Source organism: Candidatus Phyllobacterium onerii, assembly GCF_028331445.1.
Lineage (GTDB): Bacteria > Pseudomonadota > Alphaproteobacteria > Rhizobiales > Rhizobiaceae > Phyllobacterium > Phyllobacterium onerii.
The window spans coordinates 1-56,432 of record NZ_JAQMHX010000017.1 but is presented as its reverse complement, the minus strand read 5'-3'; the positions used below and the strand labels follow the sequence as shown (position 1 = coordinate 56,432).

56 protein-coding genes (1 of these 56 running past the window's edge) are annotated in these 56,432 nt (G+C 57.2%); 36 read left to right on the top strand and 20 right to left on the bottom strand.

What is annotated here, in order from left to right:
• The 3 genes from PHA01_RS25515 to nikR form a co-directional block, all read right to left on the bottom strand.
• A protein-coding gene (locus PHA01_RS25515; protein WP_271899090.1) for a class II aldolase/adducin family protein crosses the window boundary here: on the bottom strand, nt 1-571 show its 5' portion. The gene continues 113 nt to the left of window position 1, outside the view; 571 of the gene's 684 nt are visible here — the first part of the coding sequence; it begins with the start codon at nt 569-571; its stop codon lies beyond the left edge, outside the window.
• Nucleotides 572-613: 42 nt separating this feature from the next.
• Nucleotides 614-1,651: an ABC transporter substrate-binding protein gene (locus PHA01_RS25510; protein ID WP_271899089.1), complete on the bottom strand. Its 1,038-nt coding sequence runs from the start codon at nt 1,649-1,651 to the stop codon at nt 614-616.
• A gap of 178 nt (nt 1,652-1,829) precedes the next feature.
• Nucleotides 1,830-2,231: a nickel-responsive transcriptional regulator NikR gene (nikR, locus tag PHA01_RS25505; RefSeq protein WP_271899088.1), complete on the bottom strand. Its 402-nt coding sequence runs from the start codon at nt 2,229-2,231 to the stop codon at nt 1,830-1,832.
• A gap of 148 nt (nt 2,232-2,379) precedes the next feature.
• On the opposite strand from nikR, the gene PHA01_RS25500 reads away from it, so the two are divergent.
• Nucleotides 2,380-3,432 (top strand): HoxN/HupN/NixA family nickel/cobalt transporter, encoded by a 1,053-nt coding sequence (locus tag PHA01_RS25500; protein WP_271899087.1) that lies wholly within the window; start codon nt 2,380-2,382, stop codon nt 3,430-3,432.
• 8 nt (nt 3,433-3,440) lie between these two features.
• Here the strand turns inward: PHA01_RS25500 and PHA01_RS25495 are convergent, their stop codons facing one another.
• The 4 genes from PHA01_RS25495 to PHA01_RS25480 all read right to left on the bottom strand — a co-directional run bounded on the left by PHA01_RS25495 (nt 3,441) and on the right by PHA01_RS25480 (nt 7,553).
• Nucleotides 3,441-4,961 (bottom strand): ethanolamine ammonia-lyase reactivating factor EutA, encoded by a 1,521-nt coding sequence (locus tag PHA01_RS25495; protein ID WP_271899086.1) that lies wholly within the window; start codon nt 4,959-4,961, stop codon nt 3,441-3,443.
• A gap of 12 nt (nt 4,962-4,973) precedes the next feature.
• Nucleotides 4,974-6,212: a cupin domain-containing protein gene (locus PHA01_RS25490; protein ID WP_271899085.1), complete on the bottom strand. Its 1,239-nt coding sequence runs from the start codon at nt 6,210-6,212 to the stop codon at nt 4,974-4,976.
• A 158-nt stretch (nt 6,213-6,370) separates the two neighbouring features.
• On the bottom strand, nt 6,371-7,153 hold the full coding sequence (locus PHA01_RS25485; protein WP_271899084.1) for a class II aldolase/adducin family protein: 783 nt from the start codon (nt 7,151-7,153) through the stop codon (nt 6,371-6,373).
• 73 nt (nt 7,154-7,226) lie between these two features.
• Nucleotides 7,227-7,553, bottom strand: coding sequence for a non-heme iron oxygenase ferredoxin subunit (locus PHA01_RS25480; RefSeq protein ID WP_271899083.1), 327 nt, complete (start codon nt 7,551-7,553; stop codon nt 7,227-7,229).
• A 208-nt stretch (nt 7,554-7,761) separates the two neighbouring features.
• On the opposite strand from PHA01_RS25480, the gene PHA01_RS25475 reads away from it, so the two are divergent.
• The 7 genes from PHA01_RS25475 (at nt 7,762) to PHA01_RS25445 (ending at nt 13,960) form a co-directional block, all read left to right on the top strand.
• Nucleotides 7,762-9,048: an aromatic ring-hydroxylating dioxygenase subunit alpha gene (locus PHA01_RS25475; protein WP_112531446.1), complete on the top strand. Its 1,287-nt coding sequence runs from the start codon at nt 7,762-7,764 to the stop codon at nt 9,046-9,048.
• A gap of 34 nt (nt 9,049-9,082) precedes the next feature.
• Complete coding sequence (locus PHA01_RS25470) at nt 9,083-9,604, top strand: hypothetical protein (RefSeq protein WP_271899082.1); 522 nt, start codon at nt 9,083-9,085, stop codon at nt 9,602-9,604.
• 123 nt (nt 9,605-9,727) lie between these two features.
• Nucleotides 9,728-10,591: an IclR family transcriptional regulator gene (locus PHA01_RS25465; protein WP_271899081.1), complete on the top strand. Its 864-nt coding sequence runs from the start codon at nt 9,728-9,730 to the stop codon at nt 10,589-10,591.
• A 20-nt stretch (nt 10,592-10,611) separates the two neighbouring features.
• Nucleotides 10,612-11,622, top strand: a complete 1,011-nt coding sequence (locus tag PHA01_RS25460; RefSeq protein ID WP_271899080.1) for an FAD-binding oxidoreductase — start codon at nt 10,612-10,614, stop codon at nt 11,620-11,622.
• Between the two features lie 36 nt (nt 11,623-11,658).
• Nucleotides 11,659-12,609: a LysR family transcriptional regulator gene (locus tag PHA01_RS25455; RefSeq protein WP_271899079.1), complete on the top strand. Its 951-nt coding sequence runs from the start codon at nt 11,659-11,661 to the stop codon at nt 12,607-12,609.
• Nucleotides 12,610-12,740: 131 nt separating this feature from the next.
• Nucleotides 12,741-12,944 (top strand): hypothetical protein, encoded by a 204-nt coding sequence (locus PHA01_RS25450; protein WP_271899078.1) that lies wholly within the window; start codon nt 12,741-12,743, stop codon nt 12,942-12,944.
• 80 nt (nt 12,945-13,024) lie between these two features.
• Nucleotides 13,025-13,960: a LysR family transcriptional regulator gene (locus PHA01_RS25445; protein WP_271899077.1), complete on the top strand. Its 936-nt coding sequence runs from the start codon at nt 13,025-13,027 to the stop codon at nt 13,958-13,960.
• A 12-nt stretch (nt 13,961-13,972) separates the two neighbouring features.
• On the opposite strand, the gene PHA01_RS25440 is transcribed toward PHA01_RS25445, so the two are convergent.
• Genes PHA01_RS25440 through PHA01_RS25430 form a run of 3 tightly spaced genes read right to left on the bottom strand, consistent with a single transcriptional unit; the run spans nt 13,973 to nt 16,654 of the window.
• Complete coding sequence (locus tag PHA01_RS25440; protein WP_271899076.1) at nt 13,973-14,827, bottom strand: alpha/beta fold hydrolase; 855 nt, start codon at nt 14,825-14,827, stop codon at nt 13,973-13,975.
• Between the two features lies 1 nt (nt 14,828).
• Complete coding sequence (locus PHA01_RS25435) at nt 14,829-15,506, bottom strand: RraA family protein (RefSeq protein ID WP_271899075.1); 678 nt, start codon at nt 15,504-15,506, stop codon at nt 14,829-14,831.
• 38 nt (nt 15,507-15,544) lie between these two features.
• On the bottom strand, nt 15,545-16,654 hold the full coding sequence (locus PHA01_RS25430; protein ID WP_271899074.1) for a zinc-dependent alcohol dehydrogenase: 1,110 nt from the start codon (nt 16,652-16,654) through the stop codon (nt 15,545-15,547).
• A 153-nt stretch (nt 16,655-16,807) separates the two neighbouring features.
• Between PHA01_RS25430 and PHA01_RS25425 the strand changes: the two genes are divergently transcribed.
• On the top strand, nt 16,808-17,104 hold the full coding sequence (locus PHA01_RS25425; protein ID WP_224506497.1) for a hypothetical protein: 297 nt from the start codon (nt 16,808-16,810) through the stop codon (nt 17,102-17,104).
• 16 nt (nt 17,105-17,120) lie between these two features.
• On the opposite strand, the gene PHA01_RS25420 is transcribed toward PHA01_RS25425, so the two are convergent.
• The 4 genes from PHA01_RS25420 to PHA01_RS25405 form a co-directional block, all read right to left on the bottom strand.
• Entirely contained in the window at nt 17,121-18,164 is a 1,044-nt protein-coding gene (locus PHA01_RS25420) for an amidohydrolase family protein (protein WP_271899124.1), read from the bottom strand.
• Nucleotides 18,165-18,196: 32 nt separating this feature from the next.
• The gene (locus PHA01_RS25415) at nt 18,197-19,060 is read right to left on the bottom strand and encodes a substrate-binding domain-containing protein (RefSeq protein ID WP_271899073.1); all 864 of its coding nucleotides are present in this window, start codon (nt 19,058-19,060) and stop codon (nt 18,197-18,199) included.
• A 116-nt stretch (nt 19,061-19,176) separates the two neighbouring features.
• Nucleotides 19,177-19,716: a chromate transporter gene (locus PHA01_RS25410; RefSeq protein ID WP_183663047.1), complete on the bottom strand. Its 540-nt coding sequence runs from the start codon at nt 19,714-19,716 to the stop codon at nt 19,177-19,179.
• Nucleotides 19,709-20,296 carry a chromate transporter gene (locus tag PHA01_RS25405; protein ID WP_271899072.1) on the bottom strand — a complete coding sequence of 196 codons (588 nt, stop codon included), beginning with the start codon at nt 20,294-20,296 and terminating at the stop codon, nt 19,709-19,711. The genes PHA01_RS25410 and PHA01_RS25405 overlap by 8 nt, the downstream gene beginning before the upstream one ends.
• 392 nt (nt 20,297-20,688) lie before the next feature.
• On the opposite strand from PHA01_RS25405, the gene PHA01_RS25400 reads away from it, so the two are divergent.
• The 13 genes from PHA01_RS25400 (at nt 20,689) to PHA01_RS25340 (ending at nt 35,080) form a co-directional block, all read left to right on the top strand.
• Complete coding sequence (locus PHA01_RS25400; protein ID WP_271899071.1) at nt 20,689-22,200, top strand: tripartite tricarboxylate transporter permease; 1,512 nt, start codon at nt 20,689-20,691, stop codon at nt 22,198-22,200.
• The gene (locus PHA01_RS25395) at nt 22,197-22,733 is read left to right on the top strand and encodes a tripartite tricarboxylate transporter TctB family protein (RefSeq protein WP_271899070.1); all 537 of its coding nucleotides are present in this window, start codon (nt 22,197-22,199) and stop codon (nt 22,731-22,733) included. The genes PHA01_RS25400 and PHA01_RS25395 overlap by 4 nt, the downstream gene beginning before the upstream one ends.
• A gap of 71 nt (nt 22,734-22,804) precedes the next feature.
• Nucleotides 22,805-23,809 carry a Bug family tripartite tricarboxylate transporter substrate binding protein gene (locus tag PHA01_RS25390; RefSeq protein WP_271899069.1) on the top strand — a complete coding sequence of 335 codons (1,005 nt, stop codon included), beginning with the start codon at nt 22,805-22,807 and terminating at the stop codon, nt 23,807-23,809.
• Between the two features lie 77 nt (nt 23,810-23,886).
• On the top strand, nt 23,887-25,665 hold the full coding sequence (locus tag PHA01_RS25385) for a thiamine pyrophosphate-binding protein (RefSeq protein ID WP_271899068.1): 1,779 nt from the start codon (nt 23,887-23,889) through the stop codon (nt 25,663-25,665).
• A gap of 33 nt (nt 25,666-25,698) precedes the next feature.
• Nucleotides 25,699-26,559: an NAD(P)-dependent oxidoreductase gene (locus tag PHA01_RS25380; RefSeq protein WP_271899067.1), complete on the top strand. Its 861-nt coding sequence runs from the start codon at nt 25,699-25,701 to the stop codon at nt 26,557-26,559.
• Between the two features lie 91 nt (nt 26,560-26,650).
• Complete coding sequence (locus PHA01_RS25375) at nt 26,651-27,880, top strand: cupin domain-containing protein (RefSeq protein ID WP_271899066.1); 1,230 nt, start codon at nt 26,651-26,653, stop codon at nt 27,878-27,880.
• Nucleotides 27,881-27,946: 66 nt separating this feature from the next.
• Entirely contained in the window at nt 27,947-29,452 is a 1,506-nt protein-coding gene (locus PHA01_RS25370; protein ID WP_271899065.1) for an ethanolamine ammonia-lyase reactivating factor EutA, read from the top strand.
• A gap of 20 nt (nt 29,453-29,472) precedes the next feature.
• Nucleotides 29,473-30,468, top strand: coding sequence for a LysR family transcriptional regulator (locus tag PHA01_RS25365; RefSeq protein WP_271899064.1), 996 nt, complete (start codon nt 29,473-29,475; stop codon nt 30,466-30,468).
• Between the two features lie 71 nt (nt 30,469-30,539).
• Nucleotides 30,540-31,178, top strand: coding sequence for a YjbE family putative metal transport protein (locus PHA01_RS25360; protein WP_271899063.1), 639 nt, complete (start codon nt 30,540-30,542; stop codon nt 31,176-31,178).
• 115 nt (nt 31,179-31,293) lie between these two features.
• The gene (locus tag PHA01_RS25355; RefSeq protein WP_271899062.1) at nt 31,294-32,253 is read left to right on the top strand and encodes a Bug family tripartite tricarboxylate transporter substrate binding protein; all 960 of its coding nucleotides are present in this window, start codon (nt 31,294-31,296) and stop codon (nt 32,251-32,253) included.
• A gap of 25 nt (nt 32,254-32,278) precedes the next feature.
• Nucleotides 32,279-33,781, top strand: a complete 1,503-nt coding sequence (locus PHA01_RS25350; protein WP_112531467.1) for a tripartite tricarboxylate transporter permease — start codon at nt 32,279-32,281, stop codon at nt 33,779-33,781.
• Nucleotides 33,778-34,296, top strand: coding sequence for a tripartite tricarboxylate transporter TctB family protein (locus tag PHA01_RS25345; RefSeq protein WP_271899061.1), 519 nt, complete (start codon nt 33,778-33,780; stop codon nt 34,294-34,296). The genes PHA01_RS25350 and PHA01_RS25345 overlap by 4 nt, the downstream gene beginning before the upstream one ends.
• A 25-nt stretch (nt 34,297-34,321) precedes the next feature.
• On the top strand, nt 34,322-35,080 hold the full coding sequence (locus PHA01_RS25340; RefSeq protein WP_271899060.1) for a class II aldolase/adducin family protein: 759 nt from the start codon (nt 34,322-34,324) through the stop codon (nt 35,078-35,080).
• A gap of 15 nt (nt 35,081-35,095) precedes the next feature.
• On the opposite strand, the gene PHA01_RS25335 is transcribed toward PHA01_RS25340, so the two are convergent.
• Genes PHA01_RS25335 through ltnD form a run of 4 tightly spaced genes read right to left on the bottom strand, consistent with a single transcriptional unit; the run spans nt 35,096 to nt 38,422 of the window.
• Nucleotides 35,096-35,380, bottom strand: a complete 285-nt coding sequence (locus tag PHA01_RS25335) for an acylphosphatase (protein WP_271899059.1) — start codon at nt 35,378-35,380, stop codon at nt 35,096-35,098.
• 33 nt (nt 35,381-35,413) lie between these two features.
• Nucleotides 35,414-36,694 (bottom strand): 3-oxo-tetronate kinase, encoded by a 1,281-nt coding sequence (gene otnK, locus PHA01_RS25330; protein ID WP_271899058.1) that lies wholly within the window; start codon nt 36,692-36,694, stop codon nt 35,414-35,416.
• A 3-nt stretch (nt 36,695-36,697) separates the two neighbouring features.
• The gene (otnI, locus tag PHA01_RS25325) at nt 36,698-37,474 is read right to left on the bottom strand and encodes a 2-oxo-tetronate isomerase (RefSeq protein ID WP_271899057.1); all 777 of its coding nucleotides are present in this window, start codon (nt 37,472-37,474) and stop codon (nt 36,698-36,700) included.
• A gap of 12 nt (nt 37,475-37,486) precedes the next feature.
• Nucleotides 37,487-38,422 (bottom strand): L-threonate dehydrogenase, encoded by a 936-nt coding sequence (ltnD, locus tag PHA01_RS25320; protein ID WP_271899056.1) that lies wholly within the window; start codon nt 38,420-38,422, stop codon nt 37,487-37,489.
• Nucleotides 38,423-38,615: 193 nt separating this feature from the next.
• On the opposite strand from ltnD, the gene PHA01_RS25315 reads away from it, so the two are divergent.
• The 6 genes from PHA01_RS25315 to ampC all read left to right on the top strand — a co-directional run bounded on the left by PHA01_RS25315 (nt 38,616) and on the right by ampC (nt 44,129).
• On the top strand, nt 38,616-39,614 hold the full coding sequence (locus tag PHA01_RS25315) for a LacI family DNA-binding transcriptional regulator (protein WP_271899055.1): 999 nt from the start codon (nt 38,616-38,618) through the stop codon (nt 39,612-39,614).
• Between the two features lie 12 nt (nt 39,615-39,626).
• On the top strand, nt 39,627-40,295 hold the full coding sequence (otnC, locus tag PHA01_RS25310; RefSeq protein ID WP_271899054.1) for a 3-oxo-tetronate 4-phosphate decarboxylase: 669 nt from the start codon (nt 39,627-39,629) through the stop codon (nt 40,293-40,295).
• Nucleotides 40,296-40,373: 78 nt separating this feature from the next.
• Nucleotides 40,374-41,444: an ROK family protein gene (locus PHA01_RS25305; protein ID WP_271899053.1), complete on the top strand. Its 1,071-nt coding sequence runs from the start codon at nt 40,374-40,376 to the stop codon at nt 41,442-41,444.
• A gap of 200 nt (nt 41,445-41,644) precedes the next feature.
• Entirely contained in the window at nt 41,645-42,163 is a 519-nt protein-coding gene (locus tag PHA01_RS25300) for a DUF992 domain-containing protein (protein ID WP_271899052.1), read from the top strand.
• A gap of 114 nt (nt 42,164-42,277) precedes the next feature.
• Entirely contained in the window at nt 42,278-42,877 is a 600-nt protein-coding gene (locus PHA01_RS25295; protein ID WP_271899050.1) for a DUF922 domain-containing Zn-dependent protease, read from the top strand.
• A gap of 58 nt (nt 42,878-42,935) precedes the next feature.
• A complete protein-coding gene (ampC, locus tag PHA01_RS25290) occupies nt 42,936-44,129 on the top strand; it encodes a class C beta-lactamase (RefSeq protein ID WP_271899049.1) in 1,194 nt (397 codons plus the stop codon).
• A gap of 125 nt (nt 44,130-44,254) precedes the next feature.
• Here ampC and PHA01_RS25285 read toward each other — a convergent pair whose 3' ends face one another.
• On the bottom strand, nt 44,255-44,614 hold the full coding sequence (locus PHA01_RS25285) for a hypothetical protein (protein ID WP_271899048.1): 360 nt from the start codon (nt 44,612-44,614) through the stop codon (nt 44,255-44,257).
• Between the two features lie 433 nt (nt 44,615-45,047).
• On the opposite strand from PHA01_RS25285, the gene PHA01_RS25280 reads away from it, so the two are divergent.
• From PHA01_RS25280 to PHA01_RS25245, 8 genes are all read left to right on the top strand, one after another.
• Nucleotides 45,048-45,635 (top strand): ANTAR domain-containing response regulator, encoded by a 588-nt coding sequence (locus tag PHA01_RS25280; RefSeq protein WP_271899047.1) that lies wholly within the window; start codon nt 45,048-45,050, stop codon nt 45,633-45,635.
• 11 nt (nt 45,636-45,646) lie between these two features.
• The gene (locus tag PHA01_RS25275; protein ID WP_271899046.1) at nt 45,647-46,933 is read left to right on the top strand and encodes a CmpA/NrtA family ABC transporter substrate-binding protein; all 1,287 of its coding nucleotides are present in this window, start codon (nt 45,647-45,649) and stop codon (nt 46,931-46,933) included.
• A 356-nt stretch (nt 46,934-47,289) separates the two neighbouring features.
• A complete protein-coding gene (locus PHA01_RS25270) occupies nt 47,290-48,588 on the top strand; it encodes a CmpA/NrtA family ABC transporter substrate-binding protein (RefSeq protein ID WP_271899045.1) in 1,299 nt (432 codons plus the stop codon).
• 10 nt (nt 48,589-48,598) lie between these two features.
• Entirely contained in the window at nt 48,599-49,492 is an 894-nt protein-coding gene (ntrB, locus tag PHA01_RS25265) for a nitrate ABC transporter permease (RefSeq protein WP_271899044.1), read from the top strand.
• Nucleotides 49,493-49,503: 11 nt separating this feature from the next.
• Nucleotides 49,504-50,301: an ABC transporter ATP-binding protein gene (locus tag PHA01_RS25260; RefSeq protein ID WP_271899043.1), complete on the top strand. Its 798-nt coding sequence runs from the start codon at nt 49,504-49,506 to the stop codon at nt 50,299-50,301.
• A 1-nt stretch (nt 50,302) separates the two neighbouring features.
• On the top strand, nt 50,303-52,768 hold the full coding sequence (gene nirB / locus PHA01_RS25255) for a nitrite reductase large subunit NirB (RefSeq protein WP_271899042.1): 2,466 nt from the start codon (nt 50,303-50,305) through the stop codon (nt 52,766-52,768).
• Between the two features lie 4 nt (nt 52,769-52,772).
• A complete protein-coding gene (gene nirD / locus PHA01_RS25250) occupies nt 52,773-53,105 on the top strand; it encodes a nitrite reductase small subunit NirD (RefSeq protein ID WP_271899041.1) in 333 nt (110 codons plus the stop codon).
• Between the two features lies 1 nt (nt 53,106).
• Entirely contained in the window at nt 53,107-55,770 is a 2,664-nt protein-coding gene (locus PHA01_RS25245; protein WP_271899040.1) for a nitrate reductase, read from the top strand.
• A gap of 47 nt (nt 55,771-55,817) precedes the next feature.
• Here the strand turns inward: PHA01_RS25245 and PHA01_RS25240 are convergent, their stop codons facing one another.
• A complete protein-coding gene (locus tag PHA01_RS25240; protein WP_271899123.1) occupies nt 55,818-56,180 on the bottom strand; it encodes a CAP domain-containing protein in 363 nt (120 codons plus the stop codon).
• Nucleotides 56,181-56,432: the final 252 nt, after the last annotated feature.

Sequence of the window (56,432 nt, the reverse complement as noted above, 5' to 3'; positions counted from 1 at the left end):
CGCCAAGGCTCTTGGCCAAATACTGCCTTTGCGCATTTTCCTCGAGGTACACTGCGAGGACGAATGCTTCGAGAATGCTGGCCGCAGCGATCACCGATCCATGCGATTTCAACATTGCGATGCGATGCGCACCAAGCGTCGTGGCAAGCGCTTCACCGAGTTTCTTGGTGTTGATCGATGCTATCTCGCCAAACTGCATGATCTCGCCGATCACAGCGGCCTGCATGATCACCGGTTCAACGGAATTACCCGTCATACTGAAGAGCGTTGACCACAGCGGGTGAGCGTGGATGACCGAACCCACATCCGCGCGGCGACGATATATCTCCGAGTGTATATGAAACTCCATCGGCGGGACGGCACCGCCATTGACCGGCTTGCCGTCGAAATCGGTCATGACGATATCGTCGATAGTGAGTGCCGAGCGGACCGATGCTCCGGAATTGATCAGCATTCGATCTTCGCCAGGAACACGCCAACTGGCATGGCCGTTGAAATCTATGATTCCCGCGCGTTCGAGCATGAGGATCGCATCGACCAGCATGCGCTTCTGTTGAGTATAGCTATCCATGTCTTGCCAGTTCCATGCCGGATTGCGTCCGAGATACCCGGGCTATTTTTTTTGTTGATACGGGCCCAGTTCCTTGACTGCTGCATCGGCGAACGAGGCGTCGAGGATTTGGGCGACAGTTGCGCTTGCCGGTACGAGACCTTCGCTCTGGAAGTATTTGAGATCATTTTCAAGGCTGGCGGTGTTGAGTTTGCCGTCCGGATCAATGCCTTGCGGGACAATGGCGCGATAGACGGAAGCATCTTTGATCGGTGTATATTCGGTCAGTATCGAGATCACTTCGTCTGCGGCCGGGCCCGCCAGCTTGCCGTTGGCAAGCGCGTCATTGTAGTCGCGAAGCGCGTGGATATAGGCGCGCATGAATGCTTTTGCGGCGTCGGGCTGTTCCCCGATAAACTCTGCCGAGTAAAGAACGACCGCGAGCTGATGATTGGGGTAAATCTCGTCATCGCCCATGATACGAACGGCAACACCACGGCGCACAGCTTCTGTTGCAGAAGGCTCGGTTGTCAAAGCAGCATCAACGGCCTTGTTTTCAAGCGCGATGATGTGCTGCGGAAATGAGAGGAATACACGCTCGACATCGCTGGGTTTCAGTCCGGCCTTTTTCAACGCCTCGTTCATGGTCGATGTCGATGCGCTGCCAGTCGCACTGCCCGCAACCTTCATGCCCTTGAGATCGGCGAGCGACTTGTACTTGCCGCTCTCCACAAGGTCCTTGCGGACCAGAAGTGGCTGATAGCCGTAACCTGGGGGCGTCGAACCCTTGTCGGCCACCACCTTGATTCCGATTCCGCGTCCCACGGCATTATACAATCCTGCCGATACCGAGCCGCCGGCAACGTCGAGTTGGCCAGCTCCCAGCGGAGCAACCATCTTCGCGCCGGAATCGAAGGGAACGAACTCCGCCTCGATACCCTCTTCGCGGAAGTAGCCTTTTTTGTCGGCGATGAAGAAAGCGATATCGCTGCTGGCGTTGACGATACCGATTTTCACCTTGGTGAGTTCCGCCGCCATCGCACTCATCGCATTCAACGACAAGCACGCAACGAGCGCTGCTCCCAGCAAAAGCTTCTTCATGGTTTCACTCCCGATTTCTGCATTGCTGCGAACGCACGTTCCGCTATAAAGAACAACGTTCCTCTTAAGAGGAGCTTAGCATTGCGAAAGATGATGTCAACCTGACACGAGCGCGCGCGCATCCACCACCTTGGGGAAACTCTTGGTAGTGGTTCCAGGTCAAAGCTGGTTTTTTTGGCTATCCCGCCGGCACCACGTGCAGATGTCCGTACCTCACCGCACGCTCCGAAATGACGTGTTCAGCGAAATGCTGGACCTGGTCCGGCGGTCCTTTGAGAACAGCGATTTCGAGGCAGTTGTCGTGATCGAGATGGACATGCATGCTCGATACCGCAAGGGAATGATGATCATGGAAGGTATTGGTCAACCGGCGTGCAAGATCGCGTGCCCCATGGTCGAAGACATAGCTCAGAACACCGATCACCTGCGTTGCTGCACCGGTTTCGATGGATGTCAGCTTCATCCCGGCCCTGGCAAGGTCGCGGATGGCCTCGGAGCGATTTTGGTAGCCCTTTGCCGCGATCACCCTGTCGAGTTCCTCCATCAGATCGTCATCGAGGGTAATCGTTATTCTTTGCATCTTCGGCTCCAAGTTTTTTTAAACGGGCGAGTAAGATTTTTTCGCGTAGACATCATACTTTGCGATTTTCTATGGTTGCTTCCGATACAACGGCCCTCTGCGCATGTTTACCAGCACACGCGATACCTGGCCAGCGGAGGAGGCTTACATGATCCCCAATCCTTTCGACGATCAGCCGGCGCGCCTGAAGATCAAGATCATCGTGACCTATGTCGTCCTGATTGCGGCCAATGTCGGTGCTTGGGGCTGGGCCTGGATTGCCTTTTCCGATCGGCCTTCATTGCTGGGGACTGCTCTTCTCGCCTACATGTTCGGTCTGCGCCATGCTTTCGACGCCGATCATATCGCGGCGATCGATAATGTCGTCCGCAAGTTGATGCAGGAGGGCAAGACGCCATATTCGGTCGGCTTCTTCTTTTCGCTGGGGCACTCAAGCATCGTCGTCATCGCCTCCCTGATCATCGCCGCGACGGCCGCTGCGATGCAGAGCAATCTTGAATCGTTCCATGATGTTGGCGGTGTCATCGGCACATCCGTGTCGGCCGTGTTCCTCCTCATTATCGGCCTGGCCAATCTTTTTATCCTGCGGGGTATCTGGTCAGCCTTCAGCCGCGCGCGGCGCGGCGAAAAAATTGTCGACGAGGACCTCGACGCACTGCTGTCGGGAAGAGGGCTTATCGCTCGCATCTTCCGTCCGATTTTCCGGGTGGTATCGCGGTCCTGGCATATGTATCCGATCGGCTTCCTGTTCGGGTTGGGATTCGACACTGCAACGGAAATCGGTCTGCTCGGAATTTCGGCAGCGCAAGCGACGCAGGGCATGTCATTCTGGACGATCCTCGTGTTTCCTGCGCTCTTCACAGCGGGCATGTCGCTCATGGACACGACAGACAGCGTCCTGATGACCGGTGCCTATGGCTGGGCGTCGATCAATCCCATGCGCAAGCTGTGGTACAATCTGACAATCACAGGAGCGTCCGTCATCGTCGCTGTCTTTATCGGCGGGGTGGAAGCGCTGGGTCTGATCAGCGACAAGCTCGGTCTCGAAGGATCATTCTGGCAGTTCGTTGGAGGGCTGAACGACAATCTGGCCAATTTCGGCTATGCAGTCGTCGGGATATTCGTCCTGAGCTGGATCGTTTCCGTTATCGTCTATCGTGCCAAAGGCTATGACAACCTCCACGTCGAAGTATCGGCGTAGGGCCTTTCTCACGCCGGTTCGACTGGTTCGAGACCCTTCTGGCCAAGGCCCATATTGGGAAATACCAGTGACTTTATGACGACGGGCACAGCGCCGGACGTTTCGAGCATGGCTCCAATATCGATGAAATCGAACTCGTCAAGTTTGATGCCGTCGATCGAGATGATCGAATTGACGCCGTCCGCACTGACGAAATGCATCCCGACCAATCCTCCGACATCGCTGTCACCGACGAGGATCAGGGGTTGGCCTTTGGCAAGGATCTGTGACAAGCCCTCTCGTACCCCCCTGCAGAAATCATCGAGGCGCCGGTAGCTCGCCGAGCCCTGCCATTCGTAACAAATGGCCACGGGGCTGTCGCCGTGGGTCAAATCGAGCCGTACCAGTGCTTCCTTCACCATTGCACCAATACGTTCGGCGTCGATGTCATCATCGAATGCGAATGCGGGCTTTATGACGGGAACATTACGAACAGGCAGGGCATCGAGGGGCCTGACGAAGATCGTACTGCCGCTGACCTGTATGGTATATTGCGAGGCGCCGACGACAGTCGCCCTGATGCCCTGTTCGGGACGTTCAAGGCGCGGCCTCCAGTCGTCGAGCCGCTTGCGCAATTGTTGGGCCAGCAAGGGGCCGAGATCGCTGAACTCTGCATTGCTGTCAGAATAGAGAAATTCCGAAACGCCGCCGGAAATCGTGACAATGTCCGGTGGCGGTCCCTCGGGAAGGGCCGGCAGCCGATGGAGACCAGCGGTTTCGCCGCTCATTGCGCCACCCTTCATAGCCTCGAACAGGTGGTCGACCATGGACGCGGCAAGTTTTTCGGCATCACCGGGCGTGAGAACCGCGCCGGGCGTCAACGCCACACCTGCTTGTTTCGCAAAATATTTGCCGGCTTCTTCCAACCGCGTGACCCGCCGGTCAGTATCGAATGCGACGACGCGCGCGCCGATGTCGATGGCGCTGATATGGCGAATGGCGCCGTTCTCGCACAGCGCTAGTTTTGACGTGCCTCCACCGATATCGACGTTGAGCACGCGCTGGCGCGTTCTGCCGGAAAGAGCGACCGCGCCGGACCCGAACGCAGCCAAAGTGGTTTCCAGACCATCTCCCGCGCTGACCACCACAAATTTGCCGGTCTGCGCCGAAAAGATCTCGCCGATGGCGCGCGCGTTGCTGCGCCTCACGGCAACGCCGGTGAGGATGAGCGCACCGGTGTCGATGTCCTCGGGTTTCAGGCCAGCGGCTTCATACTGCGCCTCGAAGAACGAGGCGAGTGTCTCCGCGTCGATAGCATCATCGCTGCGATAGGGCGTGAGCAAGACATCGGATTGGTGCAGCAGCGTCCGTTCTACAACCATGTAGCGCGTATCGAGCCGTTCCAGCACGATACGGGAGAAGGCGAGGTGAGACGTCGATGATCCAATGTCGATACCGACACTGGTCAACTGTATCTCATCCTCGAGTTCCATACTGCGGCCGATATTGGAAAAGAATATCCGGCCGCCTTCCTCTGGTTCCTCTGACATTGAATTAGCTGGTCAGACGACGGTGGACATTTTTTTCGTGGTGTCATCCGGCTTGACGTACCACTCCGGCTTCATACGGATTTCGACGCCATTGCGGTTCAGCTTCTCCTCATATTCCGTGCGGATATAGGGGTCTTCCATCCAGTAGGGGATAGCCGTGCCGCCTTCATTGACGTCGATGGCGGTATAGTCTGTGTGCTTTTCACCAGGAGCGCCGGGATCGCGGCCAGGATTATGCGGACCGAACCAGGCCATCAGGCGGAAAGGTTCCTTGGAAACGCTGAAGTGCTGATGATACCAGCGCGCGCCGCCCGGGGCGGCAGACACCATTCCGAAAGGACCGTAATCAAGGCGCTTGATCTTGTCGGCATGGCCATCCTTCCAGGGATTGACGCCGTATTCTTCGGGCCAGGTATAGGTGTAGCCTTCGCCTTTCAGGCAGATCAGAATTGCCGCCGACGTATGCGCGTGCGCTTTGGAATAGCGGCCATTCTCATGCTGGCCGATCCAGTAGTAGAAGGTGTTGTTGGTCATGAATGGTTCAACGCGGCGGTAGCCTGGCGAACGTCTGTTGTCGAGCGGCAGTTCGCAATTGACAGCGTCGGGCATGAAGTTGGTCCGCCGCATGGCGAGCCCGCGAACGGGGTCCGGCTCGATTTCCTCGCGATACTTGTAAAAGTCGTCGGCTCCGGAAAAGCGGTCGCGGAAGACATATGGGTTATTGAAGACCGCATCGGCATTCTGGATCTGGTTGAGGACATTCGGCGCCGTCGTGCCGCCAAGCAGAAGTGCCGGACTATTGGTTGCGTTGACGATACGATGCATGGCGTTCATGGGAATCGAGAACATCGACCCTTCCTGCCATTCGAAGACGTGCTTGCGACCTTCGCCCTCAAGCCACACCTCGGTGGAGCCGCGTCCTTCGACGACGATGTATATTTCCTCATACATATGCTTTTCCGGATGAAGCGCCCCGGCCGCTGGCACCTCCACCAGATGGCAACCCCATTTGGTTTCTGTTCCAAGCAGCTGGATATAAGTGCCGCGCCCGCCGGTACGCTTCCACGGTTTCAAGGGAAGGTTTTTGACACTCGAAACGCCGAGGTCGCGAAAGACAGGAATGTCTTCCTCCACCATGAACTGGTCATAGGGGGTCGGCTGCTTCTTGAACTCACCGAAGCCGGCTTTCTTGGTGCCAGCGGGTTCGTGCCAGTGGGTGCCGGTGCCGCCGCCTAATGGATCCTGGTGCATTGATTCCTCCTGTCGATGCATTTCCGCTGCGCCCGGAAGCGTCCACGGACGTAATATTTTGCGTCATAGCCTACCAGCCGCTCCGAGCGGCGGTAGCTTGATTTCGGAAAGACCATCTTTCCGGTTTTGTCCGGGGGCGTTAGTCCCGCCGGCGTTTTCTACTTCTGTTCGTTCCAGTTCTCCGGGAACAATCCCTCACGCAAGGCGCCGCGCACATAGTAGCTCCAGAGCTTGCGAATATGATGATCGCGGCGAAAACTGTGGGCAAATGAATCAAGCTCGGCGTCCGTCAACGGCTTCACTTTGCCAATGGCGGCAGCGCGATAAGCCGCTTCCGCATTCTCCACGAGATGAAGCGAATCGATGAACGCTCCGCGCACCGTCTCCGCGGTAACGATCTGGCCATGGGCGCGTATCTGCATGGCATGGTGGGCGCCGAGCGTGGCGGCGACACTGCGGCCCTGTTCACTATTGCTGACGTGGGCCGGGTCCGCATGGACTGGAATACCGCTCCGCCAGCGTATCGCATGATTCTTGAAGGGCAGGAGCTGCATATCTTCGACAAGCGTGAAGACATTGGTTGCATCATTATGGAAATGCGCGATCGATTTCACATCCGGTCGCGCGCGATAAATCTCACAATGGAGGAAAACTTCCGAAGGCGGCTTGACGCCTTTCGGACCTGCCACAACCTTGCCGTCCATATCGCAGACCAGAAGATCTTCGGGTGATACTTCGGCGCGGCTTTTCTCCTGGGGCTGTACAAGCAAGGTCTCGTTACCGGGCAGAAGGGCGCTGACATGACCACTGTATTCGAGTATTTTCAGGCTGTTCAGGAGCCGCGTGGCAATCGCGATTTCAGCTCGCAATGACGTTTCCGATGGAAGCGCTGTCCCTGCCTTTTCGGGGTTTCCATCTGTTGTCTGCGCATGAGAATCCATAATCCCTCCCGTCAATATTCTAATAAAATCCCATATTATACGATTTTTTTATGGCCGCAACATCACATCGGGTTTACATCTCGATCATCACGTCGTCGTTCTCCACTATCACCTTGTAGGTTCGAACAGGTACCATGCAGGGCGGAGCGACGACCTCTCCGGTGCGAAGATCGAATGCACCATTGTGAAAATCGCATTCGATTGTATGGCCGTCGATATATCCTTCCGATAGCGAGCCCGGGCCGTGAGTGCACGCATCGTCTGTCACGTAGAACGTTCCATTGACGTTGAAAACGGCCAGCACGAGATCGCCGGATTCGACCCTGATGGCGCTGTCGAAATCAACATCATCCGCAGAACAAAGCCTTATCCTCGAACGCGTTTGCGTCATCTGGTTCATATCCTTTCTCCCTGCTGCCGCGGCGCGCTTGACTAGCTCGCCAACAGCCTGTAGTTTTCTAAAAACGAAACGGCGTTCTGCATAAAGGAACGCTATGCAAGAATAACCGATCAGGGCGGGACGTCAACTCGAAACTGACGAATAACGTTCTGGTTCGGCAAAACAGCAGCCGGATTTCGTCGCGACTGGACGATTCGAGGAGGATTGAATGCTTAGAAAAGAACAAAATGACCTTCTGACGCAGACTGGTCCGGCCACACCCATGGGCGATATGTTTCGCTGCTACTGGATACCGGCGCTGCTCGCGGAAGAACTGCCAGCCAATGATTGTCCGCCGGTTCGCATAAAACTGCTCAGCGAACGTTTGCTGGCGTTCCGGGATAGCGAAGGCCGCTATGGACTGATCGACGAGTTTTGCGCCCACCGGGGTGTTTCATTGTGGTTTGGCCGCAACGAGAAGGGCGGATTGCGCTGCCCCTATCATGGCTGGAAGTACGATCACACGGGCCAATGTATCGAGGTGCCGTCAGAACCCAAGGAAAGCGGCTTCTGCAACAAGATCAAGCTGAAGTCTTATCCACTCATCAAGATCGGCGATATTCTCTGGACCTATATGGGGCCAGCCGACAAAGAGCCGCCCCATCCGGAATGGGAATTTGCGCTTGTGCCGCCTGAGCAGACGTTCACATCGAAGCGCTGGCAGGAGTCGAACTGGTTGCAGGCCATGGAAGGCGGCATCGATTCGAGCCATGTTTCCTTCCTTCATAGCGGAAGTCTGAACAGCGACCCGTTGTTCAAGGGTGCCCGTGGCAACAAATACAATATGGCCGACTCCAAGCCATTTTTCGAAGTCACGGACAATGAAGGCGGACTATTCATCGGCGCCCGCAGGAATGCCGAGGAAGGCCACTACTACTGGCGTGTAACGCCGTGGGTTATGCCGTCGTTCACCATGGTACCGCCGCGCGGCAACCATCCTGTCCACGGACATTTCTGGATCCCGATCGACGACGAGAATTGCTGGGCATGGAGCTTCGATTACCATCCCGTCCGGGCGCTGACGCCCGAAGAGCGCCAGGCAATGCTCGACGGCAAGGGCATTCACGTCACATACGTTCCAGGAACCTTCCGTCCGGCCGCCAACAAGGACAATGATTACCTGATGGATCGCGAGGCCCAGCGTCTTGGCGTGACCTATTCCGGTGTCGAAGGCATCGCCATGCAGGATGCATCGTTGCAGGAAAGCATGGGACCCATCGTCGACCGGACAAAGGAAAACCTCGTATCGACGGACAACGGGATCATCATGGCGCGCCACCGTTTGCTGAAGGCTGTCCGGGCATTCAAGGACAAGGGCATCACACCTCCGGGTGTCGATCCGGCTCACCACCGCGTGCGGTCGGCGGCTGTCGTGTTGCCTGTCGATCAGTCTTACATCGATGCAGCCGCCGAAGCGTTGACCGTGATCGAGGGGAAAGCGCCGGCCTCCGTCTGAGCCACGGCGAGGATCTATTCCAAAGGAAAACGATATGCAGCTCGGTCTCAGTGAAAGTGCACGCGTTACCACGGCAGAGGAAGCCCGGTTCAGAATTGGTTACCCCAATTCCAGGCCGAGGAAGTCCCGCATCATTGCTCTCGATTCCGACAGCGTCGCGGCGTTGAAATCATTGGTGGATCAAGCTTCGGATGGTACCCACTTTCTGCGGTATATCGAACCAATGGGCGCTACGAACTCGCTGAAAATGTTGTCGGTCGATGCAATACTCGAAGATATTGATGGAAAGCGGACCAATCTCGTCGACGAAATCGCCGACGCGGATGTTATCGTCATGGTCACATCCGCCGGCGCATCGGCGGAAGCCGCCGAGGTAATCGGCAACGCCTGTTTCGTGCGCAACAAGATGACCACAGGTCTTGTCCTCAATTCGGCCGGCGTTCCGTCCGAGCAGTTGAAGCGGACATTGACCACAATGCGTCCGTTCGCGGCAATGCTCGTTGTTTCGACAGGCGCTGAATATGTCAGCGAAATGCTGAGCGCGCTGAGAGTTTGAGATGCGATTGCCAGAGGGCGGCAATATCGTAAATGTAATGCCGGGATTGGTGCATTCCAGAGCAATTCCAGCCTCGGGAATGTCTTTCAAATGGGTGGTCTGGGAAATCGCGAGGGCTGTGTTATGAACGACGCTGTTGTCCACGCGATCAAACGGAATGTTGAACCCATGAACCCACCTTCCAAACACACGTCCAGTTCAAAGAAAACGCCATCGTCCAAGCGCAATCGGCTGTCGTCAGTCACGACGGCAATACGGTTGCTGAAAGCATTTTCAGAAGATGAGGTGGAGATCGGCGTCAGCGCATTGGCATTGAAGCTGAAGGTGGCAAAGAGCACGGTTCATCGCCTTGCCGTGACATTGGTTTCGGAAGGGTTGCTGGAGCAAAACCCGGAAACTGAGCGCTATAAACTCGGGGTGGGGTTGTTCGGTCTTGGAACACTCGTACGCCGGCGTATGAATGTTTCCAATGAAGCGCGCCCGTTTCTTTTCGACCTGCGCAAACACACCGGCGAAACCATCATTCTCGGCATCCCGACAGACATTGAAATCATGCACGTCTATGATCTGGAAAGCCCGCAGGCATTGTCGATCAAATCGGATCTCGGTGTCCGTCGGCCAGCACATTGCACGGCAGTCGGTCGCGCGATCTTCGCATTCGCTCCGGAAGAGACGATCGAACACGTGCTGGCAGGACCGCTCGCCCGACGTACACCACGCACGCCGGTCGATCCCAAGCAGATACGGAAGATATTCGCCGAAGTCCGTGAGCGCGGTTATGCCATTGAAGACGAGGAAAGCGAACCGGGGATACGTGTCATCGCCGCACCTATCCGGGATTCAAATGGTGTTGTCGTCGCTGCTGTCGGAATTGGCGGACCTTTGCAGAGATTGTCGATCGAAGCGCTCGAAGGGTTTGCGCCACCACTTTTGGAAACCGTGGCAGCGATATCGGCCCGTCTCGGATACTCGGCAAGGCATCGATAGGAAGAATGGGAAGCCCACGCATGGCAGTCATCACGCTGAATGGAGGCGATCTCCGCTGGGAGTGCGACGAAGGCGACACGATCATGCGATCGGCACTACGGGCGGGACTGGGCTTTCCCTATGAGTGCAATGTCGGTTCATGCGGCAATTGCCGCTTCGATCTCGTTGAAGGTGAAATCAAAGAATTGCGTGCGGATCCGCCGGGCTTGAGGGAACGTGATCGTGCGCGCGGCCGCCGCTTGGGCTGCCAGGCCAGCCCCTTGTCCGATTGTGCCGTCAAGTTGCGGCTGATGCCGCAGTATGAGAGCCTTTTCAGGCCGCAACGCCAGGCTGCGACCTTGGTTGCAACGTCCGACATCACGCATGACATCCGGGAGTTTCGCTTCCGGACGGAAACAACGAGCCGGTTCCTTTCAGGTCAATATGCCTTGCTGCATCTGCCCGAGGTGCCAGGCGGTCGCGCCTATTCGATGGCGAATACCAGCAATGATGGCGGAGAATGGCACTTTCAGATACGCCGCGTGCCGGGCGGCGAGTCGACTGGATATCTATTCTCGCAAATGCGCATTGGGGATAGCATCGCGCTCGATGGACCCTATGGCATGGCATACCTCCGAGAGAACTCGCCGAGGGATATCGTTTGTATTGCCGGCGGTTCGGGTCTCTCACCGATGGTGTCGATCACGCGGGAGGCGGCCGTTGCACCGAGCCTTGCCGGAAGACGTATCGACTTCGTCTTCGGCGGGCGCACGGCGCAGGATATTTGCGGCAAGGAAATGCTGCAAACACTACCGGGATTTGGTACAAATATTCACTACCATCCAGTTGTTTCAGGCATGCCTGAGGCCGATGATGGCTGGGATGGATACAGAGGCTATGTCCATGAAGTGGCGCACAGTCTTTTTGCCGCACGGCTTCCTTCGTGCGAGATCTATTTTGCAGGTCCCCCCGCAATGGGACAAGCAATACAAAAAATGTTGGTCGACCTTGGCGTCGATTCAACCCAAGTGCATTTTGACCAGTTCTATTGATCATTTGGCTGCAACCGACAGTCGCTGAAAGCTGCAATGAAACCTCGTCAGCTGATATATTTCATCAAGGTCGTCGACGTAGGCAACATTACGAAAGCGGCGGAACAGTTGAATCTGGCGCAGACGGCTCTCGGGATACAGATACGCAATCTCGAGGAATCGCTTCACGTTCAATTGCTCGACCGCCATTCGCGGGGTGTCAGCGCGACGCCTGCGGGATTGCTGCTTTATGAACGCGCGCATGAAATTCTGCAGCGGATCGAGGACACGCGCCGCGACCTGATTTCGCTGGCAGGCGAGCGCGCGCGGATCCGGCTCGGCGCCACGCCGAGCATCCTGAAGTTGATCGGCACGGAATTGGTCGTTGCGGCAAAACAGCAATTGCCCGGTATCGCGCTGCACGTGGTGGAGGAGTTGAGTTTCGTCCTGACCGATGCGCTCGAGCGCGGCGAACTTGACTACGTCCTCGCCTATGACATCGAGGAGAACCCCGGTCTCAGACGCCTTGCCCTGATGAAGGAAGACTTGCTCCATATTGCGGCACCGGGCGGAGATACTCCCGAGGGTGGAATATCGTTCAAACAGGCGGTTGCAGGTGATCTGGCTCTCGTGTCCAGCCGGGATATTATCTGGCGCCGCATTCACAAGACGGCCTCCCGCTTGTCGCTGGATGTCAACGTGACGTATCAGGTCCAGTCGATGGAAGCGATCAAGGCGCTGATCCTTCATGGTCTTGCAGAAAGCATCATGCCATTCGGTATCGTGTCGGAAGAAATCCAATCGGGAGCACTGATTGCCCGGCGCATTGAGCGACCATCAGTACGGTTGACGCTCTACCTGGCTCACGCAGCCCATAAGGGATTGAGCGACGATACGGCATTCATCGCATTTGTCGATGGAATGATCGACAGGCTCGCCGCTACTATTGGGCCATACGCGCACCCGATTGACCGCTCCCAACCGCCCCAAATAGAAGCAGACCATTGAAGTCGATCGCACAGGCAATCGCCGCCGTTCATCTGCTATGCAAAATCGATATACCAGCCTTGCCAAAGCGTTGTTTCCCGCGTCCTACACCTGATTTATATTGCGGTGCACAATTCCAGGAAGGACGTGTCGTGACTATACTTGCCGAAGACCTCAATGCTGGAACGAGTCGGTTCCGCACTGTTCTTTCAAGCATCGCCGAGATGGCGAATTGCCTTAGTGCCGCAAAAGAGTGTGCACTCGCCGTTGAAAACAGGCGCACGCCACCGGCCTCGGCCCTGCAGACCTTGGGTATTGACCCGGCGTCGCTCAAGGATGTTTTCAAGCGTAGCTAGAAGCCGATTTAGGACCGGCTTTTCGGGTCTTGACCGTCAAATCCCTTTACTCAGCCATTAAGTTTTTTTATTGTGGCTGAATGAAAAACGTCACCTTTCGAAAGCTCCAGTCGCTGCTGGCGATCGAGACTCATCGAAAGATTGTAGATGCGGCGAAGGCCTTGGGGCTGACTGCACCGGCCATCACACTACAACTGAAGCAGCTGGAAGAAGATGCGGGCGTGACGCTTTTCGAGCGCATGCCGCATGGCATGTTTCCGACAGAAGCCGGAAAGGTCTTTCTGGAAGCCGCGAGAGAGATCGATGAGCGTTTGCAGCGACTTGATGACGATATCAACGCCTTCCGCCGCGTGAAACGCGGGCATATCACAGTCGGGGCCGTGTCCACGGTCAAGTATTTTGCGGCGCCATTGTTTGCAGCCTTCTCCAAAGAATATCCCGATGTACATCTTGAACTGATCATCGATCGCCGGGACGAGACGATTACCCGGTTAAAGGATCGCGCCGTCGATATCGCTCTGCTGGGACGTCCGCCGCGGGATATTTCAGTTCGTGCCACAGTTTTCGGCGAGCACTCACTGGTCGTCGTCGGCGCCCCAGGTCATGCCTTGGCAGGCAAGCGCGATATCACCAAAGCAGAGATTGCCAACGAACATTTCCTTCACCGGGGGAAGGGGTCCGGCACCAGAACATTTTTCGAGCGCTTCCTGAAGGATATTCCCGGCCGGCTGGATGGCCCGAGCACAGAGATGGAAACGGTCGAGGCTATCAAGCAGGCTGTCATGGCGGATCTCGGCATCGCCTTTCTGTCGATGCAGAGCGTTGCCGCCGAGGTTCAGGCTGGCCAGCTCGCCGTTCTCGACGTTGTTGGTTTGCCAATTCGCCGTCAATGGTTCGCGATCAGCCGTAGCGACCGCGCAGTCACACCTGTCATGGCTGCGTTTCAGGCGTTTCTTGCGACGCGCGGTGAAACGTTCTTGCCGAATTTTGGCGATCCGGCAAAGGTGTCCGCCTGAAAGGCATCAATTTTACCTGGGAATCGCCTGCAGAAAATCGAGCACCTTGGCATTGCAGTTTGCCGCACTCTGCTCCGGGACCGGCACATCCCAATAGTCTGATCCCGGGATGCATTCCTGCAGATAGCGCGCAGCAGAAGTTGCATGCGAAGCGTCGGCGCCGGGAATGATCAACGTCGGAATGTCGAGACACAGCAAGTCTTCAGGTTCGGCACCGGGGGACGTATCGCGATCGAGCAATGTTCGCACCATCCCGGCTACGATGGCCTTGTAGTGGTCGACGTTGAGCCGCGAATACTTGTCCGCGAAATCGGGGAAATTGCGGATCACCGACACCCAGGGACCACCTCTCGGATCCGCGCCGAAAGCCTTGTTGCTTTCCTTCGCCAGGCTTACGACAGCCTCGAGCCCATTCTGGTTGACGAAAGCAAGGTGTTCGGCAAACCGCTGGTGACCGGTCATGCGATACCTAGCCCCGCCAACCGGCCAGAACAGGATCATACTTAGCGTCTTTTCGGGATAGGTCGCACCGAAGGCGGAAACTGCGCTGCAGCCCATGCACCCGCCCATCAGATGGGCCTTGTCGATGCCCAGATGATCGAGCAAGCCCTTGCCCTGTTCGACATAGTGCGCCCAGGTAACCCGCTCGACACGTCCGCCTGATTGCCCTGTTTCGCGCCGGTCGAAGACAATACAACTGTATTTTTTGGAAAGCTGGTCCAGAAACTTGATCTGCGCATAGATACCCTGGGTGGACCACTTTTCGATCGTTGCGTCGAAGCCGCCCGGCGAATACATGAGCAAAGGCTCACCCGAGCCAACAACCTCATAGCGCGTCGATATTCCGTCGATAGTGGCCGTTGCCATTTCAAACTCCTTCGCAACCGAGCCGCTTCAGGCTTTCGTCGACCCAAAGCTTGGGATCGAGCTTGCCCGCGAGCGTGTTGGCCACCGTTTTTAATTCCGCTTCATGCTTGGCCTTGGCGAGCGGATAGATTTCGCCAGTCAGTTCATATGGAACACAGAGCAGTCCGTCATCATCGCCTATGATCAGATCGCCCGGATTGATGACCATGCCATCGAGCGAGATCGGCGCGTTGATTTCGCCCGGACCGTCTTTGTAAGGGCCGCGATGTGTGATGCCTGCTGCAAAAACCGGGAAGCTGTTGTTTTTGATCCAGCCATAGTCGCGAACGGCGCCATTTATCACAACGCCGGCAACGCCGATGTGTATGGCGTGCGAAAGCATCATCTCGCCGACAAGCGCATTTGACAACTCTCCGCCGGCATCGACAACGATCACGTCGCCAGGCTTCGCCATCAACAGCGCCTTGTGAATCATCAGATTGTCGCCGGGCCGGGTCTTTACCGTGAAAGCCGGTCCCGCCAAAGGCCCGCCGGCGTGCAACGGGCGGAGATTCGGTCCGCCCGCGGTCAGCCGCGACATGACATCGCTGACATTGGCCACGGGCAGCTCGCGAAACTGCCTGACGGTTTGTTCGTCCACCCTGCGGGTTCGTTCGAGAATTCGAAATCCATGTGCCATGGCGGTGTTCCTTTCCAGATTCTGCTCAAATATCGAGGCTATTCCCAAGGTAGCAATGATGCATGGATCACATCGGGCACGCCTTGTCCGCCGACGGACTGGATGGCGAGGGCGGCGTCCTTCAACCCGAAACGGTGGGTCGTGATCTTTTCAAGGTCGAAGCGTTTGGAGGCGATCTGTTCGAGAGCAAGTTCACACGCCTGATAGCTGTGGCCACGGGCACTCTTGAGCGTGATCGCCTTGACGGTCATCTTCTCGAGGGGGAAGTTCGGAAATTCCTTCAGTTCGCCCTGAACGAGAATGGTGCCGGCTTTACGCACCAGAGCCTCGATGCCGAGCAGGATCGGAATCGTACCGGCACCCGCCGTACAATCGAGTGAGACATCAACACCTTTTCCGCCTGTAATCTCCATGATGCGGGCAAGCGGGTCCTCTTTCTGCACGTCGATGACGTAGTCGGCTCCGAGCGACTTTGCTACTTCGAGTCGCGCGGCATCCTTGGTGGTTCCGGTGACGATGATGAGCGAAGCGCCCGCCTGCTTGCATATGACGGTCTGCGAAAGCCCTTGCTGACCAGGCCCCTGGATAAGTACCGTGGAATTATAGCCGACATTGGAATCGAAAAGCGACCATTCGACACCGTTGGCCATGGGCGTTACCAGGCCTGCAAGTTCGGGTGTCACCCCGGCCGGAACGCGGTGCACCACGGCATTCCACGGCAGATAGACGTACTGCGCAAAGCCTCCCCAGAGGTGCGGAGCGCGTTCTGCACTGGTGTAGCCATAGCGAATACCGTCCGGATTATTGCGCCAATCGGTATTTTCGCAATGCCGGTATTGACCCTGATGGCACCATTTGCATTTGCCACACATGACATAATGCTCGACGAACACCAGATCGCCTTCCTTGAAGCCCTTGCGCCGGGTGAATTCACGGCCTGCCTTGGCGATATAGCCGATGTTTTCGTGGCCCATGATGGTCGGGGCATTTGAGGGCGGTGTTTTGAACAGCTTGACGTCGGTCCCGCAGATACCTGCGACTTCCATCTTCAGCAGCGCCGCGTCTTCAGGAATATCCGGCATTGGATATTCGCGAATCTCCATCTGGCTTGGCCCGGTGCGGACGGCCGCTACGACTTGTTCTGTCATTTCAAACTCCCTGGAAGTTCTCGTCGCTGACTGGCGAACATGCAAGTTCTGTCAGTGGTGCGGTTCTGCGTTCAGTTTTGACAAATTCGCGTTTGTCATTCTATTTAGATGTCCGGTACCGGCAGCATTTGCGCCGGCCCTCAGGTTGAAACCATGCTCAAATCCGCTATTCCCGACCGCGAAAAACTTACCGCAATCAGGCGCGTAAAGACCTGGACGGCGGAACGTTTCAGTCTTTCGGACGACATGACGGTCTCGGTGATGGAGGTCGCTTGCGGGTTGCCCGGATGCCCGCCGCTCGAAACCATCGTGACATTCTGGACTACGAGCGATAGCCGGCACGCATTCAAGGTGTTCAAACCCATCCGCGAGGTTACGCCGGAAGACTTGCCGCCGTCGTGGATGAAGCAGGCCATCGTCTCGAATGACGATGACCTGTCCTGCTGCTGAGCGCGGTGGCCCCATCTTAGTTTACCGGCTTGGCGGGATGCCCGCGTTTCGTCAGCTGCGCGTCAAGGCGCGGATAGACCCGGCGCGCATTGCCTTCAAAGATCTTGTAACGGCTTGTCTCATCCAGCGTCGCCAGCTGATCGATGTAGCGCTTGGTGTCGTCATAGTAATGACCGGTTTCCGGGTCGATGCCCTTGACCGCGCCCAGCATCTCCGAGGCGAATAATATGTTGTCGACCGGGATGACCTTGGCCATCAGTTCGATGCCTGGATAGTGGTAGACACATGTGTCGAAGAAGACATTCTTCAAAAGATGGTCCGCCAGCAGCGGCTTCTTCATCTCCTGCGCAAGGCCGCGATAACGGCCCCAATGGAACGGTACTGCGCCGCCTCCATGAGGTATGACGAATTTCAGCGTCGGAAAATCTTTGAAAAGATCGCCCTGAATGAGCTGCATGAAGGCTGTCGTATCGCCGTTTATGTAGTGTGCGCCCGTGTGATGAAAATTGGGGTTACACGATGATGTCACGTGGATCATCGCTGGCACGTCGAGTTCGCACAGCTTTTCGTAGAGTGGATACCATTGAGGATCGGTAAGGGGCGGATCCGTCCAGTAACCGCCGGACGGGTCGGGATTGAGATTGATGCCGATGAAACCGAGCTCGTTGACGAGACGCTCAAGTTCCGGAATGCAATTCTTCGGGGGAGATCCGGGGTGTTGTGGCAGTTGACCGACAGCAGCAAAATTATCGGGGAGCAACTGGCAGATCCGGTGGATCAAGTCGTTGGAAAGCGTTGTCCACTGCATGCTGACAGCTTCGGTTCCCACATGGTGTGCCATGCCCGCAGCGCGCGGCGAAAAGATCGTGAGGTCGCTGCCGCGTTCCCGTTGCAGCTTGAGTTGCGGCTCGACCGACTGGCGCAGCATGTCATCGGTGATCCCAAGATCCGTGCTCGTCGGGCGGCGCATCGGATCCGCGAGGCCGGCCAGCTGCTTGTCCCGGAACTGATGCAGTGCCTGGGGTTCGGTGGTGTAGTGACCGTGAATGTCGATGATCATGGAAATTGCCCAAGAATGAAGTTGCATTGGATTCAGATTTTCCAGAAGAGCTCATCGACTTCGTAGGGTCGCGAACTGAGCCTTTGGTCGAAGGCGTAGTCGAGCAGCGTCTGCATCGGCTTGCGTGTCGCTTCCAGTCCGTACGGCAGAGCGGCTGTCCCTTTCGCGCCGGATTTCACCCGCGCCTCCTCAAAGAGCGCCATCAATTCACCGCCAAGCCAGGGATGCTGTTCGAGAAGTTCTTTTCTAACGGAAACGATGTGGTTGACCGGGAATATTCCCGTCTTCTCAGACCATTTCAGGGCTGCATCTTCTGCATCCCGTATGACAGGACGCACATCGGCGGGATCGACATTGCGTTCACCCATGATTGCTGCAAGTTCGCCCGAGAGCAGGAGTTCGCGCAGACCTTTTCCGCTGGTGTTGCGGACCGCATTTTCCGGATCCTTGTATTCGGCAACATGGGCATCGTCCATGGTTACCCATGTGATGCGATTGAGGTCCACGCCATATTCCGATTTGAGGATTCCGCGGATCCAGACACCCGTGGTCTGTGTATAGGCGCGCACGCCGACCTTCTTGTCCTGAAGTTCGGCGGGATCGCCGAGGTCAGATCCTGCGGCACAAACCAGATTGTCATGGTGGAGGCGGCGCCAAAGCGGAATCGGAAGCGCTGTAATGGGTTTGCCCAGGTCGACGGCAACCAGGTGCGTGGTCAGGGCCATTTCGCTCACATCGAGATCCCCGCCGCGGACCATCGTCCGAAAAGCCTTCGGCAGGGGATCGAACTCCTGGAACTCCAGTTTGAGACGTGGCGATTTTACGCTGCCATCCTTGAGCGGCCGCACGTGATCGTGCTTGCCGAGGGCTATGCGTAATACCAGTGGTTGGACCATTTCTGCCTCCTCCCGCAGCTTCAACGAAGATGGTATGTTCTTCTATGAGGAACCGCGTTCTATTTTACGCATAATACCGCGAATTGCGCGCCGGTCAATTGCCGAGAAGGGCGTAACTAGATTTTGCCGGCGGCACTGAGGCAGAAATAGAGCGCTCCAACGGTGCCAAGCACAGGATAGGGACCAACTCTTGTCAGCGTGAGGAAGGCCGCCGCCGCCAGAGTTGTGGCGATTTCAAACAGGCTCAGCCCGGCCGACTGCGAAACCGCCAGCCCGCCTGCGACGATCAATCCAACTGCAATCGGTGTCAGCCCTCGTTCGACGGCGCGTCCCCAGGGGGAAAGGCGATGTTGCTGCCACCAGCTTCCAAAAATGCAGATTAATGCCGAGGACGGAATGAAGATCGCCAGAGTGGCGATGACTGCTCCCCAGAAACCGCTGATCCCCCAGCCGATCAACGCCACGATGAGAGTGCTCGGACCGGGCGAGGCGCGCGAGATGGCGTAGAGATCAGTGAACTGGCGACTTGTCAGGAGGTGCTGCACATCGACGGTCTGGTGCTGCAAGCTGGCAACGATCGTCTGGCCCCCGCCAAAGGAGACGAGGGAGAGCGGAACACACAAAAGGACGAGGCCGAGGAGCTTGTCGTCATCCATGCTTTTTGTCCCTGCCCAACAGGTAAGATATCAATACGCTGGGCGGAATGCTTGCGAAGACGACAGGAACGAGCGGCCAACGCAATACACCAACCATGATGAACACAGATAGTGCAATGAGAATGGGTAGCGTCTGCCCATGCAGGCGCCGCGCCGTCTTCATCCCCATCGTCAGCGTCGATGCGATGCCGACGCAGGCAAGTCCACGCAGAACCGAATGCGTCTCGGGATACGCACTCAATTGCCGGTAAACCGTGCTTAGCAGGATGATGACGGTGAATGCCGGCGCCACCATTGCGAATGTGGCAATGATGGCCCCTGGAAGGCCGCGCAATTTTAGGCCGATATAGACGGCGAGATTTACCGGATTGGCACCCGGCAATATCTGGGCGATGGTTTGTGTCTGCAAGAAATTCTCATCGGTCATCCAGCCGCGCCGTTCGACGATCTCCCGATACGTCCAGGCGGCCATTCCTCCGCCAAAGGACGAAGCACCGAGTTTGAGAAAGGACACGAGCAAGGATCCGAGCGATGCGTGCGGCTCCTCTGGCGGGTTGGATGCGTCAACGCGTTGTTCCAAGAAATCTTCTTCCCGCCGCAAGGCCAGCGGCAACACGGATTCATAAAAATCATATAAAAACTTTGCTTCTAATGCAGAGGAAGTCCACGCTATTTCGCCTTAACGGCAAACTAAGAAAAACTTAGTGCGATGGGATTTCCCCTTATCTTCCATCCGGCGGCGACAAACTCGTCAGCTAAGCCGCTGCGCCAGCCCACACAAAAACAACTGGTCTGAGCGTAATATTTTGCTTTGGACAAAATGCATCGGATTGACCCTTATTGGAGAGCCGCTGCCGTTTTAGTCAGCGCAACAATTGTGCATGCGCCGTGCTCGTGGAGGAGCTTAGCAGCAATTGCATGACGGATCGCAATCCAGGTTGCCGTTCGTTGGATGGGAGGATTGATACTGTAATGATCGACACCATGTTCGCCGCGCTCTACGGCCTAGTGAGCTCGCCCCACATAATGGGTCTCATGCTGATAGCCGTCATTTTCGGATTGCTCGTCGGTGTCACGCCCGGTATCGGCGGGAAGCTTTCCATCGCGATGGCCATTCCATTCGTCTACGGCATGGACAAGGTTTCCGGAGCGGTGTTCCTGCTGACGATGCACGCCGTCAACGGCACCAGCGGCCAGATATCCAGCATCATGTTCGGCATACCCGGTGACGGTGACGACGCCGCGACGACGCTCGACGGATATCCGCTGGCCAAGCAGGGACAGGCGGCGCGGGCACTCGGTGCCAGCATCACTGCATCCGGCGTCGGCGGCATCATCGGCGCGATCGTCTTCGCCATCATGATACCCATTCTCGAACCGGTCATTCTGATGTTCAGTCCGGCAGAGTTCTTCCTGATTGCGCTTCTCGGCATCAGCTTCATCGCATTTCTCTCGAGCGGCAAGAAAATCGTCAAAGGCCTGATCGTCGGCTTTTACGGCTTGATGCTGTCTACGATTGGCATGGACCCGATAACGGGTACGCCGCGCTACGCCGGCGACATGCTGTTCCTGTGGGATGGCGTCAGTCTCGTCACCGCCGTGCTCGCTCTTTTTGCAGTGCCGGAGATGATTGCGCTCAGCACCAAGGGCGGAGCCATCTCGGCGGTGCCAATGGATAAGGGCTTCAACTATCAGCAATTGCTTTCGGGTGTCATGGAAGTGCCGCGCCATTGGTGGCTCGTTCTGCGCACCTCGGTGATCGGCGCCGTGATCGGCATGATCCCGGGCCTTGGCGGTTCGACTGCCGCCTGGCTTTGCTATGGCCATGCGGTGCAAAGCTCGAAGACACCGGAGCGTTTCGGCAAAGGCGCTATCGAAGGTGTGATCGCGCCTGAGACCGCAAGTAACGGCAAGGAAGGCGGCTCGCTGCTGCCAACCCTCTTCTTCGGTATCCCCGGAAGTTCCGGAATGGCCGTGCTGCTTGGAGCGTTCCTCATTCTCGGCATTCAGCCGGGCGCGACGATGGTCACGCAACACCTCGACCTTGTCTGGACGTTGATATGGGCATTGGTCGTGGGCAATCTGATTGCGGTTGGCATCCTGCTCGTTGTTTGCCGCTGGGTCGCGGTGCTTACCTTCGTCAATGGCCGCTATCTGGTGCCATTTATTCTCGTCTTCGTATCACTTGGCTGCTTCGTCAGTGACTATCAATGGCAGAATCTCATCATCCTCGTGCTGTTCAGCGCGATTGGTTACGGCTTCCTTCGCGCAGGGTGGCCACGCTCGCCTTTCGTGATCGGCCTCGTTCTCGGAGGCAAAGCCGAAGCGTCACTCAATCAGGCACTGCAGCTCTGGGGTTACAGCTTCTTCCTGCGTCCCATCTCGCTTGTCCTGATCGCCATGATCGTTGGACTGATGGTCTATGCGTTCTACCGCAATTTCAGGCCGCATCGTGCCAATTCAAGCGTTGGAGTGAACCTATGAAACAGCTCAGCTTCAGCACCTGGCTCACCTTCGTCATGCTCGCGATCTTCGGCACGATGGTGGCAATGGCCACCCAGTTTCCGCCGAACGCACGGTTCATGCCATTCCTGGTCGGCATACCGGGAATCGCGTTGTGCCTGCTGCAGCTCGGCATGGATCTGTTGCGCGCACCGGGCAACCAGCTGGCCGAAAGCTTCCAGCCGGCATCGAAGGCGGGCGTGCCGGCCAATCTTGTCCCCGAGGAAGAACCGGAATTCGGTCCGCACACGGTGTCGGGCGAACTGACGATGTGGGCCTACTTTATCGGTTTCATCGCGGCGGTTCTCGTCTTCGGCTTCTATATCAGCGTGCCGGTGATGTTGGTGTCGTTCCTCCGCCGGCAGGCGGAGGCGAGCTGGAAGTTCGCACTGTTCCTCGCGGTAGCGGCGACAGTGGTTCTCTATTCAATGTTCGGCGTGCTGCTACACGTGCAGCTGTTCCACGGCTTCCTGACGCCGATCGTTTTGCGAGCCTTGGGGTTCGAAGTGAGTTAACCGACTAATTATCTATCCAGAACAGCAAGCAATCGCTGCCGCAACAAGGCAGTAAAAAGGGAGGGAATGGAATGATCAGACAATCAATTCGCACGGCAGCTTTTGGTGCCGCCATAGTCGCGGTGCTCGGGTCCGGGATAGCGCTGGCGGACGATGCTACCGACTTCTACAAGGGTAAAACCGTGACCTATATCGTCGCGACGGCCCCCGGCGGCGGTTACGATACGAACGGCCGTCTCATCACGCAGTTCATGCAGAAGCACTTGCCGGGATCAACGTTCGTCGTGCAGAACATGCCGGGAGCGGGCCACCTTATCGGCACGAACTATATCTATGCTTCCGACCCGGACGGCCTGACCTTCGGTACCTTCAACACCGGCCTTATCTACGGTCAGTTGACTGGCGACCCCGGCATCAAGTTCGATCTGACAAAAATGTCCTGGATCGGCAAGGTTTCCTCGGATCCGCGGGTCATCGTGGTTTCCAAGGACTCCGGTATCACGAGTTTCGATCAATTGAAAAACCTTAAGGAGCCGATCAAGTTTGCGGCGGCTGGTGTGGGCAGCGCATCGACGATCGAGACGACAATGCTGGTCAAGACGATCGGTCTGCCAATTCAGGTGATTACCGGCTACAACGGCAATGAAGATCAGCTGGCGATGCGCCGCGGTGAAGTGCAAGGCATTGTCGGCTCGCGCTCGACGTTCCAGCAATTTGTCGATGACGGGAACGGCAAGTTCATCGCGCAGATCGGTGGCTCTGAGACCGACGTTCCGCAGCTTGCCTCGATGGTTACGAACGAGGAAGGCAAGAAGGCTATCGAACTCGTAGCATCCCAGAGCAACATTTCGCGATTGACCGCCGGCCCTGCAGGCATTCCAGCCGATCGCCTGAAGGTGCTGCGCGATGCCTATGCCGCGGCAACGTCAGATCCCGAATTTATCGCCAAAGCCAAGACGCTCGGCCTACCGCTTGATCCGCTCATCGGCGATGCCGTGGGCGACTCCGTGAAAACGGCGATGGATCAGACACCGGAAATCGTGCAGTTCCTCAAGGACTCGCTGAAGCCGGAATAGCAGAACTTTCTGCCGACATGGGGCGACCGGACCACTCTGGTCGCCCTAAAATTTGATCAACAGGACAGGGATTGACGATGGATAGCTCGGCGCCAACAGCATCAGTGACGCAGAATGACGGACTTGGGTGGCAATCCGATATTATCGCTGACCTGATCAAGCAATACGGGTTTCCCTTCATAACGCTCAATCCTGGCGCCAGTTATCGCGGGCTTCATGACTCGCTCGTCAACCACAATGGCGATGAGCCGCCAATGCTGCTCTGCCAGCACGAAAAGATCGCGGTGCAGATAGCGCATGGCTATGCCAAAGCATCCGGCCAGCCTTTGGCTGTCATTGTGCACAATGTCGTTGGTCTCCTGCATGCCACCATGGGCATTTACTACGCTTATACGGATCGTGCCCCAGTCTTCGTTATCGGTGCCACCGGACCGATGGATGAGGGCAAGCGGCGGCCCCGGGTCGATTGGGCCCACACGGCGAACGTCCAGGGCACGCAGATCCGTGACTATGTGAAATGGGATTATCAGCCAGGCGGCATGGGCGGTGTTGTGGACAGTTTTGCCCGCGCCTATTCGATCATGATGACCGAGCCGCAAGGCCCGATCTACATGTGCTATGACGCCGCCTTGCAGGAGGCACCGCTTTCCGAGTCGATTGCGCTGCCATCGCTGAAATCCACAAAAACACCGAGCCGGATCGCTCCCGATCCTGCCGCACTTGAAGAGGCTGCAGACCGCTTGGTCGCAGCGGATTGGCCTGTGCTGGTGCCGCAATTCGTCGGTCGCGACAAGAACGGCTATTCGGACATGGTTGCCCTTGCGCAAACGCTAGGCGCCCCCGTCGCCGACACACAATGGCGGCTGAATTTTCCGACCGAGCATCCACTCGATATGCGGATGAACCGGGACGTATTCAAACAAGCCGACCTGATTACCCTGCTCGACTGCCGGGATTGGGAGCGGCCAACGCACGAAAACGATCGTATTAATCGCACGTTGAAGCCGCTTTTCCCCGCGCATTGCGAATGGCTGGATATCGGCTTTGCCGATATCGAGATTTCGAAATGGGCAACCGACTATCAGCGGTTTCCCGAATGTGCCCAGCGTATGCTCGCCGATACGGCGCTCGCCCTGCCTGCACTGACATCGATCATTGGCAAGCGTGCCAAGGATGACGCGAAACTTGCCCGGAAGATTACGGAACGCGGGCAGGCTGTTGCCGAAATGCATAACGCACAGCGTGCGAAATGGCGCGAACAGGCAAAGGTCGACTGGGATGTAAGCCCGATCACTTTGCCCCGGCTCGCCACCGAGGTGTGGGATAAGATCCAGCATGAGGATTGGGTTCTCACAACCAACGCATTCGAGGACTGGGCGCTGAAGCTCTGGGATTTCGACCGACCCTACCGCTGGCCCGGCAAAGCGCTCGGGACGGGAACACAGATCGGCATGGCGACAGGCGTGGCGCTTGCGCATCGCGGCACCGGACGGCTCGTCGTCGATTGCCAGACCGATGGCGATCTATTGTTTGATGTCGGCGCTCTTTGGTTTGCGGCAAAACACAAAGTGCCGTTCCTTTGCGTCATGCACAATAACCGCGCCTATTACAACGACTGGGAGCACCAGATCACCGTGGCGCGCCAGCGCGGAACGCCCGTCGAACGCGCCTATATCGGCATGGACATCATGGATCCAGCCCCGGACTTTTCCACGATAGCCCGCGGATTTGGCTGGTACGCCGAAGGTCCGATCGAAGATGCCAAGGATATCGCCAGTGCACTCGACCGGGCGATAGCGCAGGTCAAAAACGGCGTTCCCGCGCTCATCGACATCATCACGCAACATGCCGGGTGAAGCGATGGAGTATCGGCTTATGTGGAGGCAGACATGAAGGTTGGAGTCGTGGGAGTTGGAGAGATGGGGCTGGCGATGGCCGGCCACATACTCGACCATGACATCGAGGTTGCTGTCTTCGACGTCAACCAGGAAAAGCTTGGAAAGGCTCGCGAGCGCGGCCTCGCAACGAGGGAAAGTCTGGCGGAACTGGCTCAGGCGGCGGATGTGTTCATTCTCGTCGTGGCGACTGATCAGCAGGTGGTCGACGTTTCGCAGGAGCTGGCCGAAAAAGCCGCCGACGGAGCTATCATCGTCGTTGCCGCCACCATAAGCCCCGAGACGATGCTCCAGCTCGGACCGCAGATAGAAGCCAGGGGCAAGCGGCTCGTTGACGCGCCTGTCGTCTACGGAGCTTCAGGCGCCCGCGAAGGTACCCTGCTTTCGCTGTGCGGTGGTTCTGAAGAAGATATCGAGCGCATCCGGCCAATCTTGATGAGCTATAGCCGCGACCTCATTCACGTTGGGCCACGCGGAGCCGGCCAGATTGCCAAATCCTGCAACAACCTCCTGCATTGGGTGCATTGTGTCGCCAACTTCGAGACGTTGCTGATCGCCAAGCGTTACGGGATCGATGCACAGCGAATGCGCGAAGTCCTCCTGCAATGCCCAGGAACCAACGGCACGCTCAGCCGGTGGGACAGCACGCGCTTCACCTGGCAGGAAAAGGATATGGACGTGACGCTGGACCTTGCCCAGAAGGGCGGCCTGATGCTGCCGCTTTCCGGACAAGTCGATCAGATCATCAAGACGTTGCACGCCGATGACGTCAAAGCTCTGCTGTATGGGCCGGAGGCAAGCTATCTCGGCAGGGTGGTTCGGCCGTTGTCCTCGTCTGAAGGCGGGGTTGGCTAACGAAAAGATGGTTTTCCGAAATGGCGATACCCAGGGCCAGAAACGGAAACTTCCCAATCAGGAATAGAAACGTAAATCGAGAGTGAGTTCTATGGCGACCAGTGCTGAAAAAGCGACGACCCTTGGCTCCGGACCCGTTGCGGTTCAGGATCCGAACAATTCGAAATTTCTCGTTGATCCTTACAAGGATTGGTCGACGGGTGAGGGAATCCCTATCCATTTTGATTTCGGCCATGATCTGCTCGAACTTGAGACAGGACCTTGGGATCGCTACGATGCACGCGGTTGTTTTGCGCATACTGTAGGTATGGGCGATTTCATGGCCAATTATGTCATCGAGGTTCTGCCCGGTCGCAAGACCAGTCCCGTCAAGCACCTCTATGAAGCATTCTTCTTCGTGCTTGCTGGATACGGTTCGACGACGGTCTGGCTGCCCAACGGCGAAGTCCGGACCTTCGAATGGGGACCAAAGGCGCTGTTTGCCATACCGCTGAACTGCACTTACCAGATTCACAACGGATCCGGGCGCGAACGGGTGCGGCTGTCATGCACCAATGATGCACCACTGAGCATCAATCTCTATCACAATCTGGATTTCATCTTCAAAAACGACTTCGCCTTTCCCGAAAGAACCGGGCAATCGAAACACTTCGAAGGCGAGGGCGTGCTTTATTCCTACGGGACCGAGTCAGCCCGCAAGATCCAGAACGTCTGGGAAACCAATTTTGTCCATGACCTCACCAGCTTCAAGCTTTACGAGTTCGAAGGAAGAGGCAAGGGATCGCTCAACGTCAACTTCGTGCTTGCCGATGGCACCATGCACGCGCACGTGTCGCAGATGCCCGTAGGCCGGTACAAGAAGGCGCACCGCCACGCCGCGGGTACGCATGTTCATGCGGTCGACGGCACGGGCTATTCGCTACTCTGGTACGAGGGCGAGTCGGAGTTCAAGGAATTCCCGTGGAAGCACGGGTTCATGTATACGCCGCCGTTCTGGATGTATCATCAGCACTTTAACACGGGGCCTGAACCAGCGCGCTATGTCGCGTGCAGCTTGGGGAGCCGACGCTACCCCTTCATATCACTCCGGCGTAAAAGTGCGGAGGGCAAGGGCGCAACGTCTGTGAAGGACGGTGGCCGCCAGATCGAGTACGAGGATCAGGATCCGCGCGTACATCGCAAATTCCTGGAGGCGCTCAAGGAGACGGGCGTGCCTTCTGCCATGGGCGACACCTTCGACGAAGCCGCAGTATTGGCGCTGCCCAAGGAATCGCTGACAGGTGTCATCCAGACGCCCGTTCTGGTGGGACCGGCCATCTAGTTCTTCGTTGAGATGTCGCGCTGGCCGGCGCGACTTCAATTGTAATTCGTATAGCAGGAGAAATGAGTGCACGATTTTGATCTGGACCATGAGCACGAGGATTTGTCGGAATCCGATCAGCTGGCGATTTCACGGGCGATCTGGGAACAGGAAAACCTCGAGCTTCTCACTGTCGGTATCGATATCGGCAGCTCCACTTCGCACCTGCTGTTTGCCCGTATCGTTCTGCAGCGGGAGAAGGATGATCTGTCGAGCCGGTTTGTGGTTGTCGAACGCACTGTTCTGTGGCGATCGCCCATTCTCCTCACGCCCTTCCTGCCGAACGGCACGATCGACGCCCATGAGCTTCGCCATTTCTTCCATCATTGCTATCACGATGCCGGCTACAAGCGGGCCGATGTCGATTCAGGCGCAGTCATCTTGACAGGTGAGGCCATAAAACGGACGAACGCCCGCGCGATCGATGAAATATTCGCGAATGAATCAGGCAAATTCGTCTGTGCGACTGCCGGCCATAAACTTGAGTCCATATTGGCTGCACACGGCTCCGGCGCGACAGCCCTTTCGAGAAAACGCAATGCTTGCGGGCTTCACGTTGATATCGGCGGGGGCACGACCAAACTTGCGCTCATAGACAAGGGGGAAATCCTCAGCGTTGCCGCTTTCGCCGTCGGCGGACGTTTGCTGGCAAAAGACCAGCATGGAAAATGGTCTCGCACCGACGAGTCGGCAAGGATCGTCGCGCAATCGCTCGGTATCGAAATTTCCGGTGACGAATTGCCCGAGGAAGCGTCCCGCCAAGCCATCACAAAGCGGCTCGCTGCGCTCGCGGTCGATCAGATTTTGGGACGTCCGCTTGATGATCTCGGCGAGGAATTGCTGCTGACCGACGCCTTGGAGAGAGCTGTTGCGCCGACATACATTACTTTTTCGGGCGGCGTTTCCGAATACATCTTTGGCTATGAGACCGAGGATCACGGGGACATCGCGCGAATTCTGGCACAGGAGATCGTGGCGCAGCTAGGTCCGCGCATCGACGTACCGGTCATTGATGCAGGACAACGCATCAGGGCAACGGTCATTGGCGCATCGCAGTTTACCGTTCAGGTCAGCGGCAAGACGCTCTATATGAGCGGCATCAAGGCATTGCCTGCTCATAATATTCCCGTCGTTCACCTCGGGACCAGTTTGCCCGAAGTCATCAATGCCGATGAGATTGCAAGGATTTTCAAGGCAAGTGCAGAACGTCAGGACCGGGATCTGTCACTACCCTTGGCTCTGGCATTCTCGTGGAGCGGATTGCCGGACTATCCGCGGCTTCTGGCAATGGCCACAGCCATCAAGTCGGTAGCGGCGCCGGCAGGACAGCGCCAGGAACTGCTGGTGCTGGTGATCGACGGCGATGTCGGGCAAACGATCGGCCGCATTCTCGAGAAAGAACTCGACCTTGGGTCAAATCTGGTGTCCATCGACGGCGTGCAGCTCAAGGATCTGGATTTCGTTGATCTCGGCGAATTCATCGACCCGCCAGGTGTGATTCCGGTCGTCATCAAGTCGCTGCTCTTCTCATGACCTGCTGCGGTTGACAGGTAATGGCAAAAGCCCAGGAACCGAGCCAGTGTGCTGGTGCCGCCCGGTCAAGTTTCGATGGGCTGGACCTCAATGACATCGTTATATTCACACGTGTCGTCCAGTATGGCAGCTTTACTGAAGCGGCAAAGATCTTCACAAAGTCGCCGTCCTATATGAGCAAACATGTCACTCAGCTCGAAAACTCTCTGGCCCTGACATTGCTGCACCGCTCGACGCACAAGGTGTTTCTCACCGATGCCGGCAGTGTGCTGTTCGAACATTGCGTCCGGATACTCGCGGAACTCGATGCGGCCAAGGCAGATGCGAGCGGGCTCAGCAGTGAATTGATCGGAAATCTCAGGATACACACCACACCGGGGGTAGGGCAGGGGCTGGTCGTCCCGGCTGTCATCAATTTCAACACTGAATATCCGGCCGTGAAAGTGGAACTGACGGTCAGTGTCAATTCGGTGAGCCTTATGGAGCGAGGGGTGGACGTCGTCGTCGGCAGCCGTCATTTCGAAGATGACGAGTCTTTTCATAGCGGTCTTTTTGAACGCAAACTCGGCCCAGCCCCCTATGCCATTTGTGCGGCGCCGGGTTATTTTGCTCGCCATGGAATGCCGAATCGCCCACACGACCTTCAAAACCACAATTGCCTTGTCCATATGACGCAGAAACGAGACCCCAAGATCTGGCAGATCAGATCAGATGGCGAGGATGTCGCCGTTCCCGTCGATGGAACGTTTCATTCCAACCTTGAGGGCGCGATTTTGCTCGCAGCGGTTGAAGGGGCCGGCATCGTGCGCCTGCCACTTTATAGCGTTGCTGCTGAGATCCAGTCGGGGCAACTGGTTCCGATTTTTGACGGAGACGTCGTTTCTGATCGGGTGATCAAGGCATTCTATCCGAAGAGCCGGTTCGTACCAAAGAAGGTGCGCGCATTTCTGGCCATCCTGGAAACCAGGTTGAAAACGCGTATGCAGGACTATGAGAAATCGAGCGTCGCCAGTTAGCGCCTATATCAGGTGGACAATTCCCCAGACTGCGATGCGTTTCACCACAACTAAAGCGAGACTACCCAACGATGCCGTTCCATTTAGATCAAGCCACCATTACCGCGTATTTCGAAGTGATCATGATCAACGTGCTCCTGTCGGGAGACAATGTGATCGTCATCGCCATGGCGGCGGCAGGTCTCGCCAACGATCTGCGTGGCAAGGCCATTGCCGCTGGCATTGCGGCGGCTGCGGTCATCCGGATCGTTTTCGCGGTGACGGCGGTCAAGCTCCTTGCAATCACCGGCATCACGTTCGCCGGCGGCCTTTTGCTTCTGTGGATCTGCTGGACAATGCTGCAGGAACTGCGCGCTTCCGAGGCGGACGATGAGGGTCACCTTGCAGCAACTGATGGCGGTGCGCTTGCCATCAAACCCAAGATGTTCCGCCAGGCCATCTTTCAGATCATTCTTGCCGATGTTTCCATGTCCCTCGACAATGTGCTGGCTGTCGCCGGGGCGGCCAAGGAAAATATGCACGCGCTGATATTCGGATTGATCTTGTCCGTTCTGCTGATGGGGCTGGCATCGTCGTTCGTTGCGAAGCTCCTCAACAGGTACAAGTGGATTGGCTGGATAGGCTTGGCGATCATCGTCTACGTCGCCCTCGACATGGTCTGGCAAGGTGGCAATGAGCTCGCGACACTCTACGGAATTCACATCGCCTGATCGAACCAATCGAAGCTTGCCAGCTAATTTCCATGGGGCAGAGAGCTAAAATTTGTTCTTGTCACCGCTAGGTCTCGATGTGACGTTCCCGGCGGAGGACATGGAGGAGAGATTAATGAACAAGTTGCTCGCAGCATTCATCACCTGCGCTGGCATGGTGATTGCCCCTGTGGCGATGGCTGCGGATTTTCCGGCCAAGAACATCCAATTCGTCATACCCGTCAGCCCGGGCGGCGGTTTCGACACCTATGTGCGGGCCGTTGCGCCGATCCTTGAGCGTCACTTGCCGCAATCCGTCAACATCGTCCCGACAAACATTCCGGCCGCGGGCGGGGCGCGGGGAGCCGCGCAGGTCTATCGCGCAAAACCCGATGGCTACACGATCGGCATCTTCAACATACCGGGCATGCTCGTTCCACAGATCAGAGGCGACAGCGATCTGCAGTACGATCTGAAGAAGATGACTTGGCTTGGCAGTTTCGGACAGGATGGTTACGGCGTCGGCGTGCCTACAGCGTCGCCTTATAAAACGGTTGCGGATTTGAAGGCGCTTGGACGTCCGGTGAAATTCACAGCGTCGGGACCCTCATCAACCGCCTATTCGGCGACGATGATCGCCACCGACATGCTTGGTATCAAGCGCGAAATCATCTCGGGCTACAAGGGCAGCAATGATTATGTGCTCGCGGTCATTCGCGGCGACGGAGACGCGGTGATCGGTCCTCTTCCGGTCATGGAGAAATTCGTCGAATCCGGAGAATTGCGGATCATCGGAACCTTCGAGGAAAAATCGTCTGTACCGGGCGCTCAAAACGCGGTCGAAATGGGCCAGCCCGATCTTTCCAAACTGTCGGTCGGACGTCTTGTGGCCGGTCCTCCAGATCTTCCGCCAGAGGTGGCCAAGACCCTTTCCGAGAGTCTTATGGCGGCAATGCAGGACCCGGCTATGGCGACATGGTCGAAGGAGAGCGGCATTGCGGTCGAACCTGGCGATGCAGCATCCGCCAAGGGAATTCTCGAAGGCCAATTCAACTTCTACGAGCGCTACAGCAAGTATCTCGGCCCTGCAAACTAGGCTGTAATCTGTTCGAGGAATATCCATGCTTGATGTCGCGCTAACCGCTGCTGGCAACGTATTTACATTCCAGTCGCTGCTTTTCCTGACCATCGGAATGTTGATTGGGCTTGTCGTCGGTGTCGTTCCCGGTATGGGCGGCACCACCGCGCTTGCCGTGTTCGGACCGATGACGGTCGGTCTCGATCCGTATTCGGCACTCTCGCTCGCCGGCGGGCTCATGGGCGCCGTATCCTTCGGTGGGTCTGTCACGTCGATCCTTATCAACCTGCCGGGCGGCGCTCCGAATGCAGCGACCTGTCTCGATGGCTATCCGCTCGCGCAACAAGGCAAGGCAGGGCTGGCGCTTGGTGCTTCCGCCAGCGCCTCATCGGTGGGCGGGGTCATCGGCGTGTTCACGCTGTTGCTGGTTATTCCGATCTCCAAGAAGATCGTGCTTGCCTTTGGTCCATCGGAATTCTTCCTGCTGGCAACCCTTGGCCTTGTGACGATCGCCGCCTGCGCGCCAGGGCGCATGCTTCGTGCCATGATCGTCGGCGGCATCGGGCTGCTGTTCGCGTTTATCGGCTTCGACAATGTCAATGGCGGGACGCGGTTCACATTTGGCATCGAGCATTTGTGGGAAGGCATCCCGCTTGCACCGGCGATGATCGGTCTGTTCGCTTTTCCGGAAATGATCGAGCTTTCGGCCAAGGGCGGCTCGATCGCCAAGGACAAGGGGCAGGTCGGCCTGACAGGGACGCTCGACGGTGTCTGGGCTTCGTTCAAGTATTGGAAGACACTTCTGCGCGGTTCGCTGATCGGAACGCTGGTGGGGGCCATACCCGGCGTCGGCGGCACCGTCGCCGCGTTCCTCGCTTATTTCAGTACGGTTCAGGCATCCAAAAATCCGGAAAGCTTCGGCAAGGGCAATATCGAAGGCGTGATCGCGCCGGAGGCTGCCAACAACGCCAAGGACGGCGGCAATCTCATCCCGACGCTCGCGTTCGGTATTCCCGGTACAGCCGAGATGGCGGTGCTGCTCGGTGTGCTCGTGCTGCACGGGATGGAACCCGGACCGACGATGATCCTGCATCATGAGGCGGAGATCTATGGTCTTATCCTGACGCTTACCCTGTCATCCATTCTTGCATCGGTGATCGGATTGATGATGGTCCGGCCTCTGGCCATGATTACGCGGCTCGATGCACATATCCTGGTACCGTCAGTCATTGCGATCTCGTTCGTCGGTGCCTACGCCAACAACTCGCTGCCGGGTGATATTGTGCTTGCCTTCGTCTTCGGCGTGATCGGTTATCTGCTGATCCGTTTCGATTACCCGCGGTTGCCGCTGGTCATCGCATTGGTGCTCGGCGAGCTTGCCGAACGCAGCTTCGCGCAGGCGATGATGATCTCAGGCGGCAGTTGGTCGATCTTCGTGACGCGGCCGATTTCCGCGCTGCTGTTTGCATTGATCGTCATGGCTTTGACCTATCCAATGATACGCACGCTTTTGCAGCGGCGCCATTCAGTCGAGGAAGTATCATGAGCGCTCCCCGAAAGAGCTTTTCGGCGCTTGCCGAGAATTTTAGCCCGCCGCTGGCGTTTCTTGCGGTTACGCTGATATTCATTGTCGCGGCCTATGGCTATCCTCCGGCTTCGCGTGAGGTCCCGCTTCTCATCGGTTATGTCCTGATCGTCTTGATTGCGCTGGATATACTGTCGCGAACATCGACCTCGACCGGAGAATTGGTCCGGCGCTATCTCAACCCGGCAAGCGGATTGCCGGGCGTTCCAAAGTCGGCAGGCGACGAAGGCGAGGAACATCCTTCAGGGCAAAAGGAACTATTGGCCGTCGGTTGGGTCGCCGCATTTACAGCCGCCGTCATGATAGTCGGCATCCTCCCTGCAGTGCCGGCCTATGTCGCATCTTACATGATCGTCGAGGGCCGCAAGAGCGTCAAGTTCAGCGTCCTGATCGCAGCCTCGATCGCACTGTTCCTTTGGGTCAGCTTCGAGATGATCCTTTCCATCCCCCTTTACCGCGGCATGCTCTTTGAATGATGCGCATGAAATCCAGGAGCTACAAATGACCATTAATCAGCCACCCCTGTCTGGAAGCGTTGAGCAGAAATTGCGCGAAGAGGTCGCCGCATGCACACTTATCCTCAACAGTCTCGACATCCTTGGCTATAGTGGCCATGTCAGTGCGCGGCTGCCGGACGGTCAGCATCTGTTGATCCAGTCGTTCGATCAAAGCCGTGCTTCGCTGCGGCCTGACGACCTGTTGATCTGTGATCTCGATGGTGTCGTAGTGGCCGGTCCGGAAGGTATTCGCGCCCCGGCTGAAGTTTACCTCCACACTGAGATACTTCGTGCCCGGCAGGATGTTCAGGCTGTCGCCCATTTCCACGATGATCTTGCTACGACGTTCACGATTGTGAAGAACCGGCCGCTTCTTCCCGTCAAGAACCATGCAATCCGCTGGGCGAGCGGTATTCCCGTTCACCCGGATCCAAGTCACGTGAGCGATGCCACTCTTGGCAGGGCGCTCGCGGAGACGCTGGGACAAAAGCAGGCGCTGCAGATCAGGGCCCATGGTCAGGTGATTGTCGCGGAATCGGTCAAGCATCTCTTGATCGATTCGATCCATTTCGTTGAGAACGCCAAAGCACTATACGACGCCCACATGTTGGGAGAGGTGGAACCCCTTACGGCCGGCGAGCTGGAAGACTTTGGCCGAACGTTCAATCGGGACAGACATGTCCACAAGCTTTGGAAATATTACGCGGGAAGGGCTGTCGATGCGGGTGTCGTTGCCGCTGATTGGTATTACGCGGCACCCTGAGCGTAGTGATCAGTCCTAACTGACGATGTTGAAACCGTCAGCCGGCTGGTCGCCATCGACGGCTTCGCTGGTGACGCTTGAAATGGACGCCTCTGGCGGCCCCTCCCTGAAGCGTTGCAGCATTGTGGACACAGCTTGTTCCGGTCCGGCGATGCGGGCGGTGACCGAGCCATCACTGCCATTGCGCACCCAGCCGCTCAGGCCGAGCTTTTGCGCCTCCCTCTGTGTCCAGAAGCGAAAACCTACGCCCTGCACCCTTCCGCGGATGCGAACCATTAATGCTTTGGGTTCGGTTGTCATCGCCGCCTCCATCAACTATCCGCGCTATTGTCTTTAACGCATCATGGTCAGAGCGGTTGCAAAGAAGTCCTTGCCCCCAAAGTTCCCCGATTTGAGGGCCATGAGCATATCTCCCTGCGCACTCCCGACTGTGCGCAGTATTGGCACGCCCGGTGCGATTTCAGGCCCGATCAGAAATGCGGGAATGGCAAGCCTGTCGACTACCGCGCCGGAGGTTTCGCCGCCGGCGACCACCAGCCGCCGTACGCCCCTTGCCACGAGCTCAGCCGCGATAGTCGACGTTGCAGCCTCGATCGCATGGCCAGATGCCTCACGCCCGTATCGCGATTGAAGCTCGGAGACTGTTTCTGGTGATGCACTTGCCGCGATGGCGACAGGACCGGCCGCAACGCGCTCGCCAGCCCAGCTGAGAGCCGCGGCTATTTCGTCTGAACCCCCAATCAGCTTTTCGCTGTCGAGCCTCAGAACGGGCATGGACCGCTCGGCAATTTCCAGCTGCTCGAGCGTCGCCCGAGAGCAGCTGCCGGCGACAATGGCGGCCAGTCCGCCGACTGGATGCATGGCACCATCCGTCGTTCCAGCCTGCAAGGGCACCTGGCCCGATTTTACCAGAGCGCGGGCGAGTCCAAGCCCCAGACCGGATGCTCCGGTTGAGATCCCCATTTCGACCGCGACATCACCGAGTGTTTCGAGATCGCGATCAACGATTGCGTCGGCGATTGCTGTGGTGAAGCCCTGCATGCGTAAGCTGTCGAGACGCGCCTTCACAGCCGCCGGCCCGCCTGCGACCGTCGTCAGATCGACGAGGCCCACGGTCCCCTGCGACTGCCTTGCCATGACGCGTACCAGATTGGCATCGTGCATTGGATTGAGAGGATGATCTTTCAGGGGGCTTTCGTTCAGCGGTTGTCCGTTAACGAAGAGGTGGCCGAAATAGACCGTGCGCCCTGTCTGTGGAAAGGCCGGCGTCACAAGAACTATGCCCCCTCCTGCTATATCGCTGAGTGCTTCAGTGACCGGACCGATATTGCCGGCATCGGTGGAGTCGAATGTCGAGCAGATCTTGTAAAGGACGTGCTTTGCGCCTCTCCTTTGCAGCCATTGATAGGCCGCTGATGCAGATGATACGGCGTCTGCTACGGCCACCGAGCGGATCTTCAGTGCGACCACGACTGCATCCACATCGGGCAGGTCCAACGCGGCGTCGGGTATGCCTACGGTCTGGATCGTACGCAGGCCATTTTTCGTCAGCGTATTGGCGAGATCGGACGCTCCTGTGTAATCATCCGCGATTGATCCAAGCAAGATAGCCATCGTCTAGCTCCGTCTGAAGGGTTCGAACCAGTTCAAGCCATCCAGGGTTTTGGCTCTCGGGATGTATTCGCAACCAATGAACCCGCCATAGCCAAGTCGGTCGATTTCATCGAACAGATAGGGATAGTTCAGCTCTTCCCCATCCGGCTCGTGGCGCGAGGGGACGCTGGCGATCTGGATATGTCCGACGATCGGCATCAGGCGGCGCAAGGCCATGGCCACATCGCCGTGCATGATCTGCCGATGATAGATATCGAACTGCAGCTTCAGGTTCGGCAGACCGAGTTCTGCAATGAGCTCTTCGGCTGTGCTGAAATCATTGAGGTAATATCCTGGCATGTTTCGCCCGTTGATCGGCTCGAGCAACAGGTCGATGCCAGCTTCGGCAAGCCGGCCGGCTGTGTAGGTGACCGAGTGCCGGTAACAGGATGCGGCCGTCTTGTCATGGGGATCCGCAATGCCGGCCATCAGGTGCAGCCGCTTTGCGCCGGTCGCCGATGCATAGTCAAGCGCCCGTTCCACATCCAACTTCAAGCCATCGAACCGTCCGGGCAGCGCAGCTATACCGCGCTCACCCGCGGCCCAATCACCTGGGGGGAGGTTGAACAGGGCTTGCTCAAGATTGTTGCTGACGAGCTTCTCGGAGATCGCCTCGGGCGAGAACTCATAGGGAAAGAGATATTCAACCGCGGTGAAACCGGCATCGGCAGCAGCGGCGAAGCGATCGAGGAACGGCCACTCGTTGAACATCATCGACAGGTTGGCGGCAAATACCGGCATCAACGCTCCTTCTCAACCCTTCGGTTTCGCGTCCGGCAGCTTTGCCCCGGACAGGCTGGCATATACCCGTGCAAGAGACGCGTCATCATCGTGGCCCATGCCGGCGCCGGAGGCAGCCAGATACATTTGCAAAGCCGCAGCCACGAGCGGCACCGGATAACGCTCTGCCCGTGCCATATCCTGGACGATGCCAAGATCCTTGACGAAAATCTCGACCGTGCTGAGGGGCGTATAGTCTCCCGCCAGCACGTGCGGTACCCGGTTCTCGAACATCCATGAGTTGCCGGCGGAGGCAGTGATCACTTCATATACCTTGTCGAGGTCGAGCCCCTGTTTGGCAGCGAAGGTGATAGCCTCGCAGGCGGCGGCGATGTGCACACCGGCAAGGAGCTGGTTGACCATCTTGAAGGCGGCACCTGCTCCGGCTGCATCGCCGAGTTCGTAGACTTTGCCCGCCATGGCATTAAGAGCCGGGCAGGCAAGCTCGAAGGCCTGCCTGGAGCCCGACGCCATGATCGTCAGTTCGCCGCTCGCCGCCTTTGCTGCGCCACCGGATATCGGGGCATCCAGATAATGAAGGCCGAGAGCCTCGACTCGTTGCGCAAGATCCCGTGCGACAGCAGGATCCATCGTTGCGGACGAGATGAACACGGCGCCGGGCTTCATTGCGCTGGCGACGCCGTTCGGCCCGAACAATATGGCCTCGGTCTGCGCGCCATTTACGACCACGGACACAACGATATCGGCACCCGTGGCGGCCCCGGCGGCTGTGGCGGCGCCACGCCCGCCATCCGCTATGAACCGATCAACGGCCGCGGGTGCAATGTCACAGCCGATCACGTCAATGCCGGCACGGTTCATGGATTTGGCCATTCCCATCCCCATTGAACCCAGTCCGATTACCGCCGCCACAACGGCATTTGGGCGGACCGCATTGGTCTCTGACATAAAAATATCCTCCGGTCTGGCGGGTATTCGAGTCGCCCGCCATGGGATTCAACAATTGTTTCCGAAGTGATAGACACGGATGGCAGCGCTGCCAACCATAAAATGGTAGCGCTGCCAAAAAAACTTTACTAGGGAAGTAGCTGAGGCGAATACCGTGTCTCGACCGCGTATTGGAAAGAATACAAGAGGGACGATGACCTCCAGAGATCAGGCGGCAGTAACGCTTGCGCAGGTTGCCGAGGCGGCCGGCGTTGGTGAAAGCACGGTTTCGCGCGTGTTGCGAAACCATGGCTCTTATTCCGGCAAGACCAGGGATCGCGTCATGACCGCCGTTGAGCGGCTCGGTTATGTGCCAAACCGCATCGCTGGTACGCTGGCCTCGGCCGGTTCCCGCCTCGTCGCCTTTGTCATACCGTCGCTGTCCAATATCGTTTTTGCCGATGTTTTGAGAGGTGCGGGCGCAACGCTGGAGGAAAATCAATATCAGGCGGTTTTTGCTGTCACTGATTATGATCCCGCAAGGGAGGAGGCGCTGGTTGCTTCTATGCTCGCCTGGCGGCCTGCGGCGGTGATGCTGGCAGGCTATGAACATACCGAGCGCACGATCAACATGCTGCGCGCCGCCAATTGCCGGGTGGTGGAAATGCTCGATGTGGATGGCACCGCGCTGGACCTTGCCGTTGGCTTCTCCAACCGCGCTGCCGGCCGTGCAAGCGCCGAGTTCCTGTTGAAGCGCGGTTATCGCCGGATAGGCTATGTCGGTCATGATCTCGACCGCGATACACGTGCCGCCAAACGCTATTCGAGCTTCTGCGAGACATTGAGTGCGAATGACGTGCCGCTTGCAGATCGGGAAATTTATAGGGAGGCTTCGTCTGTCGAAAGAGGGCGTTTGGGTCTCGACAGTCTATTGGCCAGAACCTCTGACCTGGACGCCGTCTACTTTTCCAATGATGACATGGCGCTCGGGGGCTATTTCCACTGTTTGGCGCGAGGAATTGTCATCCCGTCCCAACTGGCGATTTTTGGTTATAATGGCCTTGATCTCGGCCGGGTTATGCCGCAAGCCCTGTCGACGATACGCACGCCGCGCGTCGCGACCGGACAAATGGCGGCAAAGCTCATCATGGACAACGCGCCATCACAGGTTATCGATCTTGGTTTTGAGTTGATCGAAGGTGCAACCGCCTGACGGAGGATTCGAATGTCTGATGCACGCCTGCGTGAGGAAATCTGCCAATACGGACGCTCGCTGTTCGAGCGGGGGCTGACACCCGGGTCGTCGGGCAACATATCGTTGCGGCTTGATGATGGTGGTTGGCTGGTGACACCGACGAATGCCTCGCTCGGCTTTCTGGACCCGGCCCGGCTTTCTCGCCTCGATGCTGCCGGCATGTTGGTTTCGGGCGATAAACCCACCAAGGAAATTCCGCTGCACAGCGCCCTCTACGAGACGCGCGGAAGTGCGCGCGCGGTCGTCCATCTTCATTCAACGCATGCTGTTGCCCTGACAATGCTGCCGGAGATCGATCCACGCGCCGCACTGCCGCCGATGACGCCCTATTATCTCATGCGCGCCGGCCAGACCGCCCTCGTGCCCTATTACCGCCCTGGCGACCCTGCAGTTGCCGATGCGATCCGCGGCCTTGCGGGCAAATATTCCTCCGTGCTTCTGGCCAATCATGGCCCCGTTGTGGCCGGTGATAGTCTGGAAGCCGCCGTTTTTGCCACCGAGGAGCTGGAAGAGACAGCGAAGCTTTACCTCCTCCTGCGCAACCTCAACCCACGCTACCTCAGCCCTGCCCAGGTTGCCGATCTCGTTACGACTTTCGGCCTCGATCTCCCCGTTCACGACGATCACGATCACAAGTGAGTGCGAGATCCGGCTGGAACTTCGGCCAAGCCGCAGCGTTCCTGTCACGATGATCGTAAATTTGTGCAAGGGGCAGGCATGACGAAACACCAGGACAACTTGAAACAGGATAATCCTGTGCCAGTTGCGCATGGCGCCCCTTCATTGCCGTCGGTAACGGTCGACGGCTATAATTTGAAGCTGCGCGACAAGGATGGTTTCATCGGCGACAAGGCCAGTAAATCGGCATTCCAACAGAAACTAGACGATTGGCGCAAACGTATCAAAAACGGCGGCGATGATCCGCTTGGGGACACGCCGACAAAGGATCTGTCGAAGAAACAGATCGATGCGTTGGTGCAGGGAAAGGACAAGGAAGCTGCGGCCCTTGTTCTCGGCGCAGTCGATGATTTCGCCGGCGAACTCGCTCAGGTGCTTGCCCGTTTCCTGAAGGAAAAGAGCTGGAGGGGCACTGAACGCGTCGTTGTCGGCGGGGGCATGAGAGAAAGCGCTTTCGGGGAACTGGCCATTGCCCGGGCGATGGTGCTCTTGAAATCGGATGGCTTGAAAATCGAGCTTGTGCCGATCGTGCATCATCCGGATGAAGCCGGACTTATCGGTGCAGTACAACTCATGCCCGCCTGGATGCTTGAGGGTCACGATTCGCTGATCGCCGTTGACATCGGCGGCACCAACATTCGCGCTGGTGTTGTCGAAACACGCCGCAAGGACAAAGCCGATCTATCGAAAGCCAGAGTTTGGAAATCGGAACTTTGGCGCCACGCCGATGACGAACCCAATCGCACGGCAGCCGTAGAGCATATCGTAGGCGTTGTGGAACGCCTTATCGCCAGAGCGCAAAAGGCCGATCTTATGCCGGCACCGGTCATTGGCATTGCATGTCCAGGTACGATCATGCCGGACGGCTCCATCGCAAACGGCGGCCAAAATCTTCCCGGCGGGAATTGGGAGAGCAAGAATTTCAACCTTCCGGCAGCCCTCGTTGAAGCCATACCGAAAATCGGCGATCACCCAACCTTTGTCATCATGCATAATGATGCCGTGGTGCAGGGGCTCTCACAGGTTCCGTTCATGCGGGACGTTGAGCGTTGGGGGGTCGTGACCATAGGTACAGGCCTCGGGAACGCCCGTTTTACCAACAAGGAGTGACCAGATGAGCACAGTGGGGTGCGAATTGCTGAACAGCACTGGGAGAGCCTTTTCATGCCTTCAAAATGTCCCAATGGCGCTGAACTGTGCGGCTGTCTGCTACTGCGCCCTCACACATCTGATGACCTATACAGCTTGCTGAGTTTTGTCGGCTGAACGACCGATTGCGGTGCACCGGTCACACTAAAAAGGAGAAAATTATGAAAAAGATTCTTGCGATGGCACTCACGGCAGCGTCGCTAACTCTCGCGGGCACGATGGCTGCCAAGGCGGCGGACACCATCCGGACCTATGAGGAACCGGATCTGCGCAGTGGTGTGAAGATCGGCTACCTCGATTGCACTATTGGCGGCGGCATTGGTTATGTGCTTGGCTCGGCCAAGGAGATTGAATGCGATTTCCGCTCCAGCCTCAGCGGCGAACGTTCGGACCACTACAGCGGTGCAATCAAGAAGCTCGGGGTTGACGTGGGCTTCACCACACGCAGCCGGCTTATCTGGGCCGTGTTCGCACCGACAGCCGGCTACCATCATGGCTCGCTCGGCGGCATCTATCGCGGCGCCACGGCGGAAGCGACAGTTGGCGCCGGTATCGGCACCAACGTGCTGTTTGGCGGCACGGCGGGCTCGATCCATCTTCAGGCCATCAGTGTGACGGGCCAGATTGGTCTTAATCTTGCTGCCACCGGCACGTCGATGACACTCGCCTCGGCGAACTGACGGTATCGTTGATATCTCCCTTTCGCCTCGGCGGAAGGGAGCACCTCTTTAAGCGCGCCAAACGTCAATCGGAACGCGCCATTTTCACGATGTTGATAATCCGGGGGGATTCTGGTGAAAACAGTCGTCCAACTTTCGTTGCTGGCTGCCTGTTGTGCCTCGTTACCTGCAATTGCACTTGCCGAGTGGCAAGCAGTCGAAAAAGTAGAGAGCTATGCGGTTTCAGGACAATCCGGTGCTGAGCTTTACGCATCGATCGGGGAGAGGGGACCGAGCGCCGGTGACAATGGGAGCGCCATTGCGCATACGAATTTCCGCCTGACATGGTCGAGGAAATACGAAAACCAGGGCAAGGCCTGCACGCTCGTCTCCGCAAAGCCCAAGCTTGTAATCACCTACACCATACCGAAGCCTGCTGGAAAGCTGCCGGGCGCAGTCGCCAGAGACTGGGAGACGTTTATCACCGGGATCCGCCGTCATGAGGCCGTGCACGGCGATATGATCCGCGAGATGGTAAAATCAATCGAGACTGCAACGGTCGGCTTGTCCGTGCCCGATGATCCCAAATGCACCAAGATCAGAGCGGAGATGACGAAGCGCCTTTCCGAACTGTCTCAAACCCAGAGACAGCGCAGCCGTGATTTTGATCGAACTGAACTCCGTGAAGGCGGAAATATCCACCAGCTCATCCTGGCATTGGTGAACGGGGCCTAGGCAAGCGGGCGTGGGGGTGCTTGAGCACCGGATTTGTATTCTTGAAGGACGAAAACTGATGAACCTGAAACTTCTGGCTCCGATCCTGGCTGCGTTCGTTTCCGCCACAGCAGCAAGCCCTGTTGGCGCAGCGGAGAATCAACGGGATAACGTCGAAGTCTGGGTAAACGACACCGTACGGCCGGTCATGAGCCAATACGATATCCCAGGCATGGCTGTCGGGGTAATTCTCGAGGGGAAATCCTACGTTTTCAACTATGGGAGAATGGCGAAGGAAGGCGGTAAGCCGATAACGGACAAAACGCTGTTCGAGATCGGTTCGGTCAGCAAGACGTTCACCGCCACGCTGGCCACTTACGCACAAGCCAACGGAGATCTCGCCTTGACGGAGCCGGCAGGCAAGTACGTTCCAGCCCTGCAAGGCAGCCCCTTTGGTGATGTGGAAATTCTGCATCTGGCGACGCACACGCCGGGAGGCTTTCCGCTGCAAGTGCCGGACAATGTCAAGAACGAACAGCAGATGCTCAAATATTTCAAGGAGTGGCAGCCAGCTTACCTTCCTGGCACACACCGGACTTATGCCAACCCCAGCATCGGCATGCTCGGCTACATAACGGCCCACAGTATGAAAGGGGATTTCGCTACGCTGGTCGACCAGAAGCTGTTTCGACCGATGGGCATGGCCAACAGCTACATTAACGTCCCGCGCGACAGGATGGCGGATTATGCCCAAGGATACACGAAGGCAGGCAAGCCCGTGCGCATGAGCAATGCGGTTCTGTCATCGGAGGCTTATGGTGTGCGAACGACGGCCGCTGACCTGATCCAGTTCCTCAAGGCAAATATGAACCTCGTTCCGTTGGATGAGAAGCTCGCGCGCGCAATAAGCGACACGCATGCAGGTTATTTCGGGGTAGGCGAGATGACCCAGGACCTCGTATGGGAGCAATATGACTATCCGGTCGCGCTTCCCACGCTGCTTGAGGGCAATTCCCAGAGAACCTCAAAGCCAGCGCTTCCCGTCAAGCGGATAAGCCCTCCAATGCCACCGCGTGAGGATGTCCTCATCAACAAGACGGGATCGACAAACGGGTTCGGCGCCTATGTCGCTTTCGTGCCGCATAAGCAAATGGGCATCGTGATCCTCGCCAACAGGTTCTACCCAAATGAAGACCGGGTGAAGATCGTTCACCAGCTTTTCGCCCGCTTCGACAGCGGCGGTGCGGGTCATGAGTCAGCTCCTGTCGAATAAGACGTCCTCTCTGCGCATCATTTTGGGGCGGCTAACGCGATCCACAGCGGTGCAATCCAACCCAAACAGCAACGCCCCCGGGCCGTTCCCGGAGGCGTTGTCCAGCTGGGAGGAAGCCGGTGTATCTAGTTTAGATGATTCCACCGATAATACGGTTCGCCGAATAAGTGACCATTGACCTTCTCGACTTGCCCCATCAATGGCCGATACTCTCCCATCGGGATCACACCATCCCTGTTGGCGGCGATTGCGTCTTTACGGATCGAAGACAGTTCGGCCTTGAGACCATGGGCCTCGGCGGGTGTCATCAACCTTTGGTTGCGTTCCTGAGAAATCCGCGTGTCCGCATTGTTAAGGTCGGTAAGAATGGAATTGAGCTGGCCACTTGGCACATACCGGGTAGGGCCCGGCGCCGCGAAGGCCATTGTAAGGGGAGCGGAGGTGAGAAGTACGGCAAGAGCCGCTTTCAGAATAGTTGAGCGCATTTTGCGTCTCCGGTTTTCATGGCGCGACAGGTCGCTCCATCGTCAGCCGCCCGTCTCGTTCCGTCGCGTCGCGATGGGATCATCGCCGGCGGTTCCCGGGTAGCAGACCAAGGGTAGATCTTGCAGGGGCCGGAGAAAACTAGCCATAGGTGCCATAGGTATTGACGGAGGCAAACTTGAGTATGACAGCGTTGAACAGCCGATACTATCCGTCTTGGTAGAGTTGTATGCCTGCTGGATTTTCGGCATATGAATGCTTTGAAAACACATGAATCTCACCCAAACATTCGCGATTCCGGCGCAAGAAACCCCGAATCCGGGATGAAAATTTCAACCCCAGAGGGAAATCTAGTTGTGCAAAGTTGATGTTGTTCTCCACCAGTGTGGCCTAATGTAGCATTGCACAATATTCGTGCATGCGCAAAAATGAGGCATGAACGCTGCCTTGTCGATCATGATTTTCGATGAAAACCGTATCCGCGCCGCCATTATCGAAGAGGGCTTGCGGGAGGCGGGGCATACGCACGTGGTGGTGCTGCACGATATTGTCGGACTGGCGCGGCAGATTGAGATTATCGGTCCGGATGTCATTGTTATCGATATTGAAACGCCCAACCGCGATATGCTTGAGCATTTGTTTCAGCTAACGCGTTCTGTACGCAAACCTATCGCGATGTTTGTGGATCGCTCGGACACTTTATCTATTGAAGCGGCTGTTGAAGCTGGCGTTTCGGCCTATGTGGTCGATGGTTTGAGAAAAGAACGTGTGAAGCCTATCCTTGATATGGCCGTCAGCCGTTTCAAGGCGTTCAGCCGGTTGCAGCAGGAACTGGCCGACGCCAAGAGTGCCCTTGAGGAGCGCAAGATCATCGACCGGGCCAAAGGAATCCTGATGAAATCGCGCAAATTAACCGAAGATGAGGCTTATGCGCTTTTGCGTCAGACTGCCATGAACGAAAAGAAGAAACTTGCCGATATTGCCCAAAGCGTCGTCATGGCGGCGGCAATTCTGGGAAGTTAGGAAGAGCTAGAATGAGTTTCATCCCGACCGGAATTGATCAGCACAAGAGCGGGCCAACATCTCCTGCCACGATCCGCGCGGCAAGTGCCAAGCTGGTTCGCGCCGGGTTCATCCCGCTCGTCGATGCCGCTGTTCTCATTGCCGCTTCGGAGCTTGGGTTTGCTACTCGCGAAGGTATCCAGATAGATCTGGTCAAGGACGTTTCATGGGCCAATATCCGCGACCGGCTGGCGTTCCGCCAGTTCGATATCGCCCATATGCTAGCTCCGATGCCGGTCGCCTCAGCGCTGGGTCTTGGGTCCAATCCTTCTCCAACGATTGCTCCTTTCATGCTCGGGCGTGGCGGTAACGCCATTACGCTTTCCGTAGAGCTCTATCGTCGTATGCAGGAAAAGGCAGGTCTTGCTGGACATGAAGATGCCCTGACCAATGCCAAAGCCCTCAAACTGGTAATCGAGGAAATGCGGGCAAAGGGCGAGGCTTTGCCGGTCTTGGGGATGACCTATCCATTCTCCTCGCATAATTATGAATTGCGTTATTGGCTATCAGCTGGCGGTATTCATCCGGAAGAAGATGTAAAATTGGTCGTGGTGCCACCGCCGATGACATCCGACGCCTTGTCCGCGGGAGCGATCGACGGGTTCTGCGTAGGAGCACCGTGGAATATGGTAGCAGTGGCGCGCGAAGTTGGGCGCATCGTTGCCGTCAAGGCAGATATCTGGCCTTCCAGTCCGGAAAAGGTCATCGGAGTCAGACCGGAATGGGCGGAGCAGAATCCCCAAACACTCTCACGGTTGATTGTCGCGCTGGACCGGGCGGCAGCATGGTGCGATATCCCGGACAACCGGCGCGACCTAGCGCAGATCTTGGCGGAACCCCGTTATCTCGACGTGCCAATAGATATTCTCCACAGGGTGCTCGCGGGACAATTCACTACTGATCCGAACGGGACCGAGCGGACTGTTCCAGATTATTTTACCTTCCATCGTCAAGGGGCAAATTTCCCTTGGATCAGTCAGGCCCAATGGATATTCAGCCAGATGGTGCGATGGGGCCAGGTCCCCTATTCGGCGGAAGCCTATCGGCAGGTTGCTTCAGCCTTCCGGCCGGATCTCTATCGCAACGCGCTTGGATGCCGCTCTGATATCCCCATGGAAGATGTGCGTATCGAGGGAAACGCTGAGGATGACGTGTTCATCGATGGCACCACGTTCGACCCAGAAGACATTCGTGGCTATGTGGCAAGATCCCGAATTCGGAATATCGGCTCCGAAGCCACCAACCAGAGCGATGTTTAAGAGCGCATACGTTTTGTGCTGTGCACAATAAATTCGCACCAGTCTTCTGTTATCTGCACAAAACTGTTGCTTTGATTATTTGCAAGTCTTGGCGTCGCGCGAGAGTGGCGCAAAAAATGTGTAACTTTTTCAACTAGTTGCTGTTTTTTAAAAAAAGTGGCACGCCGCTTGCATGGCTTATGCTGTTCCGTCAATGACGACAGGAACCACAGGCACCGGCATCGGGTGCTTTCAAAGACACAGACGTCGCTCGGGCGAGTTCATTCGGCAGGTATGCCTGGAATGCACTCCATCCAGCGGCGTTTTTTTTTTGGCTCAACCGGCTGCAAAGGCCGACGCGTTTCAGGGGAAATACTATGAAAGACACTCTGTCGACTGGCATGCACAGACGAAAACTTCTGAAAGCGGGCGGAACGCTGGCACTGTTTGCTGCCGCCAAAGCTGCTTTTCCTGGTGGCGCTTTTGCGGCAGCTGCCGGTCCCGAGACAACAAAGGCAACGCTTGGCTTCATTGCGCTCACCGATTCCGCACCATTGATTGTCGCCAAGGAAAAAGGTCTGTTCGCAAAATATGGCATGCCGGATGTCGAGGTAGTCAAGCAGGCCTCCTGGGGTACCACACGCGACAATCTCGTGTTGGGTTCGGCCGGTAACGGTATCGACGGCGCACATATTCTCACTCCGATGCCGTACCTTATCAGTAGCGGCAAGGTGACCCAGAACAACCAGCCTCTACCGATGGTCATTCTTGCGCGGCTCAATCTCGACGCGCAGGCAATTTCCATTGGGTCTGCCTATGCGGATCTGAAAGTCGGTGCCAACTCCGGGGTACTGAAAGAGGCTTTTGCCAAGAAGAAGGCAGAGGGTAGCCCAGCCAAGGCCGCAATGACATTCCCGGGTGGCACGCATGATCTCTGGATTCGTTACTGGCTCGCAGCCGGCGGAATCGACCCTGACAAGGATGCCGAGACGATCGTGGTTCCGCCGCCGCAGATGGTTGCCAACATGAAAGTCGGGACTATGGACTGTTTCTGTGTGGGTGAGCCGTGGAATGCGCAGCTTGTCAACCAAGGCATCGGTTACACAGCAATCAACACGGCGGAAATCTGGTCCAAACATCCGGAAAAATCTTTCGCCATGCGTGCCGATTGGGTCGAGAAAAATCCCATTGCGACCAAGGCACTGCTGATGGCCGTCCTCGAAGCCCAGCAATGGGCTGACGACATGGCGAACAAGGACGAACTGGCTGCAATCGTCGGCAAGCGCGCTTGGTTCAACGTTCCCGCTACCGATATCGCTGGACGGTTGAAGGGGGAGTATGACTATGGCTCCGGGCGTATCGAGACAGCCAGCCCGCATTTGATGAAATTCTGGCGCGATCACGCTTCCTATCCGTTCCAGAGCCATGAAAAATGGTTTCTGACCGAGAATATACGATGGGGCAAATTTGCGCCGGATACGGACGTCAACGCATTGGTTGGCAAGGTCAATCGGGAGGATCTCTGGCGCGAGGCGGCATCGGCCCTCGGCGTCGCCGCAACGGATATCCCGGCTTCGACATCGCGAGGTGCTGAGACCTTTTTCGATGGCAAGGTCTTCGATCCGGACAACCCGCAGACCTATCTCGCCAGCCTCGACATTAAACGTTTTGCGTGAAGGAACCGGTATGACTGCCAGCCCCGTACGGATGAATCCACAAAAACAGCAACACACCCAAGCAAAGGTCGTGACGTTGAGCACTCCGAGATCATATGTTGCTCGGCGGCGCTTCCCGCAGTGGCTCTCCACCCTTGCAGGACATATATTGCCGCCGCTGGTAACGCTGGCGTTTCTGCTGATTCTTTGGGAAGTCATTTGCTCCTCGCCAACAGCGAGTGTTCCCCCGCCGTCGCGCGTTGTATCCGAAACCTGGGAATTGATTGTCCATCCATTCTATGTCGGACAAGGCGTCGACCAAGGTCTGTTCTGGCACATCCTCGCCAGTCTCAAGCGTGTGGCCCTCGGCTATTGCCTTGCGGCAATCGCAGGGATCGCCCTTGGTGCGCTGGTAGGTCAGAGCGACTGGGCGATGCGCGGTCTTGATCCGATCTTCCAGGTCTTGCGCACCGTTCCACCGCTTGCCTGGCTGCCACTGTCGTTGGCAGCTTTCAAGGACGGCAACCCCTCAGCAATCTTCGTGATCTTCATCACGGCCATCTGGCCGATCATCATCAATACGGCGGTTGGTATCCGCAATATTCCGCAGGATTACCGGAACGTTGCAAGGGTGCTGCGTCTCAACCAGTTCGAGTATTTCACCAAGATCATGATCCCGGCCGCCGCACCGTACATCTTCACGGGTTTGCGCATCGGCATCGGTCTGTCCTGGCTTGCCATTGTTGCTGCCGAAATGCTCATTGGTGGTGTTGGCATAGGCTTTTTCATCTGGGACGCATGGAACTCCTCGCGCATGAGCGACATCATTCTCGCGCTCATCTATGTCGGCATTGTTGGCTATCTCCTCGATCGTGCCATTGCGTCCATTGCCAAAGTCGTCACCCGCAACACGCTCAGCGCCTGAAGGAAATAATCATGTCAAAACCCTATCTCTCGCTCGAACAGATCGACATGGTATTCAGTCGCGGTGGTGCGAGCACACAAGTTCTGAACCAGGTCTCGCTCGACGTCGACAAAGGTGAGTTCATATCGATTATCGGCCATTCCGGCTGCGGGAAATCGACGTTGCTCAACATCGTCGCCGGCTTGACAGAGGCAACGCGCGGCGTGGTTCTTCTTGAGGGCGCTGTCGTCGATGCACCGGGACCGGACCGGGCAGTGGTGTTTCAGAACCATTCTCTGCTTCCCTGGCTGACAGTTTATGAGAACGTCAAACTGGCCGTGGACAAGGTTTTCTCAGGCACGAAAAGCCGGGCCGAGCGGCATGAGTGGACCATGCGCAACCTCGAACTGGTTCAGATGGTTCATGCCAGGGACAAGCGCCCGTCGGAAGTATCGGGCGGCATGAAGCAACGTGTCGGCATTGCTCGGGCATTGGCGATTGAGCCAAAAGTCCTGCTTCTCGACGAACCGTTTGGGGCTCTCGACGCCCTGACGCGGGCACATCTTCAGGACCAGGTCATGCAGATTCATACCGAACTTGCCAATACCGTACTGATGATCACTCACGACGTGGATGAAGCGGTGCTTCTCTCTGACCGCATTGTCATGATGACGAACGGACCATCGGCCAAGATCGGAGAAGTGTTGGACGTACCGCTTGTTCGTCCACGCCGCCGCATCGAACTCGTGTCGGATACTACCTACATTCGCTGCCGCTCGGCAGTGCTGAAGTTCCTTTACGAACGTCATCGGCTTGTGGAGGCTGCGTGAGATGGAACCATCTGAGAAAAAGCAGAAGCTGGTTATCATTGGCAACGGCATGGCACCGGGCCGTGCGCTGGAACATTTGCTTGAATTGGCGCCCGACGCTTATGACGTGACGATTTTCAACGCCGAACCGCGTGTCAATTATGATCGGATCATGTTGTCGCCGGTGCTTTCCGGCGAAAAGGAATTCGAGGAAATCATTATCCATGGCGACGGCTGGTACATCAAGCACGGGATCATGCTCTATAAGGGCCACAAGGTGGTCAATATCGACCGCGTCGCCAAGACGGTTACTTCCGATGCGGGTACCATCGAACCCTACGACAAGCTGGTGATCGCCACCGGGTCTTTGCCTTTTATCCTGCCGGTGCCTGGCAATAACCTTCCCGGTGTCTTGACCTATCGCGACCTCGATGACGTCAGGGCCATGCTGCTGGCGGCGCAATCGCGGGCAAAGGCCATCGTCATCGGCGGCGGATTGCTGGGTCTAGAAGCGGCAGCTGGACTCAAATCCCGCGATATGGACGTGACGGTCCTGCATGTCATGCCGACATTGATGGAGCGGCAGCTCGATCCCGCTGCGGGCTATCTCCTCGAAAAGGCGGTTGAAGCGCGCGGCATCAAGGTCCTCACTAAAGCCAGCACCAAGGAGATTGTTGGTGAGAAGAAGGTTGAAGGGGTGTTGCTTGCCGATGGCACGACATTACCCGCCGATCTTGTGGTCATGGCTGTCGGTATCCGGCCGAGTAGCTCGCTTGCCAAGGAGGCGGGGCTTGAATGCAATCGCGGCATTGTCACGGATGCCGGAATGCGTACATCCGATCCGGACATTTTTGCCATCGGCGAATGCGCGGAAGTCGGCGGCCAGTGCTACGGGCTTGTCGCACCGCTCTACGAGATGGCGCGGGTGGTTGCGGCCCAGCTTGCAGGCAACAGCGAAGCAACCTTTGTCCATAGCGAAACGCCGACCAAGCTGAAGGTCACCGGCATAAACTTGTTTTCTGTCGGCGATCTCGGGGAGGGGGACGACCGGCAGGAAATCGTGTTGCGCGATGCTTCTGCTGGCGTCTACAAGCGCCTCGTTCTCAAGGATGACCGCATCATCGGGACCGTTCTATATGGCGAAACGTCCGATGGTGCCTGGTTCCACGATCTCACCAAAAAGCGCACCGACATTTCGGAGATGCGCGATACACTGATTTTCGGCCAGTCCTATCAAGGAGGGTCCCCGCTGGACCCTATGGCGGCCGTTGCAGCCTTGCCAGATGATGCGGAAATCTGCGGTTGCAACGGCATTTGTAAGGGAAAGATCACTGGCGCCATCACAGGCAAAGGCCTGACATCGCTTGACGATGTGCGTGCTCATACCAAGGCTTCCGCCTCCTGCGGAAGCTGCACCGGACTTGTCGAGCAGCTTTTGTCACTGACATTGGGCGATAGTTATAACCCTTCCGCAGTCACGCCCATGTGCAGTTGCACCGATCTTGGCCATGACGATGTGCGCCGCCTGATCAAGGCGAAGGGTCTGAAATCCATTCCCGCTGTGATGCAGGAGCTTGAGTGGAAGACGTCCTGCGGCTGCGCCAAATGCCGCCCGGCGCTGAACTACTATCTCGTCTCCGATTGGCCGGATGAATATGCCGACGATTACCAGTCGCGTTTCATCAATGAGCGCGTCCACGCCAATATCCAGAAAGACGGGACCTATTCGGTTGTGCCGCGCATGTGGGGCGGGATGACCAGTTCGAAGGAATTGCGTGCCATCGCCGATGTCGTCGATAAGTTCGAGATACCGGCGGTGAAGGTCACTGGCGGTCAGCGCATCGACATGCTGGGCATCAAGAAAGAAGACTTGCCCGCTGTCTGGGCCGATCTCGGCAAGGCTGGCTTCGTCTCGGGCCAGGCTTATGCCAAGGGTCTTCGCACAGTGAAGACCTGTGTCGGGACGGACTGGTGCCGGTTCGGTACGCAGGATTCCACCGGACTGGGCATCCGCATCGAGAAGTTCATGTGGGGATCGTGGACGCCAGCCAAACTGAAAATGGCGGTATCCGGCTGTCCGCGCAATTGTGCCGAGGCGACCTGCAAGGACATTGGCATCATCTGCGTCGATTCCGGTTTCGAGATCCATTTTGCTGGTGCAGCCGGGCTCGATATCAAAGGAACTGAGGTTCTGGGGCTGGTCCATACGGAAGATGAGGCGCTGGAGCACGTCGTGGCGCTGGCGCAGATGTACCGCGAGCAGGGCCGTTATCTGGAGCGCATCTACAAATGGGCCAAACGTGTCGGCCTTGATGAAATCCGCCGGCAGATAATGGGCGATGCGGAAAAGCGCAAGAGCTATTTCGACCGCTTCGTCTTCAGTCAGAAATTTGCGCAGGTCGATCCCTGGTCGGAGCGTGTGTCAGGCGTGGACAAGCACGAGTTCCAGCCCATGGCGACCATCGCTTACCAGCAAGCAGCGGAGTGAGGGTATGAACGACTGGATTGAAATCGGGGCGCTTAACGACATCCCCCGCCGTGGCGCACGCTGTGTGATGACGCCGCAAGGCAAAATCGCCGTGTTCCGGACGATGGAAGATCAGGTCTTTGCCATTGACGACCATTGTCCGCACAAAGGCGGGCCGCTGAGCCAGGGGATCGTCCATGGTGCTTCGGTGACTTGCCCGCTGCACAATTGGGTGATTTCGCTGGAAACCGGCAAGGCGCTTGGAGCCGATGAGGGCAGCGTCAAAACCATTGCGATAAAGCGCGATGGCGAGCGGTTATTTGCCCTGCTTGAGCGTGCTGCCGTGGCGGCTGAATAGAATGCTTGAATCCCCCAATACCGTTCGCACCACCTGCGCTTATTGCGGAGTGGGCTGCGGCGTTCTCGCCACAAGGGAGGAGAGCGGAGCCATAGGCATCAAGGGTGATCCCCAGCATCCCGCCAATTTCGGGCGTCTTTGCTCGAAAGGCTCCGCTCTTGGCGAGACGCTCGATCTGGAAGGGCGGCTGCTCGAACCGCAGATCGGGGGCAAGCCCGCAAGCTGGGATACTGCGCTTGATCTCGTGGCAAGCCGCTTTACTGAAACCATAAGCGAACATGGCCCAGACAGCGTAGCCTTCTATGTCTCCGGCCAATTGCTGACCGAAGATTATTATGTCGCCAACAAGCTGATGAAGGGTTTTATCGGTTCGGCCAATATCGACACCAATTCGCGGCTGTGCATGTCGTCTTCGGTGGCGGGACACAGGCGCGCTTTCGGGTCGGATACGGTTCCCGGAACCTATGAGGATCTGGAGCTCGCCGATCTCATCGTCCTGACGGGCTCCAATCTTGCCTGGTGCCATCCGGTGCTCTATCAGCGGATCGCGGCGGCAAAGATCAGGCGTCCGGAGATGCGCGTCGTGCTTATCGATCCGCGCCGCACCATGACCGCCGATATTGCCGACATGCATCTCAAAATAAAACCGGATGGCGATACGGCACTGTTCGTCGGTCTGCTTGGGTTTCTCGCGGCGCAAGGCGCGGTGGACCGGAACTATGTCGAGCGATACACGTCGGGGTTTGATGCGGCATTGGCTATCGCCAACAGTCACGATCTGCGCAGCATTGCCGCTCGGACGGGGATTCCTCCCGAGGAACTCCGTGCGTTTTTTGATCTGTTCACACGAACCGAGCGAAGCGTGACGGTTTACAGCCAGGGTGTGAACCAGTCCGCCAGCGGAACCGACAAGGTGAATGCCATTATCAACTGTCACCTGGCGACGAGTCGCATCGGTCGTCCGGGTATGGGGCCGTTTTCTGTCACCGGTCAGCCCAACGCCATGGGCGGCCGCGAGGTTGGCGGACTGGCGAACATGCTGGCGGGCCATATGCATCTGGAAGATGCCGGGCACCGCCGGCTCGTGCAGGAATTCTGGGACGCTCCGACCATCGCGTCGAAGCCGGGACTGAAGGCTGTCGATCTTTTCGATGCGGCGCGGGCAGGGAAGATCAAGGCGCTATGGATCATGGCGACCAACCCGGTGGACTCGATGCCGGAGGCGGATCTGGTCATCGGAGCCTTGAAGACTTGTCCTTTCGTCGTTGTTTCCGACATCAATGCGGTGACGGATACGACATGCCACGCCGATGTGCTTTTGCCGGCGGCCGGGTGGGGCGAGAAAGATGGCACCGTCACAAACTCCGAGCGGCGCATCAGCCGGCAGCGTGCGTTCCTGCCGCTACCGGGCGAGGTGAGGCCAGACTGGTGGATTATTACACAAGTGGCCCGGCGGATGGGCTTTGCCGCTGGTTTTCCGTATGAAAGCGCGGCGCAGATCTTTGCCGAACATGCAGCGCTTTCGGGCCACGAGAATCGCGGCAGCCGCGATTTCGACATCAGCGCACACTCCGCCATAGTAGACACGGACTACGATGCACTTTCGCCATTCCAATGGCCACAGGGCAGGGATGAGCCCGCGACCGAAAAGCGGTTCTTCGGGCAAGGCGAGTTCTATACGCAAGACCGGCGTGCACACTTTATCGCGGTGCGACCGGCGAATGTGGAAGCAATCGATCCGCGCTTTGCGTTCACGCTGAATACCGGCCGTGTCCGCGATCATTGGCATACCATGACCCGCACAGGAAAAAGCGCGCGTCTTTCCGCCCACTTCGCCGAACCCTTTGCCGAGATCAATCCACTCGATGCCGCAGAGCAGGGCATTGCCGACGCCAGTCTGGTCAAACTCAGTAACGATCATGGCACGATCATCGTCCGAGCTTTGCTGACGAACCGGCAGGCGAGAGGGAATATCTTCGTGCCCATGCACTGGAACGGGCAATTTGCCGGCAATGCGCGGGTGGACAGGCTGGTTACCGCCAATGTCGATCCGGTTTCCGGACAACCAGCTTTGAAGATGGCACGCGTCGCGGTCAAACCGTTCGCCGCTCGCTGGTATGGCTTTGCCGTATTGCATCATAAGCCTCTGCCCGATGCAGAATATTGGGCGTTGGCCCTGACGGATGGTGGCTACCGGCTGGAACTTGCCGGTCATAGCGAGCCTCGGGACTGGAGCGCCTTCGCGCGGAACCTGTTTCAGACACAGAGAGATATCGAATTGCTTGCCTATCACGATGCGCATCAGGATCAGCATCGCATCGCGGCATTCGAGGGCGACAGTCTTTTAGGTGCGCTGTATGTGGCGCGCGAACCGGTGACTGTTTCGCGCAGCTGGACCAGCGAACAACTGACGCGGCAATTCCCAGACGCGCGACAACGCTTCCAGCTCCTAGCCGGACGGCCAGGTAAGGACATGCCGGACAAGGGTGCAATTGTCTGCGCCTGTTTCTCGGTCGGCTGTAACGAGATTGCCTCTGCCGCCAATAACGGTTGCACGACTGTGGAAGCAATCGGCGAACGCCTGAAGGCCGGAACCAATTGCGGCTCCTGCCGCGCCGAAATCCGCGGCGTTATCGACGCATCTCAAATCGTTGCGGCGGAATGACGTCTGCCGACGGGTGCCGCCAGGCTGTTCGCGGCGATGCTCTGTCGCTATCCACAGGCAAAGAAAGTCGAGTAACCCCCGACTACAGAAACGCCGGCGTATCGCATGTTGGGCCGAAGCATGTTCGTGTTGTGACCTGCGGAATTCCTCCATCCAGAAAAAAGAGCCTGTGCACTTCTATATCTGACACCGACGTTTTCCGTACATACTCCACTCAGTCCGGCTGCTTTTGCTTGAGCTGATCTCTGGCGGAAGCCATCATGGCCGATAGCTCCCCGGGCCGCTTGCTCCCGGCTATGTTGCCGTGCCAGGGCTTTCAACGTGCCATTGGCGACCAGCGGGGATAGGCCATGGCTCGTCCTATAGGAGTTGATAAGCGTAAGCGTCTGGGGGCCGAAATCGCCCGTCATTGCGATGGGTTGTGCCGTACCTGCACACCCAGAAACCAGAACTGCAACTGCCATTATATTTAGAATTTTCATTGTCGGATTCCCCAGTGCTCATGTACGGCGTCTTGACAGACTGTTCTAGCATGACCGCCATTCAAACTTTGTAGATTCCATCTGAAGCGCGACTTGCGATATCTGAAAGCTAGCCTGCCCGCCGTGTCTGTGCGAGCAGTTTTTGCCGGAAGACTTCTGCTGGCGTTTTATAGCCAAGGC

Excerpts from the sequence above, each read along its gene's own strand:
- PHA01_RS25510 (WP_271899089.1), bottom strand. The coding sequence starts at position 1,651 with ATGAAGAAGCTTTTGCTGGGAGCAGCGCTCGTTGCGTGCTTGTCGTTG.
- nikR (WP_271899088.1), bottom strand. The coding sequence starts at position 2,231 with ATGCAAAGAATAACGATTACCCTCGATGACGATCTGATGGAGGAACTC.
- PHA01_RS25500 (WP_271899087.1), top strand. The coding sequence starts at position 2,380 with ATGATCCCCAATCCTTTCGACGATCAGCCGGCGCGCCTGAAGATCAAG.
- PHA01_RS25495 (WP_271899086.1), bottom strand. The coding sequence starts at position 4,961 with ATGTCAGAGGAACCAGAGGAAGGCGGCCGGATATTCTTTTCCAATATC.
- PHA01_RS25490 (WP_271899085.1), bottom strand. The coding sequence starts at position 6,212 with ATGCACCAGGATCCATTAGGCGGCGGCACCGGCACCCACTGGCACGAA.
- PHA01_RS25485 (WP_271899084.1), bottom strand. The coding sequence starts at position 7,153 with ATGGATTCTCATGCGCAGACAACAGATGGAAACCCCGAAAAGGCAGGG.
- PHA01_RS25480 (WP_271899083.1), bottom strand. The coding sequence starts at position 7,553 with ATGAACCAGATGACGCAAACGCGTTCGAGGATAAGGCTTTGTTCTGCG.
- PHA01_RS25475 (WP_112531446.1), top strand. The coding sequence starts at position 7,762 with ATGCTTAGAAAAGAACAAAATGACCTTCTGACGCAGACTGGTCCGGCC.
- PHA01_RS25470 (WP_271899082.1), top strand. The coding sequence starts at position 9,083 with ATGCAGCTCGGTCTCAGTGAAAGTGCACGCGTTACCACGGCAGAGGAA.
- PHA01_RS25465 (WP_271899081.1), top strand. The coding sequence starts at position 9,728 with ATGAACGACGCTGTTGTCCACGCGATCAAACGGAATGTTGAACCCATG.
- PHA01_RS25460 (WP_271899080.1), top strand. The coding sequence starts at position 10,612 with ATGGCAGTCATCACGCTGAATGGAGGCGATCTCCGCTGGGAGTGCGAC.
- PHA01_RS25455 (WP_271899079.1), top strand. The coding sequence starts at position 11,659 with ATGAAACCTCGTCAGCTGATATATTTCATCAAGGTCGTCGACGTAGGC.
- PHA01_RS25445 (WP_271899077.1), top strand. The coding sequence starts at position 13,025 with ATGAAAAACGTCACCTTTCGAAAGCTCCAGTCGCTGCTGGCGATCGAG.
- PHA01_RS25440 (WP_271899076.1), bottom strand. The coding sequence starts at position 14,827 with ATGGCAACGGCCACTATCGACGGAATATCGACGCGCTATGAGGTTGTT.
- PHA01_RS25435 (WP_271899075.1), bottom strand. The coding sequence starts at position 15,506 with ATGGCACATGGATTTCGAATTCTCGAACGAACCCGCAGGGTGGACGAA.
- PHA01_RS25430 (WP_271899074.1), bottom strand. The coding sequence starts at position 16,654 with ATGACAGAACAAGTCGTAGCGGCCGTCCGCACCGGGCCAAGCCAGATG.
- PHA01_RS25425 (WP_224506497.1), top strand. The coding sequence starts at position 16,808 with ATGCTCAAATCCGCTATTCCCGACCGCGAAAAACTTACCGCAATCAGG.
- PHA01_RS25420 (WP_271899124.1), bottom strand. The coding sequence starts at position 18,164 with ATGATCATCGACATTCACGGTCACTACACCACCGAACCCCAGGCACTG.
- PHA01_RS25415 (WP_271899073.1), bottom strand. The coding sequence starts at position 19,060 with ATGGTCCAACCACTGGTATTACGCATAGCCCTCGGCAAGCACGATCAC.
- PHA01_RS25410 (WP_183663047.1), bottom strand. The coding sequence starts at position 19,716 with ATGGATGACGACAAGCTCCTCGGCCTCGTCCTTTTGTGTGTTCCGCTC.
- PHA01_RS25400 (WP_271899071.1), top strand. The coding sequence starts at position 20,689 with ATGATCGACACCATGTTCGCCGCGCTCTACGGCCTAGTGAGCTCGCCC.
- PHA01_RS25395 (WP_271899070.1), top strand. The coding sequence starts at position 22,197 with ATGAAACAGCTCAGCTTCAGCACCTGGCTCACCTTCGTCATGCTCGCG.
- PHA01_RS25390 (WP_271899069.1), top strand. The coding sequence starts at position 22,805 with ATGATCAGACAATCAATTCGCACGGCAGCTTTTGGTGCCGCCATAGTC.
- PHA01_RS25385 (WP_271899068.1), top strand. The coding sequence starts at position 23,887 with ATGGATAGCTCGGCGCCAACAGCATCAGTGACGCAGAATGACGGACTT.
- PHA01_RS25380 (WP_271899067.1), top strand. The coding sequence starts at position 25,699 with ATGAAGGTTGGAGTCGTGGGAGTTGGAGAGATGGGGCTGGCGATGGCC.
- PHA01_RS25375 (WP_271899066.1), top strand. The coding sequence starts at position 26,651 with ATGGCGACCAGTGCTGAAAAAGCGACGACCCTTGGCTCCGGACCCGTT.
- PHA01_RS25365 (WP_271899064.1), top strand. The coding sequence starts at position 29,473 with ATGGCAAAAGCCCAGGAACCGAGCCAGTGTGCTGGTGCCGCCCGGTCA.
- PHA01_RS25360 (WP_271899063.1), top strand. The coding sequence starts at position 30,540 with ATGCCGTTCCATTTAGATCAAGCCACCATTACCGCGTATTTCGAAGTG.
- PHA01_RS25355 (WP_271899062.1), top strand. The coding sequence starts at position 31,294 with ATGAACAAGTTGCTCGCAGCATTCATCACCTGCGCTGGCATGGTGATT.
- PHA01_RS25350 (WP_112531467.1), top strand. The coding sequence starts at position 32,279 with ATGCTTGATGTCGCGCTAACCGCTGCTGGCAACGTATTTACATTCCAG.
- PHA01_RS25345 (WP_271899061.1), top strand. The coding sequence starts at position 33,778 with ATGAGCGCTCCCCGAAAGAGCTTTTCGGCGCTTGCCGAGAATTTTAGC.
- PHA01_RS25340 (WP_271899060.1), top strand. The coding sequence starts at position 34,322 with ATGACCATTAATCAGCCACCCCTGTCTGGAAGCGTTGAGCAGAAATTG.
- PHA01_RS25335 (WP_271899059.1), bottom strand. The coding sequence starts at position 35,380 with ATGACAACCGAACCCAAAGCATTAATGGTTCGCATCCGCGGAAGGGTG.
- otnK (WP_271899058.1), bottom strand. The coding sequence starts at position 36,694 with ATGGCTATCTTGCTTGGATCAATCGCGGATGATTACACAGGAGCGTCC.
- otnI (WP_271899057.1), bottom strand. The coding sequence starts at position 37,474 with ATGCCGGTATTTGCCGCCAACCTGTCGATGATGTTCAACGAGTGGCCG.
- ltnD (WP_271899056.1), bottom strand. The coding sequence starts at position 38,422 with ATGTCAGAGACCAATGCGGTCCGCCCAAATGCCGTTGTGGCGGCGGTA.
- PHA01_RS25315 (WP_271899055.1), top strand. The coding sequence starts at position 38,616 with ATGACCTCCAGAGATCAGGCGGCAGTAACGCTTGCGCAGGTTGCCGAG.
- otnC (WP_271899054.1), top strand. The coding sequence starts at position 39,627 with ATGTCTGATGCACGCCTGCGTGAGGAAATCTGCCAATACGGACGCTCG.
- PHA01_RS25305 (WP_271899053.1), top strand. The coding sequence starts at position 40,374 with ATGACGAAACACCAGGACAACTTGAAACAGGATAATCCTGTGCCAGTT.
- PHA01_RS25300 (WP_271899052.1), top strand. The coding sequence starts at position 41,645 with ATGAAAAAGATTCTTGCGATGGCACTCACGGCAGCGTCGCTAACTCTC.
- ampC (WP_271899049.1), top strand. The coding sequence starts at position 42,936 with ATGAACCTGAAACTTCTGGCTCCGATCCTGGCTGCGTTCGTTTCCGCC.
- PHA01_RS25285 (WP_271899048.1), bottom strand. The coding sequence starts at position 44,614 with ATGCGCTCAACTATTCTGAAAGCGGCTCTTGCCGTACTTCTCACCTCC.
- PHA01_RS25280 (WP_271899047.1), top strand. The coding sequence starts at position 45,048 with ATGAACGCTGCCTTGTCGATCATGATTTTCGATGAAAACCGTATCCGC.
- PHA01_RS25275 (WP_271899046.1), top strand. The coding sequence starts at position 45,647 with ATGAGTTTCATCCCGACCGGAATTGATCAGCACAAGAGCGGGCCAACA.
- PHA01_RS25270 (WP_271899045.1), top strand. The coding sequence starts at position 47,290 with ATGAAAGACACTCTGTCGACTGGCATGCACAGACGAAAACTTCTGAAA.
- ntrB (WP_271899044.1), top strand. The coding sequence starts at position 48,599 with ATGACTGCCAGCCCCGTACGGATGAATCCACAAAAACAGCAACACACC.
- PHA01_RS25260 (WP_271899043.1), top strand. The coding sequence starts at position 49,504 with ATGTCAAAACCCTATCTCTCGCTCGAACAGATCGACATGGTATTCAGT.
- nirB (WP_271899042.1), top strand. The coding sequence starts at position 50,303 with ATGGAACCATCTGAGAAAAAGCAGAAGCTGGTTATCATTGGCAACGGC.
- nirD (WP_271899041.1), top strand. The coding sequence starts at position 52,773 with ATGAACGACTGGATTGAAATCGGGGCGCTTAACGACATCCCCCGCCGT.
- PHA01_RS25245 (WP_271899040.1), top strand. The coding sequence starts at position 53,107 with ATGCTTGAATCCCCCAATACCGTTCGCACCACCTGCGCTTATTGCGGA.
- PHA01_RS25240 (WP_271899123.1), bottom strand. The coding sequence starts at position 56,180 with ATGACGGGCGATTTCGGCCCCCAGACGCTTACGCTTATCAACTCCTAT.